Origin of the sequence: Nocardioides sp. YIM 152315 (assembly GCF_029210375.1) — a bacterium.
Lineage (GTDB): Bacteria > Actinomycetota > Actinomycetes > Propionibacteriales > Nocardioidaceae > Nocardioides.
This window is the reverse complement of record NZ_JARGER010000017.1, coordinates 1-55,867: the sequence shown is the minus strand read 5'-3', so window position 1 is coordinate 55,867 and position 55,867 is coordinate 1. Positions and strand designations below refer to the sequence as shown.

Here is a 55,867-nt window from a genome sequence, read left to right as displayed (position 1 = left end):
GTGCCGGTCGGGCAGGAGGTCGCCCTCAAGCGCGCGGCCGCCGAGCGCGGCGTGCTGGTGATGGGACCCGACTGCGGGACCGCGGTCGTCGGAGGCCTGGGGCTGGGCTTCGCCAACGTCGTCGCACCCGGCCCGGTCGGCATCGTCGCCGCGTCGGGCACCGGCTGCCAGCAGCTGCTCGCGCTGCTCGACCACGCCGGCGTGGGTGTCGGCTCGGCCCTCGGCGTCGGCGGCCGCGACCTGTCGTCGGAGGTCCGCGGCGCCTCGACCCGCGAGGCGCTGCGGCGCCTCGACGAGGACCCGTCGATCGAGCTGATCGTCGTGATCTCCAAGCCTCCTGCCGCCGACGTGGCGAGCGACCTCGAGGAGTACGCCGCGAGCCTCTCGACGCCCGTGGAGCTCGCGCTCCTCGGCGAGGGTCGGCCCGACCTCACCGCCGCCGCCGAGTCGGTGCTGCGCCGGCTCGGCCGCGACGTGCCCACCTGGCCGATCGCCGACCCGCCCGAAACTTTCGGGCGGGTCAGCGGTGGGGTGATCCGCGGACTCTTCGTCGGCGGCACGCTGAAGAGCGAGGCCCAGCTGATCGCCGGCACCGGCGGCGGCCACACGTTCGTCGACTTCGGCGACGACGAGTACACCTCCGGCCGCGCGCACCCGATGATCGACCCGAGCCTGCGGCTCGAGCACCTCGCCCGCGCCGCGGCCGACCCGGAGACCGGGGTCGTGCTGCTCGACGTGGTGCTCGGCCACGGCGCCGAGGCCGACCCCGCGGCCCTGCTCGCCCCGGCCGTCGCGGCCGTGTCGCAGCCTGTCGTCGTGGCGGTCGTCGGCACCGACGGCGACCCGCAGGGCCGAGCCCGGCAGGTCCGCGCGCTGGTCGACGCCGGTGCCGAGGTGCACCTGTCCAACGCCGGCGCCACGCGCCGCGCCCTCGAGCTGATCGGAGCGAACCAGTGAGCACCCCTGCATCGGTCGTCAACGTCGGCGCGGACCTCCTCGCCGACGCCGTCGCCGACCAGGCGACCCCCGTCACGCGCGTCGACTGGCGGCCGCCGATGACCGGCACCGAGGACGACCTCGCGACCGTGGCGGCCGACCCGCTGCGGCGTACGGCGAACGAGCGCGCTCTCGCCGCGATGCTCGACGTCACCGCGACCCTGGTCGACGTCGCGCCTGCGTCGGAGGTGGTCGGCCTGCGGCGCGGCGAGTTCCTGCACGCCGGCCCGCCGATCGCCTGGGACCGCGCGTCCGGGCCGCTGCGCGGCGGGCTGATGGCCGGCGCCGCGCTCGAGGGTCTCGTCGACGACCCGGAGGACGCGGTCGCGCTCTTCGAGTCCGGCAGCTCGGTGACGCTCGAGCCGTGCCACCACCGCTCCGCCGTCGGCCCGATGGCGGGCGTCGTGACCCCGAGCATGTGGATGTTCGTGCTCGAGGACGCCGCCACCGGCCGGCGTACCTACTGCTCGCTCAACGAGGGCCTCGGCAAGGTGCTGCGGTACGGCGCCTACTCCCCCGAGGTGCTCACGCGCCTGCGCTGGATGGGCGACGTGCTCGGCCCGCTGCTGCAGAAGGCCGTCCGCGGCTCGGACCACGTCGACGTGACCGGGATCCTCACCCAGATGCTGCAGATGGGCGACGAGGCCCACAACCGCAACCGCGCGGGCACGCTGATGCTGCTGCGCGACCTCTCCCCCGCGATGGTCGCGAGCGGTGCCGACACGGCCGACGTCGCGGAGGCGCTGCGCTTCATCGGCGGCAACGACCACTTCTTCCTCAACCTGGCGATGCCCGCGTGCAAGCTCGCCCTCGACGCGGCCCGCGGCATCGACGGCTCGACGATGGTCGTCGCGATGGCCCGCAACGGCACCGACTTCGGCATCCAGGTCTCCGGCACCGGCGACGAGTGGTTCACCGGCCCAGCGCAGCTGGCCGACGGCCTCTTCCTCGGCTCCTACGGACCCGACGACGCCAACCCCGACATCGGCGACTCGGCGATCACCGAGACCGCCGGCATCGGCGGCTTCGCGATGGCGACGGCGCCCGCGATCGTGCGCTTCGTCGGCGGCTCCGTGCCCGACGCGCTCGCCACCACCCGGCGGATGCACGAGATCACGCTCGGTGAGAACCCGCGCTGGTCGGTGCCCGTGCTGGAGTTCCAGGGCACGCCGACCGGCATCGACGTCACCCGCGTGTGCCGGACCGGGATCCTCCCGCAGATCAACACCGGCATGGCGGGCAAGGTCGCCGGCGTCGGCCAGGTCGGCGCCGGGCTGGTGACCCCGCCGGCCGAGATCTTCCCGAAGGCGCTGGCCCGGCTGGCCGAGCGCACCCGCGAGCGCGCGTAGCCCGGTCCCGGCGCACCGGTCGCTACCTGCTCGCGGCCCGCTGGTAGAGCCGGATCGACAGCGGCACGAAGACGACCAGGATGATCACGACCCAGATCAGCGTGTAGACCTCCGGGTGCTGCATCGGCCACGCGTCGGGGACGGGAGCGTCCGGGTCGACGTTGCCGAAGAGCTCGCGCGCGGCCTGGGTGACCGAGGAGACCGGGTTCCAGTTGGCGAAGGTCTCGAGCGGGCCCGGCAGGGTGCTGGTCGAGACGAACGTGTTCGCACAGAAGGTCAGCGGGAAGATCACGATGAACGAGGCGTTGTTGACCACCTCGGGCGTGCGCACCGTGAGCGCGACCGCGGCCATGATCCAGGAGATCGCGAACGCGAACAGCAGGATCAGCACGTAGGCGGCGACGGCCTCGAGCACCGACGTGCGGATCCGCCAGCCGACGATCAGGCCCGTCACGCTCATCACGAAGAGGCTGACCACGTTGATGCCGATGTCGGAGACCGTGCGGCCGACCACAACCGACGACGTCGACATCGGCAGCGAGCGGAACCGGTCGATGATCCCCTTCTGGAGGTCCTCGGCCAGGCTGTAGCCGGTGAACGTCGACCCGAAGACGACCGTCTGGGTGAAGACGCCGGCGATGAGGAACTCCCGGTAGCCGACGCCGGTGTCCTGGGTGCCGATCGCGCCGCCGAAGACGTAGGCGAACAGCAGCACGAACATGATCGGCGACAGGGTCGTGAAGACCAGCACGTCGGGCACCCGGAGGATCTTGCGCAGGTTGCGCCGGGTGATCACCGCGGCGTCGCTGACGGCCTCCGCCACCGCGGACATCAGGCCACCCCCTCGGAGTCGTCGGAGTCGTCGGAGTCGTCGGGGTCGTCGGACACCTCGCCGGCCTGCTCGGCCTCGGCGTGGTGGCCGGTCAGCGACATGAACACGTCATCGAGGGTCGGCCGGCGCAGGCCGGCCTCGAGGACCTCGATGCCGGCCCGGTCGAGCCGGCCCAGCAGCTCCACCAGGTCCCGGGTGCCGCCCGCCACCGGCACCGTGACCCGTCGGTCGCGCTCGTCGACCGACGGTTGGTCGATGCACAGGAGCGCGGCCTCGCGCCGCGCGGGCTCGAGCTGCTCCTCGGTGGACACGACGACCTCGATGCGCTCGCCGCCCACCTGCGACTTCAGCTCGTCGGCGGTGCCGAGCGCGATCACCCGGCCCTGGTCGATGACCGCGATCCGGTCGGCCAGCCGGTCGGCCTCCTCGAGGTACTGCGTGGTGAGCAGCAGCGTGGTGCCGCCGCGGACGAGGTCCTCGATCACGTCCCACATGCCCACCCGGCCGCGCGGGTCGAGGCCGGTCGTCGGCTCGTCGAGGAAGAGCACCGGCGGGCGGGCGACCAGCGCCCCGGCGAGGTCGAGCCGGCGGCGCATCCCGCCCGACCAGCCCTTCACGACCCGCTCGGCCGCGTGCGCGAGGTCGAACTGCGCGAGGAGCTCTCGAGCACGCGCCCTGCTCGCCCCGGCGCCGAGGTGGTAGAGCCGACCCACCATGTCGAGGTTCTCGAACCCGGTGAGGTGCTCGTCGACCGCGGCGTACTGCCCCGACACCCCGATCCGCCGACGCAGCTCCTTGGGTCGCGCGAGCACGTCGACCCCGGCGACCTCGGCCCGCCCGCTGTCGGGCCGCAGGAGTGTGGTCAGCACCCGCACCGCCGTGGTCTTGCCGGCCCCGTTGGGGCCGAGCAGCCCCATCACCGTGCCCTGCTCGACCTCGAGGTCGAGGCCGTCGAGCGCGACGACGTCGCCGTACTTCTTCACAAGGCCGGTGGCCCGGATCGCGAGCGCCATGCACTCCACTGTGACCCACGCCACCGACAGTCGACCACCGACTTAGGTCTGGCGCGGCTCCCGGGGCGGCGGACGCCAGAACGCGGCGCGCAGGTCGACGTTCCCCGACGGCCGCAGCGCGGTGCCCTCCTCGAGGTAGGCCTGCCGCGCCTCGCCCTGGTGGCTCGGCGGCAGCGACCCGTCGGCCCGGACCACGCGCCACCAGGGCACCGGTCCCCCGTGGTGGGCCATCACGGTCCCGACCAGCCGCGGCCCGCCGCCACCGACCACCGCTCCGACGACCTCCGCGATGGCGCCGTACGTCGTGACGCGGCCGCGCGGCACCGACTCGACGCACCGCAGCACGAGCTCGACGTACCTCTCGTGGTCCAGGCTCACTGCTCCTCCCTCCGCGGCTCCGACGTCAGCGCGACTCCCGCGGCGACGGTGACGACCAGGCCGGCGGCGACTCCGACAACCCAGACACCTGGCTCCTCGGGCTCGCCGCGCAGCAGCAGCGCGAGCCCCCAGACCAGCGGGACGGGCGCGAGCAGCAGCGCCCCGCGGACCACCCACAGGCGCACCAGCGCCGGGTCCACCGGCATCTCCCCGGGGCCGTACGACGCGAGCACCGCGGCCACGTGGGAGACCAGCAGCGCGGCGGCGGCGACGAGCACCGCCGGGTGCAGGCCGTCGTCGAGCCCGGCGGCCCACCAGACCAGCACGGCCAGCATCGCGGTCGCGCCGACCGGAGACTCCGGGAAGGCGGCGAAGCCGCCCGCGAGCCCGACGACCACGGCGATGACCCACCAGGGCGGCCAGTGGCCCGCCGGCCCGCCCGCCAGGACGGCCACGACCGGCCCCACGAGCACGACGAGCCGGAGCACCAACTGGCTGCGGGAGAGCTCGCCGAGCTCGGTCACCGCGCCACCCTCGGCAACTCGGCACGGCGCGCGAGCCGGCGCAGCACCTCGTCGATCGTGCCGGGGCCGCGCCACGGCACGACCGGGCATCCCAGCGCGGCCAGCCGCTGCAGCACCACGGATCGCTCGAGGGTGCGCATCCGCCACGCGAGGGCGGCGACGGCCGGGTCGGTGCCGTCGGCGACGCCCGGACGTACGTCGGCGGGCAGGGTGTCCACGACGAGCACGGGCACGCCGCGCCGGGTCAGCGTCGCGGCGACCGTGCCGGTCGCCTCGGCCAGCATCGGGGACAACAGGATGACGACCGTGCCGCCGGTGACGCCGAGCTGCAGCACGCCGGCGTCGGGCGCGCCGACGAGCTCGCCCGGGCGCACCGCCGCCAGCGTGTGGTGCAGCCGTCGCAGGTGCCGCGCGCCGGTGCCGAAGCCGACCAGCTCCCGGCCGCGGCCGACCACCCGGAGCGCCACCCGGTCGCCGGAGCGCACGTGGTGCTCGGCGATCGCGGCGGCCGCCCGCACGGCGAGGTCCAGGCTGCTGGACGCGCCGTCGACGCCCCCGGACGCGCCGTGGTCGGCGAGCGCGTCGACCACCAGCAGCACGCCGCTGTCCTCCTCGGCGCGGGTGCTCACGACGTGGAGATCCCCGGTGCGCAGCGAGACGCGCCAGTTGACCCGGCGCAGCCGGTCGCCGGGCAGGAACGGTCGGATCCCGGCCAGCTCCGTGCCGCCACCGGGCCGTCGCGACCGGTGCGCGCCCACCAGCCCCAACGGCTGCGGGACCTCGGCCCGCGAGTCGTACGCCGACGTCGCCGGCAGCACCCGCACCTGCTGGCCACCGAGCGGCACGGGCCCGAACCGGTAGCCCGCCCAGGGCGTCGTCAGCGCGACCTTCTCCTCGCCGAGGATCCGCCGGCCCCAGCGGCGCGGGCTGACCTCGATGAGCGGCGCCGGGCCGTCCGCGCCGGCGAGCAGTGCGCCGACCTGGCCGTGGTGCGGGCGCATCGCGACGTACGGCGGGCGTCCACTGGCGCGGGTGAGGTACTCCGCGTCGTCGGCGCCGGTCAGCGTCATCCGGGAGGTGGTGCCCTGGCCCTCGTGGAGCATCCCGTGGTCGAGCCGGACGCTGATCGTCGGCGACAGCGCCGGCGCCATGGCCGGCCGGTGCAGCAGGCCGAGCGTCGCGATCGCGACGAACGGCACCGCGACGACGAGCAGCGAGGGGTCCCCGACCAGCAGCGCGCCACACACCGCGACCGCCGCCACCACGACGGCGCGGCCGAGCGAGCCGGTCGGGTGCCAGACGGCGTCGAGCGAGCTCATCTGCGCTCGAGGGTCGCTGGCGTGGCGACCTGGGAGAGGACGGCGTCGACGACCGCTCGACCGCTGGCGTCCGACATCCAGAGCTCGGGACGCACCGTGATCCGGTGGGCCAGCACGGAGCGCGACACGGCCTTCACGTCCTCGGGGATCACGTAGTCGCGCCCCCGGAGCAGGGCGAAGGCACGGGCGGCCAGCACCAGTCCCAGCGACCCACGGGGCGAGGCACCGGTGAGCACGTCGCCGTGGGTGCGGGTGGAGGTCGCGAGGTCGACGCAGTAGCGCCCGACGCTCTCGTCGACGGTCACGGTCTCGACGGCCGCCTGCATCGCGAGCAGCCCGGCGGCGTCGGTGACCCGCTCCAGCTCGACCTCCTCCTGGCGGCGCTCGAGGCGCCGGGCGAGCACGTCGTACTCCTCCCCCGGCGCGGGGTAGCCGAAGCTGACCCGCAGCAGGAACCGGTCGAGCTGGGCCTCCGGGAGCGGGTAGGTGCCTTCGTACTCGATCGGGTTCGCCGTCGCGATCACGTGGAAGGGCGCCGGCAGCGGGAAGGTCTCCCCCTCGACGGTGACCTGGCGCTCCTGCATCGCCTCGAGCAGGGCGGCCTGCGTCTTGGGCGGGGTCCGGTTGATCTCGTCGGCGAGGAGCAGCCCGGTGAAGAGCGGCCCGGGTCGGAAGTCGAAGCGCGCCTCGCGCTGGTCGTAGATGAACGACCCGGTGAGGTCGGCCGGCAGCAGGTCGGGGGTGAACTGGGCGCGGCGGAACTCCAGGCCGAGCGCCTGCGCGAACGACCGGGCCGCCAGCGTCTTGCCCAGGCCGGGGTAGTCCTCGAGCAGCACGTGTCCCTTCGCCAGCACCGCGGCCAGCACCTGCATGAGCGCCTCGCGCTTGCCGACGATCGCCTTCTCGACCTCGGTCAGCACCCGGCCGGCGAGCTCGGCGGCCTCGACGACGCTGAGAGGTAGGGCGGCGGGCTCGGTCATCACAGCTCCTCGATGGCGGTCAGGCAGCGGTCGATCTCGGCGCGGGCGAGACGCCGCGGCGGTCCGGAGAGTACGCCGAGCAGCTCCGGGTCGAGCAGCGCCTCGGCGGCGGGGTCGTCGCGGCGCAGTCCGTGGCGCTGGCGCAGCACCTGGTCGGTGAGCAGCGCGAGCCGGTCGCGCAGGGCGTGCTCGGCGGTGCGGGCGGAGAGATGGGCCTCGATGAGGGCGACGTACCGCACCAGCCGCGGATCGCCGCTCTCGCGGACCGACGGCCGTTCGACGTCCACGCGCCACGACGGCTCCGCTCCCCCGAGCGCGTCGAGGACCAGCCCGAGCAGGGCGGTGCAGATCGCGACCAGCAGCGCCAGCCGCACCGGGTCGGGGTCGGCGTCGATGACGGTCAGCAGCACCTCGAACCCGGCGAACGCCGCCGCCGCGCCCAGGACGCGCGGCCACCACCGACTCCTCATGCGGGCACCCGGCTCGCCGGGACGGGCGCCCGGATCGTGCGGTGCACCTCGTCGAGGGCCGCGAGCGCCGCCGACCGGTCGTCCTCGCTGAGGTCGTGCTCGGAGAAGCGCGCCTCCCGGTAGAGCCCCGCCAGGCGACCGACCGCCGCGGTGTCGGCGGCGACCAGGTCGAGGATGCGCAGGGTGTACTCCGACGACGTCTCCCACGGCTTCCGCTCGATGCCGGCCGCGGCCGCCGTGACCTCGAACCGGTGCCAGCACGCGACCACGGCGTTGCGCGGCGTGCCGCCGCTCAGCAGGTCGCGCTGGGCGTCAGCGTCGGCCAGTAGGTCGCGGGCGACGGCGGCGCCCGGCTCCATGACGTCGAACTCCGCGCCCCCCAGCGCTCGCTGCCGGGCGATCCGGCGGCGGCGTTCGCGCCGGGCGCGGCGCGTCCAGCGGGTCAGGCGGACGAGCAGCCAGGCCGCGAGGACGGCCGCCGCGACGTTGAGGACCAGGGCGAGCACGTGCAGCAGACCCTCGTTGTGGGGGACGGTCTCGGCGTCGTCGGGGTCGGGCTGTGCCTGCGCGGTCGCGGCGCCGTCGGCGGGCGTGGGCGACACCGTGGTCTCGGGCTGCCACCCCTCGCCGCGGAGCACGTCGTGGGGGCCGATTGACGCGGCCCAGGTGACCAGCAGCACCGCGAGCACGACACCGACCGACACCAACGTCACGGCCACGGTGCCGGCACGCCGAGCGGTCATGCGCGGAAACCTACCCGCCGTCCCGGGCCGCGTGCGTGGATCCGGAGGTCACATCGAGGTCACGATGTGACCCCGGTGGCGGGACTCAGAGGACCGGGTCGAACGGCTCCGTCCCGTTCACCAGCCGCAGGCCGGAGATGCCCGAGTGCTGCTTCGCGTAGGCGAGCTCCTTGCCGAGGTCCCCGATGTTGTTGGAGAGCGGCAGCGGGGCGAGCCCGAGGGTCGACAGCACACCGACCGCCTTGCCGTCGGCGCTCACGAACGCCGAGCCGGAGTCGCCGGGAACGCCGGGCGTCACCGTGTAGAGCGGGTGCGACCAGCCGCCGTCGGCGGCGTTGTCGCCGAGGCTGATGCCGGTGTGGGGCGAGAGCAGCGTGACGCCGGCGCGGAGGCTGGAGTTGCCGTAGGTCCACACCCGGTCGCCGGCGGCGGTGCCGTCGGTGTCGATGCCGGTCGGCCCGCCCCAGAACGGGATCGACGGGTTGACCTTCGCGACGTCCGCGCCGCTGACCCTCACCAGGGCGAGGTCGTTGTAGGCGCACGTGTTGGCGTCGGCCTCGTCGACCCGGTTCATCGTCTCCCACGAGGAGTAGGCCAGTGTGCCCGAGCCGACCTGGGTGCCCTCGCTGAGCAGGCTGCCGCCCTCGTTGAACGTGACGGGCGTGCCGAGCGGCAGCGACTCGACGTTGCACCCGTTGGTGTCGGTCGCCTCCCCGGTGCCGGCGCAGTGGGCGGCGTACCCGACGTAGACGTCGCCGGCGCCGTCGGTGAAGACGAAGTTGCCGGTGCACTGCGCGCCCTGGGTGTACATCTGCGTGCCCGGGTGGATCGCGGCCTCGCCCGCCGGGGCCCAGGTGGGCGCCGCGCCGGCCGGCGCGGGCTGGAGGGCCATCAGCACGACGGTCAGGACGGTGACGGTGACGGCCGCCACCACGGCGGCCAACTGCGAACGCGTGAGGGTCATGCCCGCCTCAACGAGAAGCCCCCGGGCAGGTTACGTACCGGTAGGCGGGTGCGCTCGTCGAGGCGCCCGGGCCGCCGGGCTCTCGCGCCTCCCGCCACCGCGTCCGGCGTCGCGCGTCTTCCCTGACCGGCCCGGCGCCTGGGTCAGTACGACGGCTGGGAGGGGTCGATCTGGTTGACCCAGGCGACCACGCCGCCGCCGACGTGCACGGCGTCGGCGTACCCCGCACCCTTGACGATCGCGAGCGTCTCCGCGGAGCGGACGCCGGACTTGCAGTGCATGACGACCTGCTTGTCGCTCGGGAGCTGCTCGAGGGCCGAGCCGTTGAGGAAGTCGCCCTTGGGGATGAGGACCGAGCCGGGGATCCGGTTGATCTCGTACTCGTTCGGCTCGCGGACGTCGACCAGCACGAAGTCGCGGGTGCCCTCCTCGCGCTCCTTCAGCATGTGCTCGAGCTGGACGACCGAGATCGTCGAGCCGGCGGCGGCCTCGGCGGCGTCGTCGGAGACCGCGCCGCAGAAGCTCTCGTAGTCGATGAGGCCCGTGACGGTCGGGTTCTCCCCGCACAGCGCGCAGTTGGGGTCCTTGCGCACCTTGAGCTTGCGGTACTCCATCTCCAGGGCGTCGTAGATCATCAGCTTGCCGACCAGCGGGTCGCCGATGCCGGTCAGGAGCTTGATGGCCTCGTTGACCTGGATCGCGCCGATCGACGCGCACAGCACGCCCAGCACGCCGCCCTCGGCGCAGCTCGGGACCATGCCCGGCGGCGGAGGCTCGGGGTAGAGGCAGCGATAGCACGGCGCGTCGTCGGCGAGCGTCGGCGCGAACACCGAGGCCTGGCCGTCGAAGCGGTAGATCGAGCCCCACACGTACGGGATCCCGAGGAAGTACGCCGCGTCGTTGACCATGTAGCGCGTGGCGAAGTTGTCGGTGCCGTCGACGATCAGGTCGTAGCCCCGGAAGACGTCCATGACGTTGTCGTTGTCGAGGCGGCCCTCGTGGAGGATCACGTCGACGTAGGGGTTCGTCTCCGCGATCGACTCCTTGGCCGACTGCGCCTTCGACTTCCCGATGTCGGACTGGCCGTGGATGATCTGGCGCTGCAGGTTCGACTCGTCGACCTCGTCGAACTCGGCGATGCCGAGCGTGTGCACACCGGCCGCCGCCAGGTAGAGGAGCGCCGGGCTGCCCAGTCCGCCCGCGCCGATCACCAGCACCTTGGCGTTCTTGAGGCGCTTCTGCCCGGTCATGCCGACGTCCGGGATGATCAGGTGCCGGCTGTAACGGCGCACCTCGTCGATGGTGAGCTCGTCCGCGGGCTCCACGAGCGCGGGAAAGGACACGGCGTACTCCTCGTTGTGCCTGGACTGGTGGTGTCGCTGGTTGTCTCGTTCGTGCGAACAACCTCCGGTCCTGCCATGTTCCCCGTCGCGCCCCGGTGCGGGCCGCCGCGTCCCGTCATCCGGACGCGGGTGACCGATGGGTAGGCTGCGGGGCGTGACGGCAGAGCAGTACGACGCACCGGTGCGACCCCGCGGAGCCCGGATGCCCCGGCGCGAGCGGCGGGCGCAGCTGATGGCGTCCGCCCTCGAGGTCTTCGTGGCCCAGGGCTACCACGCGGCGGCCATGGACGACATCGCCGAGCGGGCCGGTGTCTCCAAGCCCGTGCTCTACCAGCACTTCCCCGGCAAGCTCGACCTCTATCTCGCGCTGCTCGACCAGTCGTGCGACGCGATCATCGACAACTGCCGCCGGGCCCTGGAGTCGACCGAGGACAACAAGCTGCGCGTCCAGGCGGCGATCGACGTCTTCTTCGAGTACGTCGCGAGCGACACCGGCGCGTTCCGCCTGGTGTTCGAGTCCGACCTGACCAACGAGCCCGCCGTCCGCGAGCACGTCGACCGGGTCACGACCGACTGCGCCGCCGTGATCGCGAACGTCATCCACGACGACACCGGCCTGCCCGACGCGGCCTCCCGGCTGCTCGCGGTGTCCCTGGTGGGAATGGCGCAGGTCAGCGCCCGGTTCTGGCTGTCGGACCAGGGCGGGATTAACCGCGCGGACGCGACGGCCCTGGTCGCCGGGCTCGCCTGGCGCGGCATCCGCGGCTACCCGCTGACCGACGACTGACACCCAGCCCGCACGGCCCCGAGCCGGCAACCAACACGAAGGAGGACCTCGTGGAGGTCAAGATCGGCGTCCAGAACGCCGCCCGTGAGTTGACCATCGACGTGGACGAGTCCGCCGAGGACGTCGAGAAGCGACTGTCGGAGGCGGTCGCGAACGACGGCGTGCTCACGCTCAGGGACAGCAAGGGCCGCCAGCTCCTGGTGCCGGTCGCGAAGCTGGCGTACGTCGAGCTCGGCCACGGCACGGTCGGCCAGGTCGGCTTCCGCTCCTAGTGGAGACTCGAGCATGGTCTCCGCGCTCCTGTGGGCCGTGCTGGGCGGCACCCTGATCGGCCTGCTCGGCAAGCTGGTCGCCCCCGGCAGCACCGACGAGGTCCCGCTGTGGCTCACGATCCTGTGCGGCATCGGCGGATGCCTCGTCGGCGACTTCCTCTACGGGCTGTTCTTCGACCGGCAGACGCTGGGCGTGGACTGGTGGCGGCACGGCTGGCAGGCCGCCGCCGCGGCCGTCCTCGTCATGCTCGCCGTCGGCACCGCCGGGCGTCGGCGTACCGGCGTCTGAGCGCGGCTCGCACGAGACACGGACGACTCGGACACCGCTACGAGTCGAGGCCGAGCTCGGACATCCGCTCGGTGTGCCGCTCGGTGATGCGGGTGAACATCCGGCCGATGGCGGCGAGGTCGAGTCCCGGGCGGTCGATGCCGCCCGCGAGCAGCGCGGTCAGCGAGTCCCGGTCGGCGGCCACCCGTTGCGCCTGGGTGAGGGCCTCCCCCATCAGCCGACGGCCCCAGAGCGCGAGCCGCCCGCCGAGCCGCGGGTCGGCGGCGATCGCCGCGCGCACCCGGTCGACGACGAACGCCGAGTGGCCGGAGTCCTCGAGCGAGGCGACGACCAGGTCACGGGTCTCGACGTCGAGGAACGCGGCGATCTCCCGGTAGAAGTCGTTGGCGAGCCCGTCGCCGACGTAGGCCTTGACCAGGCCTTCGAACCAGTCGCCGGGCGCGGTGTGCTCGTGGAAGCGGTCGATCGCCTTGCGAAAGGGCGCCATCGCCTCGAACGGGTCGGCGTCGAGCTCGACGAGCCGCTCGTTGAGCTTCGCGACGTGCCCGAACTCGGCCGTCGCCATCGACGCGATGGCCACCTTGTCCTCGAGCGTCGGCGCGAGCTTGGCGTCCTCCGCGAGGCGCTCGAACGCCGAGATCTCGCCGTACGCGATCGCGCCCAGCAGGTCGACGACCGCCTCGCGGTACTGCGGATCCTCGAAGGCGACGGGCGTCGATGCGGTCACGTCCGCACCCTACCGATAGGATGGCTGTGATCGAGGTCGCTCCCATCCCGGCTGCGACCCACCGCATGTGCGCGGCAGACAGCGTCCGTCTTGCTGACGGGAGTCCGCCGCATCCGACACTCATTCGGTTGAACCCGGCTGACTCACGAAAGCGACAAGACCCTGACCACGTTCCGAGAGCTCGGGGTGCTCCCCGAGATTTGCGACGCGCTCGAGCGCGCCGACATCACCACGCCCTTCGCCATCCAGGAGATGACCCTCTCGGTCGCCCTGATGGGCACCGACCTGATCGGCCAGGCCCGCACCGGCACCGGCAAGACCCTCGCGTTCGGCATCCCGGTGCTGCAGCGCAGCATCGCCCCCAAGGACGCCGACTACGCCGAGCTGCCCCAGGGCAAGCCGCAGGCGCTGATCGTCGCCCCGACCCGGGAGCTCGCGCTCCAGGTCTCCAGCGACCTCGCACTCGCCGGCTCCGACCGCGGCCTGCGGGTGCTGACCGTCTACGGCGGCGTCGGCTACGAGCCGCAGATCGAGGCCCTCGAGACGGGCGTCGACATCGTCGTGGGCACCCCCGGCCGGCTCATCGACCTGTGCAACCGCCGGGTGCTCGACATCTCCCACGTCCACGCCCTGGTGCTCGACGAGGCCGACGAGATGCTCGACCTGGGCTTCCTGCCGGACGTCGAGACGCTGCTGCGCAAGACCCCCGAGACCCGGCAGACCATGCTCTTCTCGGCGACCATGCCGTCGGCGATCGTGGCGCTGGCGCGCATGCACATGCGGCACCCGATGAACATCCGCGCCGAGTCGTCGTACGAGAACGCGACGGTGCCGGCCACCGCCCAGTTCATCTACCAGGCCCACGACCTCGACAAGCCCGAGATCATCGGCCGCGTCCTGCAGGCCGAGGACGCCGGGAAGATCATCGTCTTCACCCGCACCAAGCGGCAGGCGCAGCGGGTCGCCGACGACCTGGTCGAGCGCGGCTTCAAGGCCAGCCCCCTGCACGGCGACATGGCGCAGGTGGCGCGCGAGAAGGCCCTGACGAGGTTCCGCGAGGACAAGATCCAGGTCCTGGTCGCCACCGACGTGGCCGCGCGCGGCATCGACGTGCGCGGCGTCTCCCACGTCATCAACTACACCTGCCCCGAGGACGACAAGACCTACGTCCACCGGATCGGTCGCACCGGCCGCGCCGGCGCGTCGGGCATCGCGATCACCTTCGTCGACTGGGCCGACCTGCACCGCTGGAAGCTCATCAACAAGGCGCTCGACCTGCCCTTCGACGAGCCCATCGAGACCTACTCGACCTCCGAGCACCTCTTCCACGACCAGGGCATCCCGCCGGGCACCAAGGGTCGCGTCGCCGACCCGAAGCCCGTCGAGCGGGCGCCGCGGGAGCCCCGGGGCGACAGGTCCGGCGACCGCCCGCCGCGCAACCGCAACCGGCAGCGCACTCGCACCCGGACCCGCAACGGCGAGACCGTGGCGGCCGAGGGCGCCGGCGCGACCCCGGCCGGCGGCGGTGACGGCGAGAAGCCGGCCGGCAGCAGCCGCAACCGGCGGCGCCGTCGACGTTCGTCGGGCGCCGGCGAGAGGCCCGCACCGGCCGCCGAGAGCTGACCCGCCGGAAACTCAGCGCCGACCCGCCCGAAAGTTTCGGGCGGGTCGGCCTCTCAGGCGGTGACGACGACGTTCGTGCCGAGGGGCGCGAAGTTCCAGAGCGCGATCGCGTCGGACTCCTTCTGCCGGATGCAGCCGTGCGACAGCGGCGTGCCGAGCTGGGCGACGGTCTGCACCGGCTCGCCGTCGTCGACGGGGATGTCGTGGAACCCGATCGCGGCCCGGTCGCCCTGGGCGAAGCGGACGAAGAAGCGCATCGAGCCGGAGTCGTCGATCCCCCACGCCTGCTGTGAGCGCGAGTAGACCTGGTAGGTGCCGGGCTCGAGGTTGTCGTAGACGCTGCCCGAGACGAGGTAGGTGCGCTCGACCTTCGTGCCCTTGGTGACCAGCCAGACCCGCTGGCGGTCCTGGCTGAAGACCACCCGCCGACCGGTGCCCGAGGCCGCCGGCAGCGAGGTGTCGCGCGCCGGGTCCTGCGCGGTCTCCGCGGCGTCGGCGGAGGTCCTGCGCGAGGGCGACCCGGCGGTGGACAGGGCGCCGTCGGCCGCCCGGTCGATCGCGGCGCCGGCCTCGAGCGCGGGCGCCTTCTGCTCGGCCGCGGCGCCGCCGTCCGAGCCGGGCAGGACGCCGAACGAGCCCAGCACGGCGACGCCCGTCACGGCGAGCGACGAGCCGAGCGCGGCGAGCCGCCCGTAGCGCGGGCGGACCGGCGCGGCGCGGTGCCGGGTCACGACGCCCTCCCGGCCTTCCCGCGGCGCGTCCGGGGACGCTCCGCGCGCGCGACCAGCGCCGCGGTCGCCTCCCGGTAGGCCTGCGCGCCCTTGCTGCTGCGGCTGGTCGCGAGGATCGAGCGGCCGGCGGCCGGCGCCTCAGCGAACCTGATCGTCTTCGGGATCGGCGGCTCGACCACCTCGAGCTCGTAGGTCTCCGAGATCGTCTCGAGCACCGTGCGCGCGTGCTGCGTGCGGCCGTCGTAGAGGGTCGGCAGCACGCCCCACACCTCGAGCGATCGGTTGGTGAAGCGTCGTACGTCATGGACGGTGTCGAGCAGCTGCCCGACCCCCCGGTGCGACAGCGTCTCGCACTGCAGCGGGATCAGCACGCCGTCGGCGGCGGTGAGCGCCGCGACCGTCATCACCCCGAGCGAGGGCGGGCAGTCCAGCAGGATCCAGTCGTACGCCGCGCCGTCGTCCTCGAGCGCCTCGATCATCGACCGCAGCACCTGCTCGCGACCGGTGCGGGTCAGCAGCTCGGCCTCGGCCCGCGCCAGCTCGATCGTGGCCGGCATCAGGTCCACGCCGTCGTCGGTCGTGATGATGACCTCCGCCGGGTCGACGCCCTGCGTCAGCACGTGGTGCACCGAGACCTCGAGGTCCTCCGGATCGATGCCGAGGGAGAAGGTCAGGCACGACTGCGCGTCGAGGTCGACCAGCAGCACCGAGTGGCCGAGCTCGACGAGGGCAGCACCGACGGAGGCGACCGTCGTCGTCTTGGCGACGCCACCCTTCTGGTTGGCGATCGCGAGTGTGGTCGTCATCCGGGGTCCCCGCGGCGTTGTTCGGTGGAGGAGCGCAGCGGGGGAGACGAAGAACGCCGTGGGGTGGTCATCGGAGACCATCATGCCGGACCACGCTCGCCGGATCGCGGAGGCGGCTGCTTGACTCTGCGCCATGTCTGCCACACCGTCCGCCCCGAGGAAGACCGCGCTCGTCACCGGCGCCACCGCCGGGATCGGCCGCTCCTTCGCCCACCAGCTGACCGCCCAGGGCCACGACCTGGTGCTGGTCGCCCGCGACCGGGCGCGGCTGGAGGTGGAGGCCGGCGGGCTCCGGTCGTCGTACGGCGTCGACGTGGAGGTGCTGGCGGCCGACCTCGGCGACCGGGAGCAGCTCGCCGCGGTCGAGGCGCGACTCGCAGACCGGGACCGACCGGTCGACCTGCTGGTCAACAACGCGGGCTTCGGCCTCAAGCGGCGGTTCCTCGACAACCCGGTCGACGACGAGCAGGCCATGCTCGACGTGCTGGTGACGGCGGTGATGCGGCTCAGCCACGCCGCCCTGGGGCCGATGTCCCAGCGCGGCCACGGCGGCATCATCAACGTCTCGAGCGTGGCCTCCTTCCTGCCCCGCGGGAGCTACAGCGCGGCGAAGGCGTGGGTGAACTCCTTCTCGGAGTGGGCGGCGTACGAGTACCGCGACCGCGGCGTCACCGTCACCTGCCTGTGCCCCGGCTTCACGAAGACCGAGTTCCACGAGCGCATGAAGGTCTCGCGCGGCTCGGCCCCCTCCTTCCTGTGGCTCGACGCCGACGCGCTGGTCGCCGACGCCTTGAGGGACCACGCCAGGGGGCGCGTCTTCTCGATCCCGGGCGCCCAGTACAAGGTGATCGCGCGGGCGGCGCGGATCGTGCCCACACCCGTGCTCAAGCGGTTCCAGTCGCTCGGCCGGAAGTGAGCCGCGGCGTCGGCCGTCCGCTGCGCGCCGACGCCTCCGCCGCCGCGGCCAGCAGCCGCTCCAGCTCTGCCGGGTCGGTGGTGTTGCAGCCGAGCTCGTGGTCGGCCTTCCCGACACCGTGGTAGTCGCTGGCCCCGGTCGCCACGAGCCCGAGGTCGCGCGCCATCGACCTCAGCACGTCGCGCGTCTCTAAGTCGTGGTCCTGGTGGTCGACCTCGATGCCGGCGAGCCCGATCTCCTGCAGCCCGACGAGGGTCTGCTCGTCGGGGCGACCGAGCCCGCCGCGGCCCCACGGGTGGGCGATGACCGACACGCCCCCGGCGCCGGCGACCGCGCGGATCGCCGTCTCCAGGGGCACCGCGTAGCGGTCCACGTGCGCGGGGCGGCCCCACGCCAGGTAGCGGTCGAACGCCTCGCTCCGGTCGGCGACCACGCCGAGGGTGACGAGCGCGTCGGCGACGTGCGGCCGCCCGGACGCGACGGCGCCCGCCGACGCGCGGCGTACGTCGTCCTCGGTGATGTCGATGCCGAGCCCGTTGAGCCGGGTCACCATCCGCGGCACGCGGGCGGCCCGGCCGTCGAGCACCCGCGCGAGCTCGTCGGCGAGCGGCGGGTAGGTCGGGTCGGGCAGGTAGGCCAGCAGGTGCACGCTGCGGCCGCGGTGGTGGGTGCTGATCTCCATGCCGGGCACCAGCGTGACGCCGACCTCGTCGGCGACGGCCTGGGCGTCGGGCCAGCCGGCGGCGGTGTCGTGGTCGGTGATCGCGAGCACGTCCAGTCCGGCCCGCGCGGCGGCGCGCACCAGCTCGGCCGGGCTGTCGGTGCCGTCGCTGGCGCGGGAGTGCGTGTGCAGGTCGATGCGCACGGAGGCAACCCTAGGCGAGGTCATCACCAGCCCGGGCGGTGTCCCCCGAACGGCAGCTCGACCAGCTGCGGACCCGCACCGGAGACGTCGCGCAGGATCCAGTCGTCGCGGAGGAGCAGCAGCGCCGAGGCCGGCCGGAGCACGATCCACAGCCACCGACCGCCGGCCTCACCCGCCAGCACCGACCGGTCGAGCTCGCCGTGGGAGCTGCTGGTCGAGATGCCCCAGAGGCTGACCGCCTGGCTGCCGATGCGCACCCGGGCCGACGGGGACCGGTAGCCGATCTCGTGCCCGGGATCGGTGTAGCGGGTCCCCGCGCATCGGGCGCCGAGCCCGGTGCCGGCCTCCTCGGCGATCACCAGCACGTCGACCGGTCCGTCGAGCTCGCTGGTGCCCGACGTGCAGGTCAGCGACGCGATCCCGCGACCCTGCTCGCCGGCCACGACCGCGAAGTCGGTCACCGACCAGCCCGGACCCATCGGCCAGGGCACGTACGTCGGGAACGGTCCGGCCACGCGGAGGTGCTCGACGAAGGCGTCGTACGACGCCTCGGGCGCCCGCCACAGCGGCGCGGTCACCCCGTGGTCGGGGCACGACCACTCGCCGTCCGCGCCGGCCACCGGCGCCGAGCAGCGCACACAGCTGGCTGCAAGCGACATGCGAATACGGTGCGGATCCGCCCGGCCCCCGTCAAGGGCCGTCCTCCAGGGATCCCGGTCCTAGAACCCGACTCGTCGCCCGGCTGCCTCACCGCGCACCACGGCGCCCTTCTGCTGGGCCGACGCCCGCAGCTCGGCCTGAAAGGCGCGCATCCGCTCCTGCAGGGCGGGGTCGGTGGCGGCGAGGATGCGCACGGCGAGCAGGCCGGCGTTGCGGGCGCCGCCGACGGCGACGGTGGCGACCGGCACCCCGGCGGGCATCTGCACGATCGAGAGCAGCGAGTCCATGCCGTCGAGGTGCTTCAGCGGCACCGGCACGCCGATCACGGGCAAGGGCGTGACCGCGGCGAGCATGCCCGGAAGGTGGGCGGCCCCGCCGGCGCCGGCGATGATCACCGACAGGCCACGCTCGGCGGCGGTGCGGCCGTAGTCGAGCATCTCCTCCGGCATCCGGTGCGCCGACTTCACGTCGGCCTCGTGGGCGACGTCGAACTCGGCCAGCGCCTCCGCGGCCGGCTTCATCACCGGCCAGTCGGAGTCGGAGCCCATCACGATGCCGACCCGTGCGCTTGGTTCCTGAGGAGGTTGCTCTGCAACCGTCTCGAAGGGCATCGGACTACTCACTCTCGTCTCCCAGGTCGCCCCGGAACCACGCGGCCGCGTGCCGTGCGCGCTCGAGGCAGTCGTCGAGGTCGTCGCCGTACGCGTTGACGTGACCCACCTTGCGGCCCGGCCGCAGCTCCTTGCCGTAGAGGTGCACCCGCAGGAGGGGATCGCGCGCCAGCGCGTGCGGATAGCCGTCGTAGAGGCGACCGACGGAGGGGTCCGGGCCGCCGAGGATGTTGACCATCACGGTCCACCGCGCGCGCGGCGCCGGCGACCCGAGGGGCAGGTCGAGCACCGCGCGCAGGTGGTTCTCGAACTGCGAGGTCACCGAGCCGTCCTGCGTCCAGTGGCCGGTGTTGTGAGGTCGCATCGCGAGCTCGTTGACGAGGATCCGGCCGTCGGCGGTCTCGAAGAGCTCGACGGCGAGCACACCGGTGACGTCGAGCGCCCCGGCGATCCGCAGCGCGATCTCCTGCGCCTGTCCGGCGAGCTCGGGGTCGAGGTCGGGCGCGGGCGCGATCACCTCGTGGCAGATGCCGTCCTGCTGGGTGGAGGCCACGACGGGGTACGCCGCGGCCTGGCCGCTCGGCGACCGCGCGACCAGGGCGGAGAGCTCTCGCCGGAAGTCGACCAGCTCCTCGGCCAGGATGCGCACCCCGGTCGCCTCGGCCGCGGCGAGCGCCTCGGCGCCATCGGCGGCCGAGCGCACGAACCACACGCCCTTGCCGTCGTAGCCGCCGCGCGTCGTCTTCAGCACGCACGGCAGGCCGAACGCCTCGACGTCGGCGACGCTGGTGACGATGGCGTTGCGCGGGCAGGGGACGCCGAGCTCGGCGAGCCGCTCACGCATCACGCCCTTGTCCTGGGCGTGGACCAGCGCCCCGGGACCGGGGCGCACGGCGATGCCGCCGTCCTCGAGGGCGTGCAGGTGCTCGGTGGGTACGTGCTCGTGGTCGAAGGTGACCACGGGGCAACCGGCCGTCACGGAGCGCAGCACCTCGAGGTCGCGGTAGTCGCCGACGGTGTGGTCGGGGATCACCTGGGCCGCCGAGACGCCCGGCGCCTCGGCCAGCAGCCGCAACGGGAGTCCCATCGCCGCTGCCGGCTCCGCCATCATCCGCGCCAGCTGCCCGCCGCCGATCACGGCGAGGGTGGGCGCGAGGGTCGACGCTGGCTCGGGCACACCGGAACTCTAGAGGCTCGGCTCAGGCGAGGTGCCGGTGGTCCTCGGTCTCGAAGCGCAGCCCCCGGCCGCGGACGGTGGTGATCAGGTACGGGTGCCGGCTGTCGTCGCCGAGCTTGCGGCGTACCCACCCGAGGTGCACGTCGATCGTCTTCGACGACGTCCAGAACGTCGTCTGCCAGACCTCGAGCATCAGCTCCTCACGGCTCACGATGTCGCCGGCACGCGCCATCAGGCAGTGCAGGAGATCGAACTCCTTGCGCGACAGCGCCAGCTCCTCGTTGCCCCGCCAGGCGCGACGCTCGTCGGGGTCGAGCCGGATGCCCTGCACCTCGATCATCCGCCCACGGTAGGAACGTGGACCGGGCGACGGAGCGGATTCGGGGAATTTTCTGGGGTATTGGTTATGCGCGGCGCACCGCGACCGGCTCGACGATGCCGAAGCCACGGACAGGTCGGGCCGGCAGCGGCCGCGTCTCGAACTCGTCGGGCGGCAGCAGCGCCGCCGTGGCCGCGTCGATGATGATCCGGTTGCGCCGGGCGACCGCGGTCAGTCGGGCGGCCAGGTTGACGGGCGGTCCGAAGACGTCGCCGAGCCGCATGACGACCGACCCGCTCGCGAGGCCGAGGCGTACGTCGGGCATCCGCGAGTCACGGCCCACGACGTTGATGATCCCCTCGGCGATGTCGTAGGCGCGGACGGGGTCGTCGCTGACGAAGAGCACGGAGTCGCCAATGCTCTTGATGACCCGGCCGCGCTGCGCGGCGACCACGTCGGCGCACCGCGACTCGAAGAGCTCGACGAGGTCGCCGATGCGCTCCTCGGTCAGGCGGTTGGAGAGCGCGGTGAAGCTGACGATGTCGGCGAAGCCGACCGTGAGCTGGACGGTGTTGAGATCCTCCTCGTTGGCCCGCAGCGCCTCGACCCGCGCGACGGCGGCGGCGAGGTGACGGCGCCAGACGTAGACGAGCAGCTCCTCGAACGGCGCGCTCAGGTCCTGGATCAGGCGCAGCGCGGAGACGCTGCGGCCGTCGGACTCCGGGTCGTCGGTGAGCTCCTCGACCCGGGTGACGAGCGTCGAGACCTCCCAGTCGGCGAGCCGGGCCATGGTCTGGCCGACCGCGCGGGTCAGGTTCAGCGCCAGGTCGAAGTCGACGGTGCCCGAGCGCACGATCGCCAGCATCGTCGACAGCGCCTCGGCGTCGGCGTCGGTGAACGCCGTCTCGAGGCCGTGCTCGGGGAAGCCCAGGGCCCGCCAGAGCCGCCGCGCCTCCTCCAGCGTCACGCCGGTGCGGGTGGCGATCTCCTGGGCGTTGAAGCTGGGTGCCTGCCCGAGGATCGCCTTCTCCAGGTCCTCCGGGGCGGGTTCGTCTCCCGACACCGGGCCCGACCGCTCAGGTTCCCTCATGTCCGCCCGAGCGGTCGTGGATGCGCTGGAGCATCTCGTTGACCCGCCGCTGGGTCTCCTCGACCCGCGGGATGTCGTGGAGCTTGACGGTGCCGTGGGTGCTGGCGTCGGAGATGAGCAGGGTGCCGCACCCGAGCATCCGGTCGATCAGGCCGAACTCGTAGGCGATGTCGCTGATCCGCGCCAGCGGCATGTCGTGGCCGCGGCGCACGATGACGCCGCTGCGCGTGATCAGCCGTCGGTCGGTGAACGTGTACGACGCCGTGGCCCACACGAGCGCCGGCCGGAGCACCCACCACACGATCCCGACGGCGACGATGACCCACACGACGTAGGCGACCGTTTGGTCCCACTGCGTCTGCACGTAGGTGCCGACCGCCAGCAGCACGACGAGCAGGACGAGCGGCCACAGCAGGGCCTTGACATGCGTGCGCGTGTCGATGACGACGGCCTCGCCGTCGTTCAGCAGTCTGCGGGAGATGGCCACGGGCAGATCATGTCACCGATCGGTCGGCCGCACGTGGACCACGTCGCCGGCGCCCACCGCGGTCTCGCCCGCCGGCCCGCGGACCACCAGCCGGCCGTCCCGGTCGACGCCGGTGGCGCGGCCGGTCAGCGGATCGCCGGACGGGAGATCGACGCGGACGTCGCGGCCGACGGTCACGCACGCGGCGGCGTACGACGCCGCGAGCCGGTCGCGAGCCGACTCGCCCCCGGCCTGCCAGGCGTCGTAGGCCTCGACGAGCGCCTCGACCAGGAGGACGAGGAGGTCGGTGCGGTCCGGCTCGGCCCCGGACGCGATCAGCAGCGACGTCGCGGTCGGGACCGGGAGCTCCTCGGGGGTCAGGGACACGTTGAGGCCGATGCCCACCACGGCCGCGGGACCGGACGGCGTCTGGAGCCGCTCGACGAGGATCCCCGCGATCTTCTCGTCTCCGATCAGCACGTCGTTGGGCCACTTCGTGCCGGCGTCGTACCCGGCCCCGCGCAGCGCCCGCGCCACGACGTACCCGGTCAGCAGCGGGAGCCAGGGCCAGACGGCCGCCGGCACGGTGGGCCGCAGGACGACGGAGAACAGCAGCGCGGAGCGCGGCGGCGTCGCCCACGAGCGGTCCAGACGCCCCCGGCCGGCGGTCTGGTGCTCCGCCGCTACCACCGACCCCTCCGGCGCGCCCGCCCGCGCCCGCTCCGCGGCGACGGCGTTGGTGGAGGTCGTCTCCCGGAGCACCTCGATGACGACGCCGGGCGCCAGCGCGGCCAGCCGGGCGGCGTCGAGTGATGGGCGTCTCATGGCGTCAGGGGTCACGGGCACTAGATTGGCCCACGGTCCAGATCCCGTGCCAGTGAGGAGCCCCCACCCGATGACTGCAGCGCCCGGCGAAGGAACCGACGTCCCGGCGGACATCGACGTGCACACCACCGCGGGCAAGCTCGCTGACCTGGACCGCCGCCTCGACGAGGCGGTGCACGCCGGGTCCGCGAAGGCGGTGGAGAAGCAGCACGCGAAGGGCCGCAAGACGGCTCGGGAGCGGATCGAGCTGCTCTTCGACGAGGGCTCGTTCGTCGAGCTGGACGAGCTGGCGCGACACCGCTCCACGGCGTTCGGGCTCGAGAAGAACCGCCCCTACGGCGACGGCGTGGTCACCGGCTACGGCACGATCGACGGCCGCCAGGTCTGTGTCTTCTCCCAGGACTTCACGGTCTTCGGCGGCTCGCTGGGCGAGGTGTACGGCGAGAAGATCACCAAGGTCATGGACCTCGCGATCAAGACCGGCAGCCCGATCATCGGCATCAACGAGGGCGCCGGCGCCCGCATCCAGGAGGGCGTGGTCTCGCTCGGCCTCTACGGCGAGATCTTCCGCCGCAACGTGCACGCCTCGGGCGTGATCCCGCAGATCTCGATGATCATGGGCTCCTGCGCCGGCGGCCACGTCTACTCCCCCGCGGTCACCGACTTCACGATCATGGTCGACGGCACCTCCAACATGTTCATCACCGGCCCCGACGTCATCAAGACCGTCACCGGCGAGGACGTCTCGATGGAGGACCTCGGCGGCGCGCGCACGCACAACACCAAGTCGGGCAACGCCCACTACATGGGCTCCGACGAGGAGGACGCGATCGAGTACGTCAAGGCGCTGCTCTCCTACCTGCCCCAGAACAACCTCGACGAGGTGCCCGCCTACGAGGACGTCGCGGACACCGAGTTCACCGACCTGGACCAGGCCCTCGACGCGATCATCCCGGACTCGCCGAACCAGCCCTACGACATGCACGACGTGATCACGACCGTGCTCGACGCCAATGGAGACGAGCAGGGTGAGTTCCTCGAGGTCCAGGAGCTCTTCGCGCCCAACATCGTCGTCGGCTTCGGCCGGGTCGAGGGCCACTCGGTCGGCATCGTCGCCAACCAGCCGCTGCAGTTCGCCGGCACGCTCGACATCGACGCCTCCGAGAAGGCCGCCCGCTTCGTGCGGTTCTGCGACGCCTTCAACATCCCGGTGCTGACCTTCGTCGACGTGCCCGGCTTCCTGCCCGGCACCGACCAGGAGTGGAACGGCATCATCCGCCGCGGCGCCAAGCTGATCTACGCCTACGCCGAGGCCACGGTGCCACTGGTCACGATCATCACGCGCAAGGCCTACGGCGGCGCCTACGACGTGATGGGCTCCAAGCACCTCGGCGCCGACATCAACCTCGCCTGGCCGACCGCGCAGATCGCCGTGATGGGCGCGCAGGGCGCGGCCAACATCGTCTACCGCAAGGAGCTCGCGGCGCTCGAGAAGGAGGGCGGCGACGTCGAGGCCCGCCGCGCCGAGCTAATCGACGACTACGAGACCACGCTCGCCAACCCCTACATCGCCGCCGAGCGCGGGTACGTCGACGCGGTCATCTCGCCCCACGAGACCCGCGTCGAGATCGTCCGCGCCCTCCGGCTGCTCCGCTCCAAGCGCGAGACGCTGCCCGCCAAGAAGCACGGGAACATCCCGCTCTGATGGCCGCCGTGAACCCACCGGAGGGCGGGCCGGTCCTGCGCATCGTCAACGGCGACGCGACCCCCGAGGAGGTCGCGGCGATCGTCGCGGTGCTGAGCGCGGCCGGCTCGCCGCGGGCAGCCGCCCCGCGGCCGGTCGCCGAGTGGTCGGCCCACCACCGCACGGTGCGGCGGGCGCTCCCGCACGGCCCCGGCGGCTGGCGCTCCAGCGCGCTCCCTCGCTGACCCTCCGGCCCGCAGATGTGGTCCAGACCACGCGTGCTGGCCCATACTTGAGGCGATCTTTGGGCTTTGCCCTGCAGCGTCTTGAGGGGTGTTCCGCAGACTTGATGTCACCAATCTTGGGGTTGCGCCGCATCGGGTGGCGCCGGGCAGCACGGAAGACGGAGACGACGTGGACGTGAACGACGCCGGCACGCAGGTGCCGGGGCAGTTCGCCACCGGGAGCCAGTACATCCGCATCGCGGATCCCGGGCTCCCGGCCTACGAGGACCGGTACGAGGACGAGGCCGACGAGCTGCCGACGTACCGGCCGACGGTCGGCTGCATCATCCCGGCGTACAACGAGGCCGAGACGATCGCGGGCGTGCTCGACTCGCTCCTCCAGCAGACGCGGCTCCCCGACAGCATCCACGTCATCGTCAACAACACCTCCGACGACTCCGTCGAGATCGCCAGTCACTACGCCGGTCCGCACAAGCGGATGACTCCGACCGGCGAGCAGGAGACGGAGATCTACGTCCACGACATCGGCAGGAACCCCGACAAGAAGGTCGGCGCCCTCAACTACGGCTACTCGCTCGTCGAGACCATGGACTTCCTGCTCGGCGTCGACGGCGACACCACGCCCGAGCCGGACGCCGTGCAGCACCTCGTCGACGAGATCTCGAGCGACGACCGGATCGGCGGCATCTCCGCGATCTACTCCATCGACGACAGCGCGCTCGACGGGCCGGCGGCGAAGTTCCTGATCGCCGGCCAGCGCGCGCAGTTCGCCGCGTTCAACATGCAGAACCTGCTCAAGGGTCGCAACATGGCGGTGCTCGGCGGCCAGTTCTCGATCTTCTCCACGCAGGCCCTGCGTGACGTGCTCGAGGACAGCCACCAGCGCACGCCCTGGGTCAACGACAGCGAGGTCGAGGACTCGCTGCTCTCCCTGCAGATCAAGAGCGCCGGCTACCTCACCAAGATCTCCGCCCGCGCCCGCGCCCACGTGGGTGGGATGACCACGCTCCGATCGCTCGACGCCCAGCAGGTCAAGTGGAACTTCGGCGCGATCGACCTGATGTGGCCTGGCCAGCGCGGCGACACCCGCGGCCAGCCGTTCCACCCGAACCTGCGGCTGCGCTGGTTCGAGCACATGTCGATGGTCATCAACATCACGACCCGCGTGATGTTCGTGCTGCTGCTCGCCGGCTCGCTCGACATCGACGCGTTCGTGTTCAGCCCGTGGTGGCTGATCCCGCCGCTGGCCGCGGTCTGGCTGAACCTGCGGGTCGCCCGGTCGATGGAGTTCGCCCACAGACGCGACTACCTCTTCGCGTTGCTGGTGGTGCCCGCCGAGAGCTACATGGTGATCCGGATGGGTCACTTCATCCGGGCCTGGGCGAAGTTCTTCAGCCGCCAGCAGACCGACAACTGGGCGGCCCAGGCGAAGGCCGAGCGCGGCAAGGGCGTCGCGTGGCTCTACCCGTTCGTCGCGTTCGTCTTCGTCTTCGTGGTGAGCGCCGCGATCTGGCTGCAGCTGCCGATCGGCCTCCGCTCCGACGTCCTCGCGGTGTGCTGGCCCATCCTCGGCGTCATCACCGTCCTCCAGACCGCCTGGATGGTCCTCAAGGCGATGCGGCGCTACCGGGGCTTCAAGGCCTGACCCCGATGACCCCCGACCTCCAGGAGCCTTCCATGTCCCGCACCTGCTCGCGTCTGCCGCTCAGGTCGGCCGTCGTCGCGATCTCGCTGGTCGCGACGCTCACGGCGCTGACCGGCTGCTCGGCGATCGACGGCCTCACCGGCAACGACGACCCGGCGGAGACCCCCTCGGCCTCGCCGAACGCGACCGAGACGCCGTACGACTCCCAGTTCACGCGCGACGGCACGTTCCAGTCGCACATCGACATCGACGACCTCGACTTCGTCTACACGCTCTACCCGACGAAGTCGACGCCGCGGACCAACGAGTGGTACCCCAAGGGCAAGAAGTTCTTCTCGTTCACCTTCCAGGCCTACGACCTCGACCGCGACCTGCGCGATCCCTTCCGCACCAAGCGGAAGGTCTACCTCGACCGGATCGTCGTCACCTCCCAGGTGACGCTGCGCGACGGGTCGAGGTCCGGCGAGGAGCCCTACTCCCTCGACGCCGTGGCCAAGAACGTCACCTTCGACCCCGAGCCGGTCTCGACCAAGCACGGCATGCTGATCACCTCGCCCAAGGGTGCCTTCGAGCTGCGCAACCAGCCGATCCGGCCGACCTCGATGGACACGAAGGGCATCGACCTCTTCTTCACGGCGACCGTCTGGATGGAGCAGCGCGCCGGCACCGGCAGCTTCGTGAAGAAGAAGATCAGCCAGAAGGTGCCGATCGCGATCTTCGAGTCCGACGAGCCGACCGAGGCGCAGTCGATCCCCGTCGACGCCAACTGAGGCGACGCGGCGGGCGTCGGGGTCGCGGAATACCCGGTGCACCGGGTATTCCTGCTCTTCTCGGGCGTTGCAACACCGGAGAAGTGAGGGGACTGCCCGAGAAGTGGGCCCTCGGCCTCGCGGGACCACGCGCCGCGGGGGCGTCAGCCGCACGCCATCCGGAACGTCACGCCACCGGCTTCCACCGACAGACCCTGCCCAGGACTGGTCGGCGCGGGAGAGATCCTCGCCGCTCCGGCGAGGGAGTCACACCATCTCGGCGAGGCGGTAGCCCACGCCGCGCACGGTCTCGACGTAGCGCGGGGTGGCGGCGTCGTCGCCGAGCTTGCGGCGCAGGTTGGCGATGTGCACCTCGACCGAGCGCTTGTCGGCCTCGTTGACGAAGTACGACGTGACGTACTGCTGGCCGCGCATGGTCAGCACCAGGTCGGCCTTGCTGCGGACCCGGCGCCCGGTGCTCATCAGCGAGGCCAGCAGGTCGAACTCGGTGCGGGTCAGGTCGACCGCGGCGTTGTGGACGGTCGCCACGCGGGTCTCGGGGTTGAGCGCCAGCCCGTTGAAGTGCATCCAGCCGGTCGACGGGTCGGCCACCACCGCGCCGTGCTGCCCGGCCGGCGGCACCGGCTGGAGCGTCGGCGCCGGGGCGGGCTGCTCGACGGGCTGCATGGGCGGCTGCACCGGCTGCACGGGCCGCGGCGGCTCGGCCGGCGGCGCCGCCGGCTCGAACGGACGCTGCTGGGGCTGTTGGGGAGTGATCGGGGGGAGCGGCGGCGAAGCGGCCAGGTCGCGCGCGGCGGAGGCGGCCCACGACTCCGGCTGGGATGACGCCGCCGGCGCCTCGGTGTCCTTGGACTCGACCCAGCCGTGGGGCTTGTCCATCCGGGCGCGCGGGCGGCGCAGCATCGAGTCGGCGCGGGCCCGCAGCTCACGGGGGCGGAACGGCTTGACGAGGTAGTCGTCGGCGCCGGCCTCGAAGCCCTGCACGACGTCGATCTCGTCGGCGAGCGCGGTGATCATGATCAGGTAGGTGCTGCTGAACTCGCGCAGCCGCTTGGCGACCGCGAACCCGTCCATGCCCGGCATGTTGACGTCGAGCGTGGTGATCAGCGGATTGTGCTGGCGCACGGCCTCGACGCCGGCGGCGCCGTTCTCGGTGACGACCGTCGTGAATCCCGACTGCGAGAGCACGATGTCGATGAGGTCACGCACGTCGGGGTCGTCCTCGATGATGACCGCAACCCACTCGCCACCGGACTCCATGTCGCGCAGCCTAACAACGCCGGAGCCCACGGCTGCCGCGTTCCCGCGCACGGAGCGGTCGCGTCCGCCGACACCGGCCGCGAACCGTCGTGCCCCGGGGGTCGTCAGGCGACGCGAGCACGACACGCCGTCGCGCCGCGGCGTGTCGGCCTCACCAACCGGAGGCCGCGGCGATCTCCAGGGCGCGTTCCGGCCAGAACTGTCCGGCCGGCGGGCCCCCTCCGCACTCGCCGTCGCTCTCCCCCGGCGGCTTGACCCAGACGTAGGCGTCGAGGCTCCCGTGGTCGGTGACGGCGCCGGGTTGCGTGCCGAAGGCCCGGCCGGGCGGGTTGCACCAGTCGTCCGTGGCGCCGAAGCCGTTGCGGCCGCTGTCGATGATGTAGCGCGCGTCGTCGAGCAGCCCGCTCAGCTCCTCGGCGTAGGCCCACTCGTCCTCGTCGGACTGGAAGTTCGAGACATTGGTGGCGAAGCCCCGGACGTCTTCCACTCCGACCTGCTCGAGCAGCGGCGCCAGGTCCTCCGGTGCCACCCAGTTGGCGTGGCCGGCGTCGACGTACGTCGTGGCGCCGGCCGCCGCCAGGTCGTCCACGGCGTCGGCGACCAGGCGGACGCGCTCCTCGCGGTCTCCGCACTCGAGCGCGCCGGGCAGCGCGTCGGGCTCCACGACGACCACCACGTGGTCGCCGGCGTCCGCGGCGTCGGCGATCTCCTGCACCCACGGTCCGTACTCGTCGGCCGGCAGCCCACCGGCGGAGAACCCGCCCGAGCAGTCGCGGTCGGGGATGCCGTAGACGACGAACGTGGGCACCTGCCCGGCGTCGTCGGCCGCCGCGACGATCTCCGCGACGTACGGTCCGACCTGGCCGGCGGGCTCCTGCTCCGGGGTGAGCCAGATGCCCTGCGGCGTCTCCGCGAGCCGCGCGAGGACCCGCTCCTGCTGGGCGTCCCCCGAGCCGGTCGCCTGCGCCGCCGCCTGCGCGGTGTGGGAGTCGGGGTCGGCGTAGCCGCCGCGCCCGGCGTACGGATTGATCTCCTGGGCGGACGCGGGGGCGGGGTCACCCTCGTCGGAGCAGGCGACGAGGGTGCCCAGCGGGACGGCCAGCAGCGCCGCGAGCGCGGCGGACGGTCGGCGGAGCGGCACCCCGCCATCATGCCCGAGCGGGCCGCCGCTCCCCCGGCCGCCCGGGCGCGAACAGGCTGGCGACCACGGCGAGCGCGACGGCGGCGGCGCCGGTGAGCAGCGCGGGGCCGATCGCGCCGTCGTACCCCTGCGGCGAGAGCTGGCCGTCGTTGCCGAGGAAGACCGCCGTCAGCACCGCGATGCCGAGCGCCACTCCGAACTCGCGGACCGTCGAGTTCGCGGAGCTGGCCACCGCGAAGTCGCCCTCCGGCAGGCCCTCGAGCACGGCCGTCGCCATCGGCGCGAACGTCAGTCCCATGCCGACGCCGGCCATCAGCAGCGGCGGGACGAAGGCGGGGTACGCCGAGGCGGACTCGGTCAGCCACGCGAACCAGACGAGCGACGCCGACTGCAGCACCAGGCCGGTCGTGAGCAGCGGCCGCAGGCCGACCCGGGAGGCGAGCGCGCCGGCGACCGGGGCGACGACCATCGGCGCCGCGGTCCAGGGCAGCGTCCGGATGCCGGCCTCGAGCGGCGAGTAGCCCTGCACGATCTGCAGGTACTGCGCGAGCAGGAAGACCGTGCCGAACATGCCGAGCGTGAAGAACAGCGCGATCACGTTGGCGACCGAGAAGGTGCGCGAGGAGAAGAGCCGCAGCGGCAGCACGGCGTACGCGCGGCCGCGGGCCCAGACGACGTAGGCCGGCACCAGCAGGGCCGCGAGGACGAGCGGCACCAGGACCCGCGGGTCGGCCCAGCCGTCGTCGTTGCCGTGCACGATCCCCCACACGCCGAGGAAGACGGCGCCGCCGAGCATGAGCACGCCGGGGAGGTCGAGTCGCTGCCAGGCTCCGCGCGACTCGGGGATCGCCGCCAGCAGCAGCGGCACGGCGACGAGCGCGACCGGCACGTTGAGCCAGAAGATCGCCTGCCAGCTGACGCCGTCGACGACGGCGCCGCCGATGACCGGGCCGAGCGCGACGCCGAGGCCGCTGACGCCGCCCCAGATGCCGATCGCGGCCGCGCGCATCGCCGGTGGCACCGCGGCGGCGAGCAGCGTCAGCGAGAGCGGCATGATGGCGGCGGCGCCGACGCCCTGCACGGCGCGCGCCGCGATCAGCGCCTCTGAGCTGGTGCTCAGCGCCGACGCGATCGAGGCGGCCGTGAAGACGACGATGCCGGCGAGCATCACGCGACGCCGACCGAGGCGGTCCCCCAGCGTCGCGGCCGGGAGCATGAAGGTCGCGAACGCCAGCGTGTAGGCGTTGACGAACCACGACAGCTGACCGACCGACGCGTGGAGGTCGGTGCGGATGACCGGCAGCGCGCTGGTCATCACGAGGTTGTCGAGGGTGGCCATGAACATCGGGAGCGAGGCGGCCACGACCGCGAGCCACACCGGCGAGCGCCGGGGGCGAGCGGGGGCGACGTACCTCGCCGCGGGGGCGGCGGTGTCGACTGCGGTCATCGGGACTCCAGTTGTATGCATCGAATGATTACTTGATGCTCGACGATAAGTAATCGACTGATAACATGTCAACCATGAACGCCGCGAAAGCCACCAGGATGAGCGCCGACGATCGCCGCGAGCTGGTCATCGCGGCGGCCACGCGGGCATTCGCCCGCGGCGGGTACGCCGGCACCAGCACCGATGCGGTCGCCAGGGAGGCCGGTGTCTCGCAGCCCTACGTCGTCCGGATGTTCGGCACCAAGCTCGAGCTGTTCCTCGAGGTCTTCGAGCGGGCGGTCGGCCGGATCCGCGACGCGTTCGCGGCGGTGCTGGACGACGACCCGTTCGACCCCGCGAGCGACGACGACCGCGCGCGGATGGGGATCGCCTACACCGAGCTGCTGCGAGACCAGGACTTCCTGCAGGTGATGATGCACGGCTTCTCCGCGGGGGGCGTCCCCGAGATCTCCGCGGCCGCACGCCGGTGCATGGGAGAGGTGTTCGCGACCGTCCGGCGCACCGGCTGGGACGACGAGGAGACGCGCGACTTCATCGCCTACGGGATGCTGCTGAACGTGATGATCTCGATGCGCGCCCACGAGCACCTGGGCGAGGGCGACCCGCTGACCGCGCTCACGACGTGTGCGTTCGGCGACGCGCTCGAAATGCTTGAATCACCCGCGTGACGGCTCTCGTTCTCGGCTCCGCGTCCCCGGCCCGGCTGCAGACCCTGCGCAACGCGGGCGTCGAGCCCACGGTGATCGTCTCGGGCGTCGACGAGTCACAGCTCGACGGCCTGCCCCCTGCCGAGCTCGCCCTCCAGCTCGCCGAGCTCAAGTGCGCCGCGGTCGCCGCGCGTGACGACCTGCCCGCGGGCGCGCTGGTCCTCGGGTGCGACTCGGTGCTCGACCTCGACGGCGCCGCGCTCGGCAAGCCGGCGGACGCCGCCGACGCCACCCGCCGCTGGCAGCGGATGCGCGGCCGCTCGGGGGTGCTGCGGACCGGTCACTGCCTGCGCGACACCGCGACCGGGCGGGTGGCCGCCGCGACGGCGTCGACGACCGTGCACTTCGCCGACCTCGACGACGCCGAGATCGCGGCGTACGTCGGGACGGGTGAGCCGCTGCACGTCGCCGGCGCGTTCACGGTCGACGGTCTCGGCGGCGCGTTCGTGACCGGGATCGAGGGCGACCACCACAACGTGGTCGGGGTGAGCCTGCCGCTGCTCAGGGAGCTCGTCGCGGAGCTGGGTCACGCCTGGACGGACCTGTGGTCGCCTCGCTGACCGCGAGCGGGCCGTCGACCGCCCGGGAGTCGAGGTCGGCGAGCTCGAAGACCTGGAGCGGGTGCTGCTTGAGGTCGGCCAGGTGGACCGGGCGCCGGAACACGAGCGTCCGGAACAGGTAGAACCGCGCGACCATGCCGAGGAACAGGCCCAGCACGTTCGCCGAGACGTTGTCGGAGTAGGGGTCGTCGAGCCCGAGTGCGTTGCGGCTGATCCCCAGGCAGGCGATCGGGATCAGCATCGTGACGAAGTTGATCGCGATGAACATCAGGCGGCCGCCGTCGGCGGTCCGCGGCGGCCGGTCCCGGAAGACCCAGGTGCGGCTGCCCCGATAGCTGATCGTCATGCCCACGACGTTCGCGATCACGAACGCCAGGTAGGGGTTGCCGGACAGGGGGGCTTCCCAGCCCGTCCGGAGGCCGTGCAGCAGGAAGTTGAAGATCACCAGCGCGACGAGCGTCGCGAGACCACCGACTGCGAGGAACCGGTAAGCCTCGGTGAAGATCCGATGCCACCGGCCAGCCATGCCGCAAGGCTAACCGGTGCGGACCTCTCAACCGGTGAACAGGTCGGCGGCCTTCCGGAGCGTCTCCACGAGGCCGTACGCGAGCGGGATCCCCACGAGGGCCCAGGCCCCGACGATGCGCAAGCGCATGCGCGCACTCGCGTCGCTTCGCTCGCTCATGTCGCGCTCCTCTCCAGGTCGTCGGAGGCCGCGGGTTCGTGGAACCGGGGGTCGACGGCGCGGATCAGGACATTGGCCACGAGACCGATCACCAGCACCCCGACCATCGTGAGCAGTGCCGGGCGATAGGCGTCGGCGGTCAACTCGCCCGGGGTGCCCTGGGCGTCGAGGAAGCCGTTGATGATCAGCGGCCCGGCGATGCCGGCCGCGGACCACGCCGTCAGCAGCCGTCCGTGGATGGCGCCGACCTCGAAGGTGCCGAAGAGGTCGCGCAGGTACGCCGGGACGGTCGAGAACCCGCCGCCGTACCAGGAGATGATGACGGCCGCGAGCAACACGAAGAGCGCGACGGCGGTGTCCCCCACCGTGGCGAGCAGCAGGTAGAGCACGATCCCGCCACCGAGGTAGAGCATGTAGATCGGCTTGCGACCCACCACGTCCGAGGTCGACGACCACACGAACCGGCCGCCCATGTTGGCCAGGGACAGGAGCCCGACGAAGCCGGCGGCCGCCGTGGCGGTGACGGTCGACGCGCCGCTGGAGTCACGGAAGAAGTCCTGGATCATCGGCGCCGCCTGCTCGAGGATGCCGATGCCCGCGGTGACGTTGCAGAAGAGCACCGTCCACAGCAGCCAGAACTGCGGGGTCCGGATCGCGTTGCCGGCCGACACGCTGGCGGTGGTGACGAGGCGCTTCTCGCGCACCTCGGCCGGGTCCCATCCCTCCGGCTTCCAGCCCTCGGGCGGCACCCGCACCGTCCATGCGCCGAACATCATGAACGCGAAGTAGACGATCCCCAGCGTGACGAAGAGCATCGTGACCGCGTGCCCGTCGGCGACCGACGACGGGTCGGTGGCGTCGTACCCGCTCTGGTCGTAGAGCTGCATCAGCCGCGAGCTGAGCGGGCTGGCGATGAGCGCGCCGCCGCCGAAGCCCATGATGGCGAGGCCGGTGGCGAGCCCGGGACGGTCGGGGAACCACTTGATCAGCGTCGAGACCGGCGAGATGTAGCCGATGCCGAGCCCGATGCCGCCGATCACGCCGTAGCCCAGGTAGACGAGCCAGAGCTGCTCGGTGCCGATCCCGAGGGCCGCCACCAGGAAGCCGGCGGACCAGAAGCAGGCGGCGGTGAACATCGCGGCGCGCGGTCCGTTGTGGTCGACCCAGGTGCCGCAGACCGCCGCCGACAGCCCGAGCATCACGATCGCGATCGAGAAGATCACACCGATGGCGGTGAGGCTGGTGTCGAAGTGCTCGACCAGCGCGGTCTTGTAGACGCTCGTCGCGTAGGCCTGCCCGATGCACAGGTGCACGCACAGCGCCGCGGGTGGGATCAGCCAGCGACTGAAGCCGGGTCCCGCGACGATGCGGTCGCGGGCGAGGAAGGACGGAACCACAGGACACCTCCGAGTCGGGCCGGGTTGCTCCCCCGGCACTCGTACCCCGAAGTGAGCCCCGTCACTCCAGCGTCACTCCACGGGCAGTCCGAGCCCCCGCGCGATCAGCATCCGCTGCACCTCCGAGGTGCCCTCGCCGATCTCGAGCACCTTCGCGTCCCGGTAGAAGCGCGCCACCGGGTACTCCTCCATGAAGCCGTAGCCGCCGAAGACCTGCGTCGCGATCCGGGTGGCGGTGACGGCCGACTCGGTGGCGTAGAGCTTCGCGACGGCCGCGGCCTGCTTGAAGTCCTTCACCGGCGCGCCCCGCCCGTCCCTCTGGCTGTCCTTCATCGCGGCCGCGCGGTAGGTGAGCAGACGGCTGGCGTGCAGCATCACCTCGAGGTCGGCGATCTGGAAGGCGACGCCCTGCTTGCGCCCGATCGGGCCGCCGAAGGTCTGCCGGTCGCCGGCGTACTCGACGCTCATGTCGAGGCAGGCCTGGATGCAGCCGACCGCGAGCGCGGCGATCGCGACCCGGCCGTCGTCGAGCGTGGCGAGGAACTGCGCGTAGCCGCGGCCCCGGGTGCCGAGCAGGTGGGCCTCGGGGACCCGGACGTCCTGGAACGTCAGCGGGTGGGTGTCCGAGGCGTGCCAGCCGAGCTTGTCGTAGGCCTGCTCGGCCGTGAACCCGGGCGTGCCGCTCGGCACGATGATCGTGCTGATCTCGGCCTTGCCGGCGCGGCCGTCCTCGGGGGAGCTCACGCCGGTGCGGGCGGTCACGGTGACGAGGCTGGTGATCTCGGAGCCGGAGTTGGTGATGAACTGCTTGGCCCCGTTGACGACCCACTCGCCGCCGTCGAGCTCGGCGCGGGTCCGGGTCGCCCCGGCGTCGGAGCCGGCGCCCGGCTCGGTGAGCCCGAAGCCGGCGAGCCGCTCGCCCGCGACGAGGTCGGGCAGCCAGGTCCCCCGCTGCTCGTCGGTGCCGTAGGCGAGGATCGGGTTGATGCCGAGTCCGACCGCGGCCTCGAGGGTGATGCCGAGGGACTGGTCGACGCGGCCGATCTCCTCGATCGCGACGCACAGGCTCGTGAAGTCGCCGTCCTCGCCGGCCCCGCCGTACTCCTCGGGAGCGGTGAGGCCGAAGAGCCCGAGTGCGCCCATCTTGCGCACGACGTCGACCGGGAAGTGGTGCTCGCGGTCCCACCGCGCCGCGTGCGGCGCGATCTCGGCCTCCGCGAAGTCGCGGACGCTGCGACGGAACTCCTCGTGCTCACGGGACAGCCCGAACGTCGACTGGGTGCTCATGCGCGGCAGCCTAGTCGCTGTGGTTAGCGATTGTTAACCGCGGTTCCCGGCCGCCTCGCGAGGTGCCGGGGTGGCCAGGTGGCGCGGCAGTCGGTCGAGATCGCGGCCGGGCGTCGGGGCCGAAGTCGAGGCCGGGACCGGGCGAGGATGTCGGTCGCCGGCACCGCCGGCCCGGGCCCCTGCTGCGGGCGGCGACGATGGCATACTTCGCCGCGATGGCAGAGCCGCAGACCAGCCTCCGGCGCGAAGTGGCCACCCTCGCTCCCCCGGTCCTGCTCCTGCTGGCGATGCTCGAGGTCGCCGCTCGGCATGGCGCCGGCCACCGCGGACTCGCGCTCGCGGGGCTCGTCGTCCTGGTCACCCAGGTGCTTCCTGGCGCACTGGTGTGGCGGTCGGTCCGGCCGGTGCGCGGCTGGCTCGTCGAAGACCTGGCGATGGGTCTGGCCACCGGAGCTGCCATGGCCGTGCCGTGCCAGGTCGTGGCCGTCGCGCTCGGCCAGCGGTGGCTCAGCGCAGCGCTACCGGTGGCCGTCGCGGTCGCGCTCATCGCTGTCCCGCTCACCCGGAGAAGGATCGGGTCTCGGGCGTGCGACCCCCTTCCGTGGGCGTGGGGCGCCTCCGTGGCCGCGACCAGCGTCGGGCCGATGCTCGCCGTCCTCGCCGTCTACGCGAGTCCGCTCCGGTGGCGCGGATGGCTGGCGCCGTACGTCGACGCGCCCTTCCACCAATCACTCGTCGGCGAGCTGATGCACCACTTCCCGCCGCACTATCCGCAGGCCGGGTTGGAGACGGTCAGGTATCACTGGTTCTCCCACGCATGGAGCGCTCAGATCGCGACGGTGTCGGGCGCCGAGATCGACACCGTGCTGTGGCGCTTCGCCCCGGCACTGCTCATGATCGCCGCGCCGGTCGCGCTCGCGACCGCAGCGATGCGCCTCACCGGCCGGTCCTGGTCAGCGCCGCTCGCGGCCGCGCTGGCCTACCTGCTTCCCGATGTGACTCCGTGGGGAACGGCGGCCCTCACGACGCCACTGCACACGCCGTACTCACCGAGCCAGCAGCTCGCCGCCCTGCTCGTCGTGAGCGTGATCGCGCTGCTCACCCTGCGCTGGCGGGGCGAGGCACCCCCCTGGTCCCTCCTGCCCCTCGGACTGATGTTGGTGGTCGCGGGTGGGACCAAGGGCAGCACCCTCCCCGTCGTCCTCGCCGGCGCGTTGCTGGCGGTCGCGGCACTCCTCGCCCTCCGTGACCGAGAACGGCTGCGAGTGGTGGCGGTGGACACCCTCGTCATCGGCGCCGTCCTCCTCGTCCTCGTCAGGTTCGTGACCGGCAGCGGAGAGGGCCTGACCCTCGACTACGGCCGGGCCTTCGCCCAGGCCGCGGGAGTCCAGATCGCCGGCCATGACGTCGACCCGGCGAGCGCCGTCGGAGTCGTCGCAGCAGCCCTCGTACTGCTCACCCGGTTGCTCGCTGCACTTGCCGGGCTCTCGCTGCTCGTGCTCCGCACGACCCGGCGCGACCCGATGACGTGGCTGCTGGTCGGTTCCAGTGCCGCGGGAGCGGGCGCCCTGGTCCTCCTCAGCGTCCCGGGGTCGGGCCAGCTGTACTTCTTCCTCGCCGCGAAGTCTTCCCTGGCGCTGGCCGGGGCGTGGGGGACGACCGAGCTGCTCCAGCGAGCGGGGACGATCCGGCCGCTCGTGGTGGCCGGTCTCGGCGTCGGGATTCTCGCCCTTCCCGCCGCTCAACTGACGGTCGGGAGGGACGTGCCGGGGGTCGGTCGCGCGGTCCTGGCGCTCACCCTGCTGCTCGTGCTGATCGCCCTCGGCGCACTCGTGGCCGCTCGAGCCACGCGCACCAGGGCTCGCGGTGCGATCGCGGTCGCGGCCGTGTCCCTGTCGGTCGCGGCGGCGGTGCCGGCCGTGCAAGCGGTCGTCGACTGGGAGCAGCCGGCAGCCGCGGTCCACCCCACGCCGACGTCCATGGCGATCAGCTTCGGGGACGTTCGCGCTCTGCGCTGGCTGCGCGACCACTCCGATCCCGACGACGTCGTGGCGACCAACAACCACTGCCTCACTCCGGTCGCGGACCCGTGCGACCGGCGCCGGTTCTTCGTCGGTGCCTACGCCGAGAGACGGTCCCTCGTCGAGGGGTGGACCTACAACTGGCGAGCTGCGGAGCTCTACACGGAGTACGGGTCGGCGCTCTACGCCGATGCCCAGTTCTGGGACCAGGACCTGTTGGCACTCAACGACGGCTTCATCGCGAAGCCGGACGCCGAGCAGGCGCGAAGGCTCTGGGGCCTCGGCGTCCGGTGGGTCGTCGTCTGGGCCGACGCTCCGCATGCCGACGACCTCGCGCCGTTCGCGACCGAGGCGCACCGCGGCAGGACGGTCACGATCTATCGGATGACCGGGCCCCGATGACCGGTCGGGCGCGCCGCCGGTGCGACAAGGGCCACACCCCGCCGCGCGCCCACTGGCGATAGCCTGCCCCGCGGAGATGCTGTCGTTCCCAATCACGGAGCAGGAGTCGCAGGTGCCGGACACGAAGCCGTTGCAGAAGGTCCTGATCGCCAACCGCGGAGAGATCGCGGTGCGGGTGATCCGGGCGTGCAAGGACGCCGGCATCGGCAGCGTCGCCGTCTACGCCGAGCCGGACCGCGACGCGCTGTTCGTGCGGCTGGCCGACGAGGCGCACTCGCTGGGCGGGGCCACGCCGGCGGACTCCTACCTCGACATCGCCAAGATCATCGCGGTCGCCGAGAGGTCGGGGGCCGACTCCGTGCACCCCGGCTACGGCTTCCTCGCCGAGAACGCCGACTTCGCGCAGGCCGTCCTCGACGCGGGCCTGGTCTGGATCGGTCCGCCGCCCGCCGCGATCGAGGCGCTGGGCGACAAGGCCAAGGCCAAGCACATCGCGGTGAAGGCGAACGCTCCGTTGGCCCCGGGCACCAAGGACCCGCTCGAGGACGCCGACGAGGCGGTGCGGTTCGCGGAGGAGAACGGCCTCCCGATCGCGATCAAGGCCGTCTTCGGCGGCGGCGGCCGCGGCCTCAAGGTCGCCCGCACCCTCGAGGAGATCCCGGACGCCTTCGAGTCTGCGGTGCGCGAAGCGGTCGGCGCGTTCGGTCGCGGCGAGTGCCTCGTCGAGAAGTTCCTCGACAAGCCCCGGCACGTCGAGACCCAGTGCCTGGCCGACCAGCACGGCAACGTCGTCGTGGTCTCCACCCGCGACTGCTCGCTCCAGCGCCGCAACCAGAAGCTCGTCGAGGAGGCCCCCGCGCCGTTCCTCTCCGACGCGCAGCTGACCGAGCTCTACGAGTCCTCCAAGCGCATCCTGCGCGAGGCCGGCTACTACGGCGCCGGCACCTGCGAGTTCCTCGTCGCCCAGGACGGCTCGATCTCGTTCCTCGAGGTCAACACCCGCCTCCAGGTCGAGCACTGCGTGTCCGAGGAGGTCACCGGCATCGACCTGGTCCGGGAGATGTTCCGGATCGCGGCCGGCGAGGAGCTCGGGTACGGCGACCCGGAGATCCGCGGCCACTCGATCGAGTTCCGCATCAACGCCGAGGACGGCGGCCGAAACTTCATGCCCGCCCCCGGCACCCTGTCGGCGTGGAGCCCGCCGCAGGGCCCGGGCATCCGCATCGACGGCGGCTACGAGAACGGCGAGACCGTCCCCGGCTCGTTCGACTCGCTGATCGCCAAGCTGATCGTCACCGGTCGCGACCGCACCCAGGCGCTCGAACGCTCGCGCCGCGCACTGGACGAGTTCGTCGTCGACGGCATGCCGACGGTCATCCCGTTCCACCAGGCGGTCGTGCGCGACCCGGCGTACGTCGGTCCGTCGAACCCGGCCGGCCAAGGACCGGCGGAGGGCTCGTTCGACGTCTACACGCAGTGGATCGAGACCGACTTCGACAACCAGATCCAGCCCTACGCCGGCGACACCGCCGAGGCGGAGGAGGCCGGCGAGCGGCAGAAGGTCGTCGTCGAGGTCGGCGGCAAGCGCCTCGAGGTCGTCCTGCCGGGCGGCATGGGCGCGATCTCGGCGGCCGGCGGTGGCGGCGCGGCCAGGAAGCCGAAGCGCGCGGGGGGCAAGAAGGCCGGCGCCGCGGCCAGCGGCGACGCCGTCACCAGCCCGATGCAGGGCACGGTCGTCAAGGTCGTCGTCGAGGAGGGCCAGCAGGTCACCGAGGGAGACACGGTGGTCGTCATCGAGGCGATGAAGATGGAGCAGCCGCTCAAGGCCCACAAGGCCGGCACCGTCACCGGCCTGCAGGCCGAGGTCGGCCAGACCGTCGCCAACGGCGCTGTCATCTGTGAGCTCGCGGACTGATCGCCGATAGCCTCGGGCGCATGCCCGAGCTCCGTGAACCCAGCCAGCGGGTCAGTCCCCGGGCCCGCCTGATGTGGGCGACCTCGGCCGGGCTCGAGGCCGCCGTGCTGGTCGCGATCGTCGTCGTGGCCGGTCCGGCCACCGGCTGGCTGCCGATCCCGGCCTGGGTGATCGTCCTCGTCGCGCTCGCCGCGGCGGCGTACGTCGTGGTCGTGCCGCTCTGGCGCTACCGGGTGCACCGCTGGGAGGTCACCGCGACGGCGGTCTACACCCAGACCGGCTGGTGGGTGCGTGAGCGGCGGATCGCGCCGATGTCTCGTCTCCAGACCGTCGACCACGCCGAGGGCGCGATCGCGCGGCTCTTCGGGCTCGCGACGGTCACCGTGACCACCGCCTCGGCTGCCGGGGCGCTGGAGATCGTCGGCCTCGACCGGCACCGGGCGCTGGCGCTCGTCGACGAGCTCGCCGTGCAGGCGGACACCGTGCCCGGCGACGCGACATGACGGACCGGATGGGCGACTGGCAGCGGCTGGATCCGCGGATGCTGTTGATCTACCCCGTCCGCGAGCTGGTGCGCTTCCTGCCCGCCCTGGTGGCGATCTTCGTCGCCGGCACCGCCGCCGGCCGGACCGACTGGTGGCACGGGCTGGGCGTCGCGATCCCGGTCGCACTCGGCGTGCTGCGCTACTTCACGACGTACTTCCGGGTCACCGACACCCGCGTCGAGCTGCGCCGCGGACTCGTCAACCGGCACCTGCTGTCGACGCCGCTCGACCGGGTCCGCACCGTCGACGTCACCGCGTCCCTCACCCACCGGCTGCTCGGGCTGACGAGCGTGCGGATCGGCACCGGCACGGCCTCGACCGACGACGACGACCACCTCGACCTCGACGGGCTGCCGGTCGGGCAGGCACGTCGGCTGCGCACCGACCTGCTCCGCCTCGACGAGACCGGGGACGAGCCGGTCCGGACCGACCGCGTGGTGGTGCGGTTCGACCCGGCGTGGGTGCGGTTCGCGCCGCTGACGACGACCGGCCTGGTGCTCGCCGGCGGTGCACTGGGCCTCGCCGCCCAGGCGACCAGCTCGGTCGGCGGCTTCGACGACCTCGACGCCGAGGGCCTCGTCGACGGCACGTCCGGGTGGTCGGTCTGGCTGGCGATCCCGGTCGGCCTGGTGGTGCTGCTGGTCGTGGTCTCGGCACTGGCCATCGGCGGGTACGTCGTGGCGAACTGGGGCTTCACCCTCACCCACACCGGACCCAGCCGGCGGGGCGCGTGGCACCTGCGCCGCGGCCTGCTCACCACCCGGGAGACCACCGTCGACGACGAGCGGGTCAGCGGAGTCAGCGTCGCCGATCCGCTCGGGCTGCGCCTGGCGCGGGGTGCGCGGGTCTCCGCGATCGTCACCGGCCTGGACCGCAGCGAGTCCGGCAGCGCCCTGCTGGCCCCGCCGTGTCCGCGGCCCGTCGTCGACCAGGTGGCGGCCGAGGTCCTCGGCACCGCGGCACCGCTGACGGTGCCACTCACCTCGCACGGCCCGCGCGCCCGCGGCCGCCGCTACACCCGCGCGCTCGGCCCGACGGTCCTGGTGGTGGGCGTGGTGGCGCTGCTGGTCGGCGTCGGCGTGCTGGCCCCGTGGTGGCTGGCCACGCTGGTCGCGCTGCCGGCCGCCTGCCTGCTGGCCCGCGACCGGGCCCACGCGCTGGGCCACGCGCTGGCCGACGGCCACCTGGTCGCGCGCTCGGGCAGCCTGGCCCGGCGCCGGGAGGCGCTGGCCGTGCCGGGCGTGATCGGCTGGAACCTGCGCTCGTCGTGGTTCCAGCGCCGCGCCGGCCTCACGACGCTCGTCGCGACGACGGCCGGCGGTCCGCAGGCCGTCACCGTGCTCGACGTACCTGTCGACGCGGCGGTGGCGCTCGCCCACGACTCCATGCCGGAGCTCGTGCGCCAGTTCGTCGTCTCGCCGCACGCGGGGGCGACGGCGCCGGGCCGGTCCGGCTTATAGCGTGTCCGCCATGTTCTCCAAGGTGCTGGTCGCCAACCGCGGCGAGATCGCGATCCGGGCACTCCGCGCGGCGTACGAGCTCGGCGCGCGCACGGTGGCCGTGTTCCCCCACGAGGACCGGTGGTCCGAGCACCGGCTCAAGGCCGACGAGGCCTACGAGATCGGTGAGCGCGGCCACCCGGTGCGCGCCTACCTGGACCCCGAGGGGATCGTCGCCGTCGCGCTGCGGGCGGGCGCCGACGCCGTCTATCCGGGCTACGGGTTCCTGTCCGAGAACCCGGCGCTCGCCGAGGCGTGCGCCAACGCGGGCATCACCTTCGTCGGGCCGACGTCCGAGGTGCTCGAGCTGACCGGCAACAAGGCGCGGGCGATCGCCGCGGCGCGGGCGGCCGGCGTCCCGACGCTCGCGAGCGTCGACCCGTCCACCGACGTCGACGCGCTGGTCGCGGCGGCGAGCGAGCTGCCGTACCCGCTGTTCGTGAAGGCGGTCGCCGGTGGCGGTGGTCGCGGCATGCGGAGGGTCGACGACGGTGGCGTCGACGGGGCCCACCTGCGGGAGGCCGTCGAGACCTGCATGCGAGAGGCGGAGGGCGCCTTCGGCGACCCGACCGTCTTCATCGAGCAGGCCGTGGTCGACCCGCGCCACATCGAGGTGCAGATCCTGGCCGACGGCACCGGGGAGGTCATCCACCTCTTCGAGCGCGACTGCTCGGTGCAGCGGCGCCACCAGAAGGTCGTCGAGATCGCGCCGGCGCCCAACCTCGACCCCGGGCTCCGCGATCGGATCTGCGCCGACGCCGTGCGCTTCGCCCGCGAGATCGGCTACCGCAACGCCGGCACCGTCGAGTTCCTGCTCGACCCGCAGGGCAACTACGTCTTCATCGAGATGAACCCGCGCATCCAGGTCGAGCACACCGTGACCGAGGAGGTCACCGACGTCGACCTCGTGCAGTCGCAGCTACGGATCGCCGCGGGCGAGACGCTCGACGACCTCGGTCTCGCCCAGGACACCGTCCAGCTGCGCGGTGCCGCGCTGCAGTGCCGCATCACCACCGAGGACCCGGCCAACAACTTCCGCCCTGACACCGGCGTGATCACGACGTACCGCTCCCCCGGCGGCGGCGGGGTCCGCCTCGACGGCGGCACGACGTACACCGGCGCCGAGGTCTCCGCTCACTTCGACTCGATGCTGGCCAAGCTCACCTGCCGCGGCCGCACCTTCGACAAGGCGGTCGAGAAGGCCCGCCGCGCCGTCGCCGAGTTCCGCATCCGCGGCGTGTCCACCAACATCCCGTTCCTCCAGGCCGTGCTCGCCGACCCCGACTTCGCGGGCGGCCGCGTGACCACGTCGTTCATCGAGACCCACCCGCAGCTGCTGCAGGCCCGCGGGTCGGGCGACCGCGGCAGCAAGCTGCTCAGCTACCTCGCCGACGTCACCGTCAACCAGCCGTACGGCGCGGCGCCGGTGAGCCTCGACCCGGTCGCGAAGCTCCCGTCCGTCGACCTCGACCTGCCCGCTCCCGACGGCACGCGGCAGCTGCTGCTCGAGGTCGGGCCGGCGGAGTTCGCTCGCCGGCTCCGCGCGCAGAGCGACGTCGCGGTCACCGATACGACGTTCCGCGACGCGCACCAGTCGCTGCTGGCGACCAGGGTCCGCACCCGCGACCTGCTGGCGGTCGCCGGCCACGTCGCCCGGACCACGCCGGAGCTGTGGTCGCTGGAGTGCTGGGGCGGCGCGACGTACGACGTGGCGCTGCGGTTCCTCTCCGAGGACCCGTGGGAGCGCCTGGCCGCGCTGCGCCAGGCGGTGCCGAACATCTGCCTGCAGATGCTGCTGCGCGGCCGCAACACGGTCGGCTACACGCCGTACCCGACCGACGTCACCACCGCCTTCGTCGAGGAGGCGGCGGCCACCGGCATCGACGTCTTCCGCGTCTTCGACGCGCTCAACGACGTCGAGCAGATGCTGCCCGCGATCCAGGCGGTGCGTGCGACCGGCACCGCGGTCGCGGAGGTCGCGCTCTGCTACACCGGCGACCTGTCGGATCCCGACGAGCGGCTCTACACGCTCGACTACTACCTACGGCTCGCCGACCGGATCGTCGAGGCGGGCGCCCACGTGCTCGCGATCAAGGACATGGCAGGCCTGCTACGGGCACCCGCCGCGCGGACGCTCGTCACCGCGCTGCGCGAACGCTTCGACCTGCCCGTCCACCTGCACACCCACGACACCGCCGGCGGCCAGCTCGCGACGCTGCTCGCCGCGATCGACGCGGGCGTCGACGCCGTCGACGCCGCCGCCGCCTCGATGGCCGGCACCACCTCGCAGCCGCCGCTGTCGGCGCTGGTCTCCGCCACCGACCACGGCGCGCGCGAGACCGGCCTCGCGCTGGCCGCCGTCAACGCGCTCGAGCCCTACTGGGAGGCGACCCGGCGGGTCTACGCGCCGTTCGAGTCCGGCCTGCCGTCGCCGACCGGACGCGTCTACCGCCACGAGATCCCGGGCGGCCAGCTCTCCAACCTGCGCCAGCAGGCGATCGCCCTCGGCCTCGGGGAGAAGTTCGAGCAGATCGAGGACATGTACGCCGCCGCGAACGACATCCTCGGCAACGTCCCGAAGGTGACTCCCTCCTCGAAGGTCATCGGCGACCTGGCCCTGCACCTGGTCGCCGTCGGTGCCGACCCGGCCGAGTTCGCCGAGGACCCGGGCAGGTTCGACATCCCCGACTCGGTCATCGGCTTCCTCAACGGCGAGCTCGGCGACCCGCCCGGTGGGTGGCCGGAGCCCTTCCGCACCCGCGCGCTCGAGGGCCGCAAGCACAAGCCCCCCGTCGAGGAGCTCACCGCCGACCAGCGGGAGGCGCTCGCCGGCGAGCGCGGTGCCACCAACCCCGTCCGTCGCCGGATGCTCAACGAGCTCCTCTTTCCGGGGCCGACGAGGGACTTCGCGGAGTCGCGCGCGACCTACGGCGACCTGTCGGTGGTGCCGACCCGTGAGTACCTCTACGGACTGCGCCAGGGGGTCGAGCACGAGGTCGAGCTCGAGGAGGGCAAGACCCTGATCTTCGGCATCCAGGCGGTCAGCGAGGCCGACGAGCGCGGCATCCGCACGGTGCTCGCGACGGTCAACGGCCAGCTGCGTCCGGTCAACGTACGAGACCGCTCGGTTGCCTCGGAGGTCGCCACCGCCGAGAAGGCCGACCCGGCCCGGCCCGGCCACGTCGCCGCGCCGTTCCAGGGCGTCGTGACCGTGGTCGTGTCCGAGGGCGACAAGGTCGCCGCCGGCGACACGGTCGCGACGATCGAGGCCATGAAGATGGAGGCCGCCATCACCGCCCCCGTCGCCGGCACGGTCGACCGCGTCGCCCTCGGCGGCCCCCAGGCCGTCGACGGCGGCGACCTGGTGCTCGTGCTGGCCTGAGCGGTGGTGGCGGGGCGGGTGGCGGGGCGGGTGGCTGCGCCGGTGCCGGAATACCCGGTGCACCGGGTATTCCGGCGCTTCTGGGGCGATGCAACACCCGAGAAGCGCGGGCAGTGCCCGAGAAGTACGCCGCCGCGGTCGACGAATGGGCCGCCCGCCCCTCCCCGGTGGCGCCGCGGAGGGAGTTGTCGGACGTGACCGACCACGAGGGCACCCCGGTCGTCGCCGGGGTCGTCACCGCGGTCGTCGGCACCAGCAGCTCGTTCGTCGTCGTGCTCACCGGCCTCGCCGCGGTCGGCGCGAGCCCCGCGCAGGCCGCATCCGGGTTCCTCACGCTGCTCGTGACGCAGGCACTCGGCATGCTCTGGCTCTCGATCCGGCACCGCGCGCCGATCACGCTCGCCTGGTCGACCCCCGGCGCGGCGCTGCTGATCTCGACCGGCGTCGTGACCGGCGGCTGGCCCGCGGCGGTCGGGGCGTTCGTCGTCACCGGCCTGCTCATCGTGCTCACCGGCCTCGTCCCGACGCTGGGCGACCTCGTCTCGCGCATCCCGACGTCGCTCGCCCGGGCGATGCTCGCCGGCGTCCTCGTGCCGATCTGCCTCGAGCCGGTCACCGGGCTCGCCGACTCCCCGGCGTACGTCGGCCCCGTGGTGCTCACCTGGCTGGTCATGCACCGCGTCTCCCGACGCTGGGCGGTGCCGGCCTCCCTCGCCGTCGCGCTGGTCGTCGTGGTGCTCACCGCGGGCTCGTCGGTGGACGCGGCGGACCTCGTGCCGTCGCTGGCCTGGACGACGCCGCACTGGACGCTCCAGGCGGTCGTGAGCATCGCGTTGCCGCTCTACGTCGTGACGATGGCCTCCCAGAACGTGCCCGGCGTCGCGATCGCCTCGAGCTACGGGTACGCCGTGCCGTGGCGGGAGACCATGAGCGTGACCGGCATCGGCACGGTGGTCGGCGCGCCGTTCGGCGGGCACGCGATCAACCTCGCCGCGATCACGGGCGCACTGACCGCCGGCCCGACGGCCGGGCCGGACCGCAGCCGTCGTTGGGTCGCGGCCGTGGCCGCGTCGACCACGTATCTCGTGCTCGCGCTGTGCTGCGGCGCCCTGACCGCGCTGGTGGCGGCAGCGCCCGGCGGTGTCATGCAGGCGGCCGCCGGCCTCGCCCTGCTCGGCACCCTGGCGTCCTCGCTCGCGGGTGCCCTGGCCGACGAGGACGGGCGGGAGGCCGCCGTGGTGTGCTTCATCGTCGCGGCGTCGGGCGTGACCGTGCTCGGCATCGGCGCGGCGTTCTGGGCGCTGGTCGCCGGGCTCGTGCTGCGGCCGCTGCTCGGGCGCGCGGTCAGCGCGGCGAGATCGTGAAGGTCAGCCAAGTCGACCGCAGGCCCAGCGCCGACCGGAAGGTGTCGCCGCTGACGGTCACCTGGCCGCCCGTGCCGGTGAGCGTGATCGAGCCGACCCGACCGCCCCAGGCGCCGTTGCCGTCGCGCGAGGTGACCTCGATACGCCCGAGGTCGCCGATCTCCGGCCAAGCCTGCTCGAGCCGGGTGTCGGTGACCACGAGCGTCCAGTCGTGCACCGGGTTGCCGGCCCAGCCGTCGTACGGGTCCTCACGCGCGGCCAGGTAGGGCACCGAGCCCGCCGCGGTCCACCCGCCGCTGCTCGAGCCGAACTGCGTGAACGCGGGCTCGCCGCCGACGGTCAGCACCTGCGTCCGGGTGTCCCGGATCGCCCGGTTGGCGGCACGGTGCTCGGCAGCGACGCCGCCGTAGACCTGGCACGAGGTCGTGTCGCAGATCTGGTACGCCGAGGACCGCGGGTGGGCGCGTTCGTACGCCGCGTAGGTGCGGGCCGCGACCGCCTGGGCCCGGACGGCCTCGGTGCTCCAGGACGCCGGGATCTCGAGCGGCACGACGCCGCGCAGGTACTTCTCGAGGCGCAGCTCGTTGACGGTGGCGCGCGTCCCGGTGCCGGTGAGCGCGGTGCGGAGCCGGCCCCGGTAGGAGCGGTCACCGGACGGCGTGACCAGCGTGATCGGCCTGCCCCCGGCGAAGAACTCGCCCGTGCCCTGCAGGGTCGCGAACGGGTGCCACCGGTCCGTCAGGTAGGAGACCCTGCCGACGCCGGCGCGGCCGGTCACGACGCGCCACGCGGTCGCGCCGTTCTCGGGCAGCGGCGAGCGCCCCCGGACCGCGGTGTCGCGCAGCGTCAGGCCGCTGCGGGCCCGGACGACGAGGTCCCTCGGCGACGAGTCCGCGGTGATCTGGACGGTCACCCGCCCGACGGCAGTGCCCCACTGCGTGCCGGCGTAGTAGAACTCGGCGATCTGCTGGTAGGTCAGACCCTGGCGCGCGGCGCCCTCCGCGCCGTACTGCGACATGCCGTGGCCGTGCCCGTAGCCGTGCCCGACGATCGCGATGTGGGCCGCATGGGTCACGTCCCAGGCGCTCGTCTCGCGCTTCGCGGCGCCCGCGGGCGCCGCGGAGATCGCGGCGAGCGCGAGGGTCAGCGCGCCGACCAGCAGGCCGGCGCGCGCGGGCGCGGTCGTGCGACGCATGGGATCCCCGTGGCTCGAAGTGGCTCGTGGTGCGAATGTGACGAGACATCGCACCATGGCCAGATCGGCCCCGCAATCTGAACCTGAGAACTACACTTATGTAATTTCCAGGAGCGTCGAGCGCAGGCCCATCCAGTCGCGGAAGTCGTCGCCCGAGACGGTCTGCGTGCCGCCCGTGCCAGTCACCGTGAGCTCGAGGGCCCGCCCTCCGTAGGGGCCCCGACCGTCGCGGCTGGTCACCGCGATCGAGACCAGGTCGCCCATGCCGGGCCAGTTGCGGGTGATGTCCGCGGCAGCGAACGTCGTGGTCTCGGGATCCTCGCCGAGGACGCCGGTGTCGAACGGGTCCGCCTCCGCGCGCAGGTAGGGGTAGCCGCCGTCCACGCTCCAACCGCCGTTGCTGGCCGAGAACTGCGCGAAGATCGGACGGCCCTCGCGGGTGACGACCTTGTGCCTGGTCGCCTTGATGGCGCGATCCGTCTGCGGCGTCTCGTCGGCGACGCCGCCGTAGACCTGGCAGGCATCGGTGTCACAGAGGTCGTAGGGGTCGTGCCGGTTGTCGCGACGCTCGAACGCGGCGTAGGTGCGCGCGGCGACGGCCTGCGACCGGAGCGCATGGGTCGGCCACGACGGGAACACCTCGCGGGGGACGACACCGCGCAGGTAGGCGTCGATCGGCAGCACGTTGACGGTGTCGCGCTTGCTGCCCGAGTCGTTGACGGAGGTGGAGCGCAGGGCGCCTCGGTACGCCGTGCGGCCGCCCGGGGTCTTCAGCTCGATCGGCTGGCCGCCGGCGGTGAACTCGGCGTCCCCCTTGACGGTGCGCCACCGGTGCCAGCGGCCCGTCTTGAAGGAGACCTTCGAGCGGTGACCGGCCGGCTGGAGCTTCCACGCCCGGACCTCCTTGCCGTGCACCCTCTCCCGCAGCCGCCAGGTGCGGTCGTTGCCGAGCGCGTGCAGCTTGAGGCCGGGTCGCGCGACCACGACGACGTCGCGCGAGGTGTCGCCGGAGATCTGGATCCGGATCCTGCCGCCGGAGTTGCCCCACCTCGTGCCGGGGTAGTAGTGGCGCACGATCTCGCGCCAGCGCTGGCCGGCCTCGGCGCGGGCGCGGGCGCCGTACTGCGAGAGGCCCTTGCCGTGGCCCCACCCCACGGTCGTGATCGTGACGGTCTCGAGCTTGCGGCGCTCCGGCTGCGCCGGGTCGGCGGTCGCCGGCGCGGTGGTCGCGGCCAGGGCCAGGGTCACGGACAGGGCGACGGCGGCGCGCCGGAACGGCATCGAGACCTCCTGGGTGAGCGGACGGAGGGGTCAGGCTAGCCGAGCGCCGCAAGCGCCTGCGCGTGACCTCACACGCGGTGCAGCCGGCGCGCGGCCTCGGCGAGCGAGCCGCTCATCGACGGGTAGACCGTGAAGGCCTGGGCGAGCTGGTCGGCGGTCAGCGACTCGGCGACGGCGATCGAGACGGGGTGGATCAGCTCGCTCGCCCGCGGGCCGACGACGACGCCGCCGACGATGCTGCCGGTGCCCGGACGGCACAGCAGCTTCACGAAGCCGTCGCGGACGCCCTGCATCTTGGCGCGCGGATTGCCCGACAGCGGGAGCGTGACGACCTCGGCCTGGAGCTCCCCGGCGTCGACGGCCTGCTGCGACCAGCCGACGGTGGCGATCTCGGGCGCGGTGAACACGTTCGACGACACCGTCTTCAGGTCGAGCGGGTGCACGGTGTCGCCGAGGAAGTGCCACATCGCGATCCGGCCCTGCATTGCCGCGACGCTGGCGAGCATCAGGACGCCGGTGCAGTCGCCCGCGGCGTACACGCCCCGGGCGGAGGTGCGCGAGACCCGGTCGACGTTGACGAAGCCGCCGTCCTTGAGGATGACTCCGGCCTCCTCGAGGCCCATGTCGTCGGTGTTCGGGACCGAGCCGAGCGCCAGGATGCAGTGGGAGCCCTGGACGGTCCGGCCGTCGGTGAGCGTCACGGTCACGACGTCGCCGTCGCGGGTCACCGACTCCATGCGCGACCGGGAGAGCACGTTCATGCCGCGGCGGGTCAGCACGTCCTCGAGCACCTTCGCGGCGTCGGCGTCCTCGCCCGGCAGCACCCGATCGCGGCTGGAGACCAGCGTGACCGGGATGCCGAGGTTGAGGTAGGCGCTGGCGAACTCGGCGCCGGTTACGCCGGATCCGACCACGATGAGCTCGGTCGGCACCTCGGTGAGGTCGTAGACCTGCTCCCAGGTGAGGATGCGCTCGCCGTCGGGCTGGGCGCCGGGGAGCGTGCGCGGCGCGGCACCGGTCGCGATGAGCACGGCGTCGGCGCGCAGCATCTGCTCGCTGCCGTCGTCGAGCTGCGCGACCACGCGGTCGGGCCCGGCCAGGCTGCCGCGCCCCTTGACGACCGTGACGCCGTCGCGGGTCAGACGTCGCTCGATGTCGGAGGACTGCTCGGCGGCGAGCCCCTTGACCCGGGCGTTCAGGCGGGCCAGGTCGACCCGGATCGACGTGGCCGCGTCACCCTCGGAGTCGAGGAAGTTCACGCCGAGCTCCGCGGCGCCGGACAGCTCGCTCATCACCTCGGCGGTGGCGATGAGCGTCTTGCTCGGCACGCAGTCGGTGAGGACCGCCGAGCCACCCACGCCGTCGGTGTCGACGATCGTGACCTCGGCGCCGAGCTGCGCGGCGACGTGCGCCGCCTCGTAGCCGCCGGGGCCGCCGCCGATGATGACGACTCGCTCAGTCATGCATTCCTCTCAAGTCACCGGGTCTCGACTCGTCGGACCGCGGCCCCGTTCCTCGGCCGCGCCGCCGGCTCGACCTCGTCCTCCGACGCCTCAGAGGTTGATCATGTGGCCGGCGATGCCCTCGACGGCCTCCTTCATCGCCTCCGACAGGGTGGGGTGGGCGAAGACGTTCCGCGCGACCTCGTCGGCCGTGAGGTCCCACTGCTGGGCCAGCGTGAGCGCCGGCAGCAGCTCGGTCACCTCGGGGCCGATCATGTGGGCGCCGACGATCTCGTTGTACTCCGCGTCGGCCACGATCTTCACGAACCCGACCCCCTCGGCCATGCCGCGGGCCTTGCCGTTGGCCGAGAACGGGAACGTCGCGACCTTCACGTCGTACCCCTTCTCCTTCGCCTGCGCCTCGGAGTAGCCGAACGACGCGATCTGCGGCTGGCAGAAGGTCGCGCGCGGGATCATGTCGAAGTTGATCTCGACGGTCTCGGCGTCGGCGATCGTCTCGGCGGCGACCACGCCCATGGCCTCGGCGGTGTGGGCGAGCATCAGCTTGCCGGTGACGTCGCCGATCGCGTAGATGTTCGGGACGTTGGTGCGGCCGCGGGCGTCGACCGCGATCGCGCCACGATCGGTCAGCTCGATGCCGGCGTTGTCGAGGCCGTAGCCCTCGACGCGCGGGGCGAAGCCGAACGCGGCGAGCATCCGGTCGGCCTCGAGCACCTGGCCGTCGCCGCCCCCGGCGGGGCTGACGGTGACCTTCACGCCGCTGCCGGTGTCCTCCACGGAGTCGACCTTGGTGGACAGCAGGACCTTGACGCCGAGCTTCTTGTACTGCTTGAGCAGCTCCTTGGAGACGTCGGCGTCCTCGGTCGGGACCATCCGGTCGAGGAACTCGACGATCGTGACGTCGACGCCGAAGTTGGCGAGCACGTAGGCGAACTCGACGCCGATCGCGCCGGAGCCGCCGATGATGACGCTCCCCGGCAGGTCGTCGTCGAGGATCTGCTCCTCGTAGGTGACGACGTTGTCGCTCTGGCGCATGCCCGGCAGCATCCGGACCTTCGCACCGGTCGCGATGATCAGGTTGTCGAACGTGTAGGACGTCTTGTCGCCGTCCTTGTCGACCTCGACCTCACCCGTGCCCTTGATGGTGCCCCAGCCGTCGATCTCGGTGATCTTGTTCTTCTTCATCAGGTAGTGCACGCCCTTGGCGCTGGCCTCGGCGACGCCGCGGCTGCGCTTGTGGGTCACGCCGAAGTCCATCGTGGCGTCACCGCCGATCCCGAAGGTGTCCTTCTCCTTCGTGATGATGTGCGCGATCTCCGCGTTGCGCAGCAGCGCCTTCGACGGGATGCACCCGACGTTGAGGCACACGCCGCCCCAGTACTTCTCCTCGACGACGGCGACGGTCTGGCCGAGCTGGGCGGCGCGGATCGCGGCGACGTACCCACCGGGGCCGGCGCCGAGGACGAGGGTGTTGAAGTGGGTGCTCACGCCCGTCAGCCTACTGACGTGGGCGAGGTCACCCCGAACCGCTCCACTACCCTGCTCGCGTGACCCACTACGCCGCCTACGGGACCAACCTCGATCCCACCCGGATGGGCGAGCGGGCGCCGCACTCCCCGCTCTCGACGGTCGGCTGGCTGCAGGGGTGGCGGCTCACGTTCGGAGGTGAGGAGCACGGCTGGGACGGCGCCCTGTCGACGATCGTCGAGGACCCGCTGGAGCAGGTCTTCGTCGCGGTCTACGACATCACCCGCGAGGACGAGTCGCAGCTCGACGGCTGGGAGGCCGCCGACTCGGGCCTCTACCGCAAGACCAAGGTCCGCGTCGCGACCATGACCGGGTCGGTCGTCGCGTGGACCTACGTCCTCGATGCCTACGAGGGCGGGCTGCCCTCGGCGTCGTACCTCGGCATCCTCGCCGACGCCGCCGAGGCGGCCGACGCGCCCGCCGACTACGTCGCCGCGCTGCGCAACCGCCCCTGCCGCTCGATCGGGCTGTAGCGACACCCGTGGACCGACGGCCGTGACCTGCTCGACGGCCGGGACGGCGGCAGGTCAGCCGCCCGTGTGGCAGACCGCCTCGACGTTGTTGCCGTCGGGGTCGCGGACGAAGGCGCCGAAGTAGCCCTCGTGGTACTCCGGCCACAGGCGCGGCTCGTGGAGCACCTCGGCTCCGAGCGCGACCGCGGCGTCGAAGAAGGCGCGGACGGCGTCGGCCGACTCGGCCCGGAAGGCGACGTGCACCTCGCGGTTGGGGCCGGAGGACGGACCGCCGTCGGGCTGGGTGCCGATCCAGAAGTCGGGCTGGCCGGGGAGGCCGTAGCCGATCGCGACCTCGAAGTCCATCACCCGGCCGAAGCCGAGCACCCCCAGGGTCTTGTCGTAGAACGCGGCCGACGCGGCGAGGTCGGCGCAGTTGATGCCGAAGTGATCGATCATGTGGGCATCGTGCCCGGGGCCACCGACACTGGTCGTGAGGGCGGGTCCGCGGACCGACGCCGCCGGATCATCGATCGCACCCACCGACGATTAGAGTCCCTCGGGTGAACGCGCCGATCGACACCGCCGACCCGTACTCCCACGCCCAGGACGCCGCCACTCGCCTCGCCGAGCTCACCGGCGTCGACAGCCACGACGTCGCCCTCGTCCTCGGGTCGGGGTGGCTGCCGGCCGTCGACGCTCTCGGCGAGGCCACCGCGGAGATCGACACCACGGACCTCCCGGGCTTCAGCGCCGCGGCGGTCGCCGGCCACGCCGGCAAGATCCGCTCGATCAGGTCCGGTGACCGGCACCTGCTGGTGTTCCTCAGCCGCACGCACTTCTACGAGGGCAAGGGCGTCGAGGCCGTCGTCCACGGAGTCCGTACGGCGGCCCGGGCGGGCTGCCGCGCCATCGTGCTCACCAACGGGTGCGGTGGCCTCAAGGACACGTGGACGCCGGGCACCCCGGTCCTCATCTCCGACCACATCAACCTCACCGGCCGCAGCCCGATCGTCGGCCCGCGGTTCGTCGACCTCACCGACCTCTACAGCTCCCGGTTGCGCGCGCTGTGCCGCGAGGTGGACCCCAGCCTCGACGAGGGCGTCTACGTCCAGTTCCCCGGCCCCCACTACGAGACCCCCGCCGAGGTCCGGATGGCCGGCATCATCGGCGGCCACCTCGTCGGCATGAGCACGACCCTCGAGGCGATCGCCGCCCGCGAGGCCGGCATGGAGGTGCTGGGCATCAGCCTGGTCACCAACCTCGCCGCGGGCATCAGCACCCAGCCGCTCAACCACGAGGAGGTGCTCGAGGCGGGCCGGGCAGCGGCCTCGCGGATGGGCGACCTGCTCGGACGGGTCGTCCCGCGCATCTGACCTCGCCCACTGTCCGACCTCCAGCACAGGAGCACGATGACCGCCCTCCACCCGACCACCGACCTCCGGCTGTCGGCGGCCATGCGCGAGGGCTCCCGCGCGGAGCACCAGGCTGCCGAGGACTCGACGTTCATGGCCGAGCTGCTGGCCGGCCGCGTCAACCAGCAGGGGTACGCCGACTACCTCCTCCGGCTGCGTGGCGTCTACGCGACGCTGGAGGAGACCGTCCGCGCCCACCGCGCCGACCCGGCCGTCGCCGCCGTTCACGACACCGCGCTCGAACGGGTGGACGCCCTCGACGACGACCTCGACCACTGGGCGCCCGGGGGGCCGCGCGCCGTCGACTCCCCCGCCGCCGACGCCTACCGGCAGCGGCTCGTCGCGGCCGCCGCGGAGTGGCCGGCGCTGCTGGTCGCCCACCACTACACCCGGTACCTCGGCGACCTGTCCGGCGGCCAGGCCATCGGACGCGTCCTCGACCGCACCTTCGACCTCGGCGGCACGGGCATCGCGTTCTACGACTTCGCGCAGATCGCCAAGCCGAAGATCTACAAGGACGGCTACCGCGCGCGACTCGACGAGCTGGGCACGACCGCGGGGGAGCAGGCCCGGATCGTCGACGAGGTCCGGATGGCGTTCCGACTCAACCAGGAGGTGTTCGCCGAGCTGGGCGAGCGCCTCGAGGCGTACGCTCGCTGACCGTGAAGGTCCTCGTCACCGGTGCCGCCGGCACCATCGGCCGGGTCGTCACCGCCGGCCTCGCCGACCACGGCCACGACGTGGTCGGCCTCGACCGCCGCCCGGTGCCCGACGGCTGGAGCGGCACCTGGCACACGCTCGACTGCGCCGACCCCGATGCCGTCGACGCCGCGTTCGCGCAGGAGCGGCTCGACGCCGTGGTCCACCTGGCCGGCGAGCCGGGGTCGACCGACCTCGGCACCGCGCTGACCTCCCACGCCCTCACGACCGCGGCGCTCCTCGACGCGATGGTCGAGCACGGCGTACCCCGCATCGTCTACGCCTCGTCCAACCACGCCGTCGGCCTGACGCCTCGTCGGGACGTCGTGGGTGCCGACGCGCGTCCACGACCCGACACCTTCTACGGCGTGGCGAAGGTCGCCGCGGAGGCGCTGCTGAGCCTGTACGCCGACCGCCACGGCATCGACGCGGTCGCGTGCCGGATCGGGTCCTTCCGCGACCGGCCCGAGACGCAGCGGCAGCTCGCGACCTGGCTCTCCCCGGGTGACTGCGTGCGGATGGTCGAGGCCGCGCTCACCGCGACCGCGCCCGGCTTCGCCGTGGTCTACGGGATCTCCGCCAACACCCGCGGCTGGTGGGACCTCGCGCCGGGGCGCGCGCTCGGCTACGAGCCGCAGGACGACGCCGAGGCGCACGCCGCCACGATCGCGGCGCGGCCCGGCGACGACGCGGAGGCCGCGCACGTCGGCGGCGACTGGGCGACGCCGGCCTTCGACCGCCCGGCGTTCGAGCGCCGCTGACTGAGTTCCTAAGGGAAGTCAAGCGACCTCGGGGGTGGTTATC

Annotated in this window: 56 protein-coding genes (1 of these 56 cut by a window edge); 23 read left to right on the top strand and 33 right to left on the bottom strand. The window is 72.7% G+C overall.

Annotated elements, in window-relative coordinates; genetic code table 11:
- Together PZ894_RS05485 and PZ894_RS05480 are read left to right on the top strand one after the other, a co-directional pair.
- Positions 1-957, top strand: the 3' portion of a protein-coding gene (locus PZ894_RS05485) for an FdrA family protein (RefSeq protein ID WP_275743222.1). The gene continues 456 nt to the left of window position 1, outside the view; 957 of the gene's 1,413 nt are visible here — the last part of the coding sequence; the start codon falls outside the window, past its left edge; its stop codon occupies positions 955-957.
- Positions 954-2,345: a DUF1116 domain-containing protein gene (locus PZ894_RS05480; RefSeq protein ID WP_275743220.1), complete on the top strand. Its 1,392-nt coding sequence runs from the start codon at positions 954-956 to the stop codon at positions 2,343-2,345. Before PZ894_RS05485 ends, PZ894_RS05480 begins: the two co-directional genes overlap by 4 nt.
- A gap of 22 nt (positions 2,346-2,367) precedes the next feature.
- Here PZ894_RS05480 and PZ894_RS05475 read toward each other — a convergent pair whose 3' ends face one another.
- The 10 genes from PZ894_RS05475 to moeZ form a co-directional block, all read right to left on the bottom strand.
- Complete coding sequence (locus tag PZ894_RS05475; RefSeq protein ID WP_275743218.1) at positions 2,368-3,177, bottom strand: ABC transporter permease; 810 nt, start codon at positions 3,175-3,177, stop codon at positions 2,368-2,370.
- Positions 3,177-4,190, bottom strand: a complete 1,014-nt coding sequence (locus tag PZ894_RS05470; protein WP_275743216.1) for an ATP-binding cassette domain-containing protein — start codon at positions 4,188-4,190, stop codon at positions 3,177-3,179. The genes PZ894_RS05475 and PZ894_RS05470 overlap by 1 nt, the downstream gene beginning before the upstream one ends.
- 42 nt (positions 4,191-4,232) lie before the next feature.
- Positions 4,233-4,568: an MGMT family protein gene (locus PZ894_RS05465; protein WP_275743214.1), complete on the bottom strand. Its 336-nt coding sequence runs from the start codon at positions 4,566-4,568 to the stop codon at positions 4,233-4,235.
- Complete coding sequence (locus tag PZ894_RS05460; RefSeq protein WP_275743212.1) at positions 4,565-5,092, bottom strand: hypothetical protein; 528 nt, start codon at positions 5,090-5,092, stop codon at positions 4,565-4,567. The genes PZ894_RS05465 and PZ894_RS05460 overlap by 4 nt, the downstream gene beginning before the upstream one ends.
- Complete coding sequence (locus PZ894_RS05455; RefSeq protein ID WP_275743210.1) at positions 5,089-6,411, bottom strand: DUF58 domain-containing protein; 1,323 nt, start codon at positions 6,409-6,411, stop codon at positions 5,089-5,091. Before PZ894_RS05455 ends, PZ894_RS05460 begins: the two co-directional genes overlap by 4 nt.
- A complete protein-coding gene (locus PZ894_RS05450; protein WP_275743208.1) occupies positions 6,408-7,391 on the bottom strand; it encodes a MoxR family ATPase in 984 nt (327 codons plus the stop codon). Before PZ894_RS05450 ends, PZ894_RS05455 begins: the two co-directional genes overlap by 4 nt.
- Positions 7,391-7,861 (bottom strand): hypothetical protein, encoded by a 471-nt coding sequence (locus PZ894_RS05445; RefSeq protein WP_275743206.1) that lies wholly within the window; start codon positions 7,859-7,861, stop codon positions 7,391-7,393. Before PZ894_RS05445 ends, PZ894_RS05450 begins: the two co-directional genes overlap by 1 nt.
- Positions 7,858-8,604 carry a DUF4129 domain-containing protein gene (locus tag PZ894_RS05440; protein ID WP_275743204.1) on the bottom strand — a complete coding sequence of 249 codons (747 nt, stop codon included), beginning with the start codon at positions 8,602-8,604 and terminating at the stop codon, positions 7,858-7,860. The genes PZ894_RS05445 and PZ894_RS05440 overlap by 4 nt, the downstream gene beginning before the upstream one ends.
- Before the next feature lie 85 nt (positions 8,605-8,689).
- On the bottom strand, positions 8,690-9,568 hold the full coding sequence (locus PZ894_RS05435; protein ID WP_275743202.1) for a hypothetical protein: 879 nt from the start codon (positions 9,566-9,568) through the stop codon (positions 8,690-8,692).
- A 143-nt stretch (positions 9,569-9,711) separates the two neighbouring features.
- Positions 9,712-10,911 carry an adenylyltransferase/sulfurtransferase MoeZ gene (gene moeZ / locus PZ894_RS05430; RefSeq protein WP_275743200.1) on the bottom strand — a complete coding sequence of 400 codons (1,200 nt, stop codon included), beginning with the start codon at positions 10,909-10,911 and terminating at the stop codon, positions 9,712-9,714.
- A 202-nt stretch (positions 10,912-11,113) separates the two neighbouring features.
- On the opposite strand from moeZ, the gene PZ894_RS05425 reads away from it, so the two are divergent.
- The 3 genes from PZ894_RS05425 to PZ894_RS05415 are packed head-to-tail and all read left to right on the top strand — an operon-like array spanning position 11,114 to position 12,259.
- Entirely contained in the window at positions 11,114-11,698 is a 585-nt protein-coding gene (locus PZ894_RS05425) for a TetR/AcrR family transcriptional regulator (protein WP_275743244.1), read from the top strand.
- A 50-nt stretch (positions 11,699-11,748) separates the two neighbouring features.
- A complete protein-coding gene (locus PZ894_RS05420) occupies positions 11,749-11,970 on the top strand; it encodes a DUF3107 domain-containing protein (protein WP_275743198.1) in 222 nt (73 codons plus the stop codon).
- 13 nt (positions 11,971-11,983) lie between these two features.
- Entirely contained in the window at positions 11,984-12,259 is a 276-nt protein-coding gene (locus tag PZ894_RS05415; protein ID WP_275743196.1) for a hypothetical protein, read from the top strand.
- A gap of 37 nt (positions 12,260-12,296) precedes the next feature.
- Here PZ894_RS05415 and PZ894_RS05410 read toward each other — a convergent pair whose 3' ends face one another.
- The gene (locus PZ894_RS05410; RefSeq protein ID WP_275743194.1) at positions 12,297-12,986 is read right to left on the bottom strand and encodes a ferritin-like fold-containing protein; all 690 of its coding nucleotides are present in this window, start codon (positions 12,984-12,986) and stop codon (positions 12,297-12,299) included.
- Between the two features lie 186 nt (positions 12,987-13,172).
- Here PZ894_RS05410 and PZ894_RS05405 point away from each other — a divergent pair, with 186 nt between their 5' ends.
- On the top strand, positions 13,173-14,609 hold the full coding sequence (locus PZ894_RS05405) for a DEAD/DEAH box helicase (protein WP_275743192.1): 1,437 nt from the start codon (positions 13,173-13,175) through the stop codon (positions 14,607-14,609).
- Between the two features lie 53 nt (positions 14,610-14,662).
- Here PZ894_RS05405 and PZ894_RS05400 read toward each other — a convergent pair whose 3' ends face one another.
- Together PZ894_RS05400 and PZ894_RS05395 are read right to left on the bottom strand one after the other, a co-directional pair.
- A complete protein-coding gene (locus tag PZ894_RS05400; protein ID WP_275743190.1) occupies positions 14,663-15,340 on the bottom strand; it encodes a L,D-transpeptidase in 678 nt (225 codons plus the stop codon).
- Positions 15,337-16,146, bottom strand: coding sequence for a ParA family protein (locus tag PZ894_RS05395; RefSeq protein ID WP_275743188.1), 810 nt, complete (start codon positions 16,144-16,146; stop codon positions 15,337-15,339). The genes PZ894_RS05400 and PZ894_RS05395 overlap by 4 nt, the downstream gene beginning before the upstream one ends.
- Positions 16,147-16,279: 133 nt before the next feature.
- On the opposite strand from PZ894_RS05395, the gene PZ894_RS05390 reads away from it, so the two are divergent.
- Positions 16,280-17,062, top strand: a complete 783-nt coding sequence (locus PZ894_RS05390; protein ID WP_275743186.1) for an SDR family oxidoreductase — start codon at positions 16,280-16,282, stop codon at positions 17,060-17,062.
- Here the strand turns inward: PZ894_RS05390 and PZ894_RS05385 are convergent.
- From PZ894_RS05385 to PZ894_RS05350, 8 genes are all read right to left on the bottom strand, one after another.
- On the bottom strand, positions 17,031-17,927 hold the full coding sequence (locus PZ894_RS05385; RefSeq protein WP_275743184.1) for a PHP domain-containing protein: 897 nt from the start codon (positions 17,925-17,927) through the stop codon (positions 17,031-17,033). The genes PZ894_RS05390 and PZ894_RS05385 overlap by 32 nt on opposite strands.
- A gap of 23 nt (positions 17,928-17,950) precedes the next feature.
- Positions 17,951-18,586 carry a DUF6758 family protein gene (locus PZ894_RS05380; RefSeq protein WP_275743182.1) on the bottom strand — a complete coding sequence of 212 codons (636 nt, stop codon included), beginning with the start codon at positions 18,584-18,586 and terminating at the stop codon, positions 17,951-17,953.
- A gap of 60 nt (positions 18,587-18,646) precedes the next feature.
- Positions 18,647-19,198 carry a 5-(carboxyamino)imidazole ribonucleotide mutase gene (gene purE, locus PZ894_RS05375; RefSeq protein WP_275743180.1) on the bottom strand — a complete coding sequence of 184 codons (552 nt, stop codon included), beginning with the start codon at positions 19,196-19,198 and terminating at the stop codon, positions 18,647-18,649.
- 4 nt (positions 19,199-19,202) lie between these two features.
- On the bottom strand, positions 19,203-20,375 hold the full coding sequence (locus tag PZ894_RS05370) for a 5-(carboxyamino)imidazole ribonucleotide synthase (protein ID WP_275743178.1): 1,173 nt from the start codon (positions 20,373-20,375) through the stop codon (positions 19,203-19,205).
- Positions 20,376-20,397: 22 nt separating this feature from the next.
- Positions 20,398-20,715 (bottom strand): winged helix-turn-helix domain-containing protein, encoded by a 318-nt coding sequence (locus PZ894_RS05365; RefSeq protein WP_275743176.1) that lies wholly within the window; start codon positions 20,713-20,715, stop codon positions 20,398-20,400.
- 64 nt (positions 20,716-20,779) lie between these two features.
- Positions 20,780-21,757, bottom strand: a complete 978-nt coding sequence (locus PZ894_RS05360; protein WP_275743174.1) for an adenylate/guanylate cyclase domain-containing protein — start codon at positions 21,755-21,757, stop codon at positions 20,780-20,782.
- 13 nt (positions 21,758-21,770) lie between these two features.
- Positions 21,771-22,271: a PH domain-containing protein gene (locus PZ894_RS05355; protein WP_275743173.1), complete on the bottom strand. Its 501-nt coding sequence runs from the start codon at positions 22,269-22,271 to the stop codon at positions 21,771-21,773.
- Between the two features lie 12 nt (positions 22,272-22,283).
- A complete protein-coding gene (locus tag PZ894_RS05350; protein WP_275743171.1) occupies positions 22,284-23,075 on the bottom strand; it encodes a biotin--[acetyl-CoA-carboxylase] ligase in 792 nt (263 codons plus the stop codon).
- A gap of 70 nt (positions 23,076-23,145) precedes the next feature.
- Between PZ894_RS05350 and PZ894_RS05345 the strand changes: the two genes are divergently transcribed.
- From PZ894_RS05345 to PZ894_RS05330, 4 genes are all read left to right on the top strand, one after another.
- Positions 23,146-24,780: an acyl-CoA carboxylase subunit beta gene (locus PZ894_RS05345; protein ID WP_275743169.1), complete on the top strand. Its 1,635-nt coding sequence runs from the start codon at positions 23,146-23,148 to the stop codon at positions 24,778-24,780.
- Between the two features lie 8 nt (positions 24,781-24,788).
- The gene (locus PZ894_RS05340) at positions 24,789-25,004 is read left to right on the top strand and encodes an acyl-CoA carboxylase subunit epsilon (RefSeq protein ID WP_275743167.1); all 216 of its coding nucleotides are present in this window, start codon (positions 24,789-24,791) and stop codon (positions 25,002-25,004) included.
- A 169-nt stretch (positions 25,005-25,173) separates the two neighbouring features.
- Positions 25,174-26,649, top strand: a complete 1,476-nt coding sequence (locus tag PZ894_RS05335; protein WP_275743166.1) for a glycosyltransferase family 2 protein — start codon at positions 25,174-25,176, stop codon at positions 26,647-26,649.
- A 32-nt stretch (positions 26,650-26,681) separates the two neighbouring features.
- Positions 26,682-27,419, top strand: coding sequence for a hypothetical protein (locus PZ894_RS05330; RefSeq protein ID WP_275743164.1), 738 nt, complete (start codon positions 26,682-26,684; stop codon positions 27,417-27,419).
- A 246-nt stretch (positions 27,420-27,665) separates the two neighbouring features.
- Here the strand turns inward: PZ894_RS05330 and PZ894_RS05325 are convergent, their stop codons facing one another.
- From PZ894_RS05325 to PZ894_RS05315, 3 genes are all read right to left on the bottom strand, one after another.
- Positions 27,666-28,679, bottom strand: coding sequence for a response regulator transcription factor (locus tag PZ894_RS05325; protein ID WP_275743162.1), 1,014 nt, complete (start codon positions 28,677-28,679; stop codon positions 27,666-27,668).
- Between the two features lie 151 nt (positions 28,680-28,830).
- Positions 28,831-29,820 (bottom strand): glycoside hydrolase family 6 protein, encoded by a 990-nt coding sequence (locus tag PZ894_RS05320; RefSeq protein WP_275743160.1) that lies wholly within the window; start codon positions 29,818-29,820, stop codon positions 28,831-28,833.
- Positions 29,821-29,827: 7 nt separating this feature from the next.
- Positions 29,828-31,267, bottom strand: coding sequence for an MFS transporter (locus PZ894_RS05315; RefSeq protein WP_275743157.1), 1,440 nt, complete (start codon positions 31,265-31,267; stop codon positions 29,828-29,830).
- 74 nt (positions 31,268-31,341) lie between these two features.
- On the opposite strand from PZ894_RS05315, the gene PZ894_RS05310 reads away from it, so the two are divergent.
- A complete protein-coding gene (locus tag PZ894_RS05310; RefSeq protein ID WP_275743155.1) occupies positions 31,342-31,935 on the top strand; it encodes a TetR/AcrR family transcriptional regulator in 594 nt (197 codons plus the stop codon).
- Entirely contained in the window at positions 31,932-32,534 is a 603-nt protein-coding gene (locus PZ894_RS05305; protein WP_275743153.1) for a Maf family protein, read from the top strand. Before PZ894_RS05310 ends, PZ894_RS05305 begins: the two co-directional genes overlap by 4 nt.
- Here the strand turns inward: PZ894_RS05305 and PZ894_RS05300 are convergent.
- The 4 genes from PZ894_RS05300 to PZ894_RS05285 all read right to left on the bottom strand — a co-directional run bounded on the left by PZ894_RS05300 (position 32,476) and on the right by PZ894_RS05285 (position 35,903).
- Positions 32,476-33,060 (bottom strand): GtrA family protein, encoded by a 585-nt coding sequence (locus tag PZ894_RS05300; protein ID WP_275743151.1) that lies wholly within the window; start codon positions 33,058-33,060, stop codon positions 32,476-32,478. The genes PZ894_RS05305 and PZ894_RS05300 overlap by 59 nt on opposite strands.
- Positions 33,061-33,087: 27 nt before the next feature.
- Complete coding sequence (locus PZ894_RS05295; RefSeq protein ID WP_275743149.1) at positions 33,088-33,219, bottom strand: hypothetical protein; 132 nt, start codon at positions 33,217-33,219, stop codon at positions 33,088-33,090.
- On the bottom strand, positions 33,216-34,616 hold the full coding sequence (locus tag PZ894_RS05290) for an OFA family MFS transporter (RefSeq protein WP_275743147.1): 1,401 nt from the start codon (positions 34,614-34,616) through the stop codon (positions 33,216-33,218). Before PZ894_RS05290 ends, PZ894_RS05295 begins: the two co-directional genes overlap by 4 nt.
- Before the next feature lie 72 nt (positions 34,617-34,688).
- On the bottom strand, positions 34,689-35,903 hold the full coding sequence (locus tag PZ894_RS05285) for an acyl-CoA dehydrogenase family protein (RefSeq protein ID WP_275743145.1): 1,215 nt from the start codon (positions 35,901-35,903) through the stop codon (positions 34,689-34,691).
- A gap of 215 nt (positions 35,904-36,118) precedes the next feature.
- On the opposite strand from PZ894_RS05285, the gene PZ894_RS05280 reads away from it, so the two are divergent.
- The 6 genes from PZ894_RS05280 (at position 36,119) to PZ894_RS05255 (ending at position 47,031) form a co-directional block, all read left to right on the top strand.
- Positions 36,119-38,326: a hypothetical protein gene (locus PZ894_RS05280; protein WP_275743143.1), complete on the top strand. Its 2,208-nt coding sequence runs from the start codon at positions 36,119-36,121 to the stop codon at positions 38,324-38,326.
- Between the two features lie 112 nt (positions 38,327-38,438).
- On the top strand, positions 38,439-40,241 hold the full coding sequence (locus PZ894_RS05275) for a biotin carboxylase N-terminal domain-containing protein (RefSeq protein ID WP_275743141.1): 1,803 nt from the start codon (positions 38,439-38,441) through the stop codon (positions 40,239-40,241).
- A gap of 20 nt (positions 40,242-40,261) precedes the next feature.
- A complete protein-coding gene (locus PZ894_RS05270) occupies positions 40,262-40,744 on the top strand; it encodes a PH domain-containing protein (protein ID WP_275743139.1) in 483 nt (160 codons plus the stop codon).
- Positions 40,741-42,246: a PH domain-containing protein gene (locus tag PZ894_RS05265; protein WP_275743137.1), complete on the top strand. Its 1,506-nt coding sequence runs from the start codon at positions 40,741-40,743 to the stop codon at positions 42,244-42,246. Before PZ894_RS05270 ends, PZ894_RS05265 begins: the two co-directional genes overlap by 4 nt.
- Before the next feature lie 10 nt (positions 42,247-42,256).
- The gene (locus PZ894_RS05260) at positions 42,257-45,667 is read left to right on the top strand and encodes a pyruvate carboxylase (RefSeq protein ID WP_275743135.1); all 3,411 of its coding nucleotides are present in this window, start codon (positions 42,257-42,259) and stop codon (positions 45,665-45,667) included.
- 194 nt (positions 45,668-45,861) lie between these two features.
- Complete coding sequence (locus tag PZ894_RS05255) at positions 45,862-47,031, top strand: benzoate/H(+) symporter BenE family transporter (protein ID WP_275743134.1); 1,170 nt, start codon at positions 45,862-45,864, stop codon at positions 47,029-47,031.
- Here PZ894_RS05255 and PZ894_RS05250 read toward each other — a convergent pair.
- From PZ894_RS05250 to lpdA, 4 genes are all read right to left on the bottom strand, one after another.
- A complete protein-coding gene (locus PZ894_RS05250) occupies positions 47,012-48,226 on the bottom strand; it encodes a SpoIID/LytB domain-containing protein (RefSeq protein WP_275743132.1) in 1,215 nt (404 codons plus the stop codon). The genes PZ894_RS05255 and PZ894_RS05250 overlap by 20 nt on opposite strands.
- A 96-nt stretch (positions 48,227-48,322) precedes the next feature.
- Entirely contained in the window at positions 48,323-49,507 is a 1,185-nt protein-coding gene (locus PZ894_RS05245; RefSeq protein ID WP_275743130.1) for a SpoIID/LytB domain-containing protein, read from the bottom strand.
- Positions 49,508-49,575: 68 nt separating this feature from the next.
- Positions 49,576-50,970 carry an NAD(P)H-quinone dehydrogenase gene (locus PZ894_RS05240; protein ID WP_275743128.1) on the bottom strand — a complete coding sequence of 465 codons (1,395 nt, stop codon included), beginning with the start codon at positions 50,968-50,970 and terminating at the stop codon, positions 49,576-49,578.
- A gap of 90 nt (positions 50,971-51,060) precedes the next feature.
- Positions 51,061-52,458, bottom strand: a complete 1,398-nt coding sequence (lpdA, locus tag PZ894_RS05235; RefSeq protein ID WP_275743126.1) for a dihydrolipoyl dehydrogenase — start codon at positions 52,456-52,458, stop codon at positions 51,061-51,063.
- Positions 52,459-52,517: 59 nt separating this feature from the next.
- Here lpdA and PZ894_RS05230 point away from each other — a divergent pair, with 59 nt between their 5' ends.
- Entirely contained in the window at positions 52,518-52,970 is a 453-nt protein-coding gene (locus PZ894_RS05230) for a gamma-glutamylcyclotransferase (RefSeq protein ID WP_275743124.1), read from the top strand.
- 54 nt (positions 52,971-53,024) lie between these two features.
- On the opposite strand, the gene PZ894_RS05225 is transcribed toward PZ894_RS05230, so the two are convergent.
- Positions 53,025-53,408, bottom strand: a complete 384-nt coding sequence (locus tag PZ894_RS05225) for a VOC family protein (RefSeq protein ID WP_275743122.1) — start codon at positions 53,406-53,408, stop codon at positions 53,025-53,027.
- 104 nt (positions 53,409-53,512) lie between these two features.
- On the opposite strand from PZ894_RS05225, the gene PZ894_RS05220 reads away from it, so the two are divergent.
- The 3 genes from PZ894_RS05220 to PZ894_RS05210 are packed head-to-tail and all read left to right on the top strand — an operon-like array spanning position 53,513 to position 55,824.
- A complete protein-coding gene (locus PZ894_RS05220; RefSeq protein ID WP_275743120.1) occupies positions 53,513-54,325 on the top strand; it encodes a purine-nucleoside phosphorylase in 813 nt (270 codons plus the stop codon).
- Between the two features lie 36 nt (positions 54,326-54,361).
- On the top strand, positions 54,362-55,024 hold the full coding sequence (locus PZ894_RS05215) for a biliverdin-producing heme oxygenase (RefSeq protein ID WP_275743118.1): 663 nt from the start codon (positions 54,362-54,364) through the stop codon (positions 55,022-55,024).
- A 2-nt stretch (positions 55,025-55,026) separates the two neighbouring features.
- Positions 55,027-55,824 (top strand): NAD(P)-dependent oxidoreductase, encoded by a 798-nt coding sequence (locus PZ894_RS05210; RefSeq protein WP_275743116.1) that lies wholly within the window; start codon positions 55,027-55,029, stop codon positions 55,822-55,824.
- The last annotated feature ends 43 nt before the right edge of the window (positions 55,825-55,867 follow it).

Bases quoted from the DNA above. Each gene is read 5' to 3' on its own strand.
- PZ894_RS05475 (WP_275743218.1), bottom strand. From the start codon at position 3,177: ATGTCCGCGGTGGCGGAGGCCGTCAGCGACGCCGCGGTGATCACCCGG.
- PZ894_RS05470 (WP_275743216.1), bottom strand. From the start codon at position 4,190: ATGGCGCTCGCGATCCGGGCCACCGGCCTTGTGAAGAAGTACGGCGAC.
- PZ894_RS05455 (WP_275743210.1), bottom strand. From the start codon at position 6,411: ATGAGCTCGCTCGACGCCGTCTGGCACCCGACCGGCTCGCTCGGCCGC.
- PZ894_RS05450 (WP_275743208.1), bottom strand. From the start codon at position 7,391: ATGACCGAGCCCGCCGCCCTACCTCTCAGCGTCGTCGAGGCCGCCGAG.
- PZ894_RS05445 (WP_275743206.1), bottom strand. From the start codon at position 7,861: ATGAGGAGTCGGTGGTGGCCGCGCGTCCTGGGCGCGGCGGCGGCGTTC.
- PZ894_RS05440 (WP_275743204.1), bottom strand. From the start codon at position 8,604: ATGACCGCTCGGCGTGCCGGCACCGTGGCCGTGACGTTGGTGTCGGTC.
- PZ894_RS05435 (WP_275743202.1), bottom strand. From the start codon at position 9,568: ATGACCCTCACGCGTTCGCAGTTGGCCGCCGTGGTGGCGGCCGTCACC.
- PZ894_RS05425 (WP_275743244.1), top strand. From the start codon at position 11,114: ATGCCCCGGCGCGAGCGGCGGGCGCAGCTGATGGCGTCCGCCCTCGAG.
- PZ894_RS05415 (WP_275743196.1), top strand. From the start codon at position 11,984: ATGGTCTCCGCGCTCCTGTGGGCCGTGCTGGGCGGCACCCTGATCGGC.
- PZ894_RS05395 (WP_275743188.1), bottom strand. From the start codon at position 16,146: ATGACGACCACACTCGCGATCGCCAACCAGAAGGGTGGCGTCGCCAAG.
- PZ894_RS05390 (WP_275743186.1), top strand. From the start codon at position 16,280: ATGTCTGCCACACCGTCCGCCCCGAGGAAGACCGCGCTCGTCACCGGC.
- PZ894_RS05380 (WP_275743182.1), bottom strand. From the start codon at position 18,586: ATGTCGCTTGCAGCCAGCTGTGTGCGCTGCTCGGCGCCGGTGGCCGGC.
- purE (WP_275743180.1), bottom strand. From the start codon at position 19,198: ATGCCCTTCGAGACGGTTGCAGAGCAACCTCCTCAGGAACCAAGCGCA.
- PZ894_RS05365 (WP_275743176.1), bottom strand. From the start codon at position 20,715: ATGATCGAGGTGCAGGGCATCCGGCTCGACCCCGACGAGCGTCGCGCC.
- PZ894_RS05350 (WP_275743171.1), bottom strand. From the start codon at position 23,075: ATGAGACGCCCATCACTCGACGCCGCCCGGCTGGCCGCGCTGGCGCCC.
- PZ894_RS05345 (WP_275743169.1), top strand. From the start codon at position 23,146: ATGACTGCAGCGCCCGGCGAAGGAACCGACGTCCCGGCGGACATCGAC.
- PZ894_RS05330 (WP_275743164.1), top strand. From the start codon at position 26,682: ATGTCCCGCACCTGCTCGCGTCTGCCGCTCAGGTCGGCCGTCGTCGCG.
- PZ894_RS05325 (WP_275743162.1), bottom strand. From the start codon at position 28,679: ATGGAGTCCGGTGGCGAGTGGGTTGCGGTCATCATCGAGGACGACCCC.
- PZ894_RS05315 (WP_275743157.1), bottom strand. From the start codon at position 31,267: ATGACCGCAGTCGACACCGCCGCCCCCGCGGCGAGGTACGTCGCCCCC.
- PZ894_RS05310 (WP_275743155.1), top strand. From the start codon at position 31,342: ATGAACGCCGCGAAAGCCACCAGGATGAGCGCCGACGATCGCCGCGAG.
- PZ894_RS05300 (WP_275743151.1), bottom strand. From the start codon at position 33,060: ATGGCTGGCCGGTGGCATCGGATCTTCACCGAGGCTTACCGGTTCCTC.
- PZ894_RS05295 (WP_275743149.1), bottom strand. From the start codon at position 33,219: ATGAGCGAGCGAAGCGACGCGAGTGCGCGCATGCGCTTGCGCATCGTC.
- PZ894_RS05285 (WP_275743145.1), bottom strand. From the start codon at position 35,903: ATGAGCACCCAGTCGACGTTCGGGCTGTCCCGTGAGCACGAGGAGTTC.
- PZ894_RS05280 (WP_275743143.1), top strand. From the start codon at position 36,119: ATGGCAGAGCCGCAGACCAGCCTCCGGCGCGAAGTGGCCACCCTCGCT.
- PZ894_RS05270 (WP_275743139.1), top strand. From the start codon at position 40,262: ATGCCCGAGCTCCGTGAACCCAGCCAGCGGGTCAGTCCCCGGGCCCGC.
- PZ894_RS05265 (WP_275743137.1), top strand. From the start codon at position 40,741: ATGACGGACCGGATGGGCGACTGGCAGCGGCTGGATCCGCGGATGCTG.
- PZ894_RS05260 (WP_275743135.1), top strand. From the start codon at position 42,257: ATGTTCTCCAAGGTGCTGGTCGCCAACCGCGGCGAGATCGCGATCCGG.
- PZ894_RS05250 (WP_275743132.1), bottom strand. From the start codon at position 48,226: ATGCGTCGCACGACCGCGCCCGCGCGCGCCGGCCTGCTGGTCGGCGCG.
- PZ894_RS05245 (WP_275743130.1), bottom strand. From the start codon at position 49,507: ATGCCGTTCCGGCGCGCCGCCGTCGCCCTGTCCGTGACCCTGGCCCTG.
- PZ894_RS05240 (WP_275743128.1), bottom strand. From the start codon at position 50,970: ATGACTGAGCGAGTCGTCATCATCGGCGGCGGCCCCGGCGGCTACGAG.
- PZ894_RS05225 (WP_275743122.1), bottom strand. From the start codon at position 53,408: ATGATCGATCACTTCGGCATCAACTGCGCCGACCTCGCCGCGTCGGCC.
- PZ894_RS05215 (WP_275743118.1), top strand. From the start codon at position 54,362: ATGACCGCCCTCCACCCGACCACCGACCTCCGGCTGTCGGCGGCCATG.